Source organism: Streptomyces sp. NPDC005141, assembly GCF_053599975.1.
Window position 1 is genome coordinate 57,268 of record NZ_JBSFYW010000028.1, and the last position, 51,630, is coordinate 108,897.

Below are 51,630 nucleotides of genomic sequence, written 5' to 3' on the forward strand. Positions count from 1 at the left end.
CCACCATGACGAGCACGGTCCAGGCTCCTCCCCCGGCAGCCGTCCGCACCGGCGCCGGCACGTCAGGCCCCCCGGAGGGGCCGCGCTCCCGGCGCTGGCTGCTGGGTTTCTGGGCCGTGGTGTTCGTGCTGTTCCTGGCCGTGCACCCCGGGCGCACGACCTTCGACACCAAACTCGGTGTCGCGCTCGACCCCTGGCAGTTCCTCTCCGACCTGGGGCAGTTGTGGCACGACCGGGGCGGCTTCGGCGGCCTCCAGGACCAGTACGTCGGCTACGCCTGGCCGATGCTGCCGTACTACGGCCTGTGCCGGCTGGTCCACCTCCCGGTATGGCTGGCGGAACGGCTGTGGCTGTCGGTCATCGTGACCGTCGCCTTCTGGGGCGCGCTCAGGCTGGCCGAGCGGCTGCGGACCGGCAGCGGCGCGTCCCGTCTGCTCGCCGCCGTCGCGTACGCGCTGTGGCCGGTCTTCACGATCGTGGTCGGGTCGACCTCGGCGGCCGCGCTCCCGGGCGCTCTCCTCCCCTGGGTCCTGCTGCCGCTCACCGACGAGCGGTACACCGCCCGGATCGCGGCCCTGCGTTCGGCGCTGGTCGTCCCCTTCATGGGCGGGGTGAACGCGGCCGCGACCCTGGCGTCGCTCCTGCCGGTCGGGCTCTATCTGCTGTCCCGCCCGCGCGGACCCCGGCGGCGCAAGCTCATCGCGTGGTGGGTTCCGGGCGTGATCCTCGCGACGGCCTGGTGGTGGATCGCGCTGCTGCTGCTCGGCGTCTACGGGGAGAACTTCCTTCCCTACATAGAGACTTCGGGGACCACGACGGCCACCATGTCGGCCACCGAGTCGCTGCGCGGCGCCGGCAACTGGGTGGCGTATCTGCACTTCGGCGAGGCCTGGCTGCCGGCCGGCTGGTCCGTCGCGTCCTCGGTGATCGTCATCGTCTGCTCGGCGCTCGCGGCGGGGTTCGGCCTCGCGGGACTGGCGAGACGTGACATGCCCGAGCGGCGCTGGCTCGTGCTGACCGTCCTGTCGGTCGCGCTCATCACCCTCGCCGGGTACGGCGGTTCGTTCGGGGCGCCCTTCCACGGCGTGGTCCAGGACTGGCTGAACGGCTGGCTCGTCCCCTTCCGCAACATCTACAAGTTCCAGACGGGCCTCGCGCTCGCCCTCACCCTCGGTCTGGCGCATCTGGTGGGTGTCGCGGCGCAGCCGCGCGGCGCCCGCCCGGTACGCGGCCGGCGCTTCGCCCCGCTGATCGCGGCGGTCCTCGTACTGCCCGGACTCGCCTGGCCCTATCTCAACGGGTCGATCCTGCAACCGGGTTCGTTCCGGGAGCTCCCCCGCTACTGGCAGACCACCGCCGACTGGCTGGAGAAGTACTCGCCGGACTCCCGCGCCCTCGTCGTCCCCGCCACCGCGCACGGCATCTACACCTGGGGCTCCCCCATCGACGAGCCCCTCGACGTGCTCGCCGACTCCCGCTGGGCCGAGCGCGACTATGTCCCCTTCGGCACCGCGGGCAACCGGCGCGCCATGGACGCGGTCGAGCACGCCCTGCTGACCGGCGGTGACGTCCCGGGCCTGGCGGACTATCTGAGCCGCGCCGGCCTCTACTACGTCGTGGTGCGCAACGATCTCGACCCCGACCAGATCGGCTACGTCCCGACCGCGACCGTGCGGCGAACCCTGGAACAGTCCGGCTACCGGCGGGTCGACGGATTCGGGCCGGTCATGACCGGCGGCCGGATCGCGGACGGCACCCCGATGCCGGTCGAGGGCCTCTATCCGCGCCGGCGCGCCGTGGAGATCTACGAGCCGGCCGATCAGGCGGTGGCACGGCCCGGGCAGGCCGGACTGAAGGCGATCGCCGACACCGCCGTGGTCTCCGGCGGCCCCGAGTCGCTGCTGCCGCTGGCCTCCGACCCCTCGCTACGGGGCCGCGCCGCCGTGCTGACCGGTGACAACCATCCCGGTCTCGGAACCCCGCCGGTCCAGGTGGTGGGCGACGGGCTGCGCCGCGCCGACACCCGCTTCGGCCTGGTCAACGCCAACACCTCGTACACGTACACGCGCGACCAGCGCAACGACAGCGACAGCGTGCAGGACCCCGGCCGCCGGCCGCACCAGATCCTTCCGGTCGAGGGCGTCGGGCACCAGACGGTCGCGGAGCTGCGCGGCGCCCGCTCCGTCACGGCGTCGTCCAGCGGCAACTGGCTGTTCCATCTCCCGCAGTACGACCCGGTGAACGCCTTCGACGGGAACCCCGACACCGCCTGGGCCGAGGGCGCGGCGGGCTCGGCGGACGGCCAGTGGCTGCGGATCCGCTTCGACGGTTCCGTGGACATGCCCACGTCCTTCGACGTGATCCCGCTGCCGCAGGACGGTGTGCGCTCGGCCGCGACCCGGGTCCGGGTCGAGACCGAAAAGGGCTCGGCGACCAGCTACCTCCGCCCGAACGGCATGAAGCAGTCCGTCAAGGCCCGCTATGGATCGACGAGTTGGCTGAAGATCACGATCATCGGCTCCACCGCGCGGCACGCCGGTCTCACCGGCGCGGGCTTCTCCGAGATCGAGCTGCCCGACGTGCGGGTGACCCGGCTGCTGAGGCTCCCCACGGACGCCTCGGGTTCGGACGCCTCCTCCGAGATCGTCTCCCTGCACCGCTCCACCGACCCGACCGGGCTCTCCCCGACGGGGACCGAGGCGGGCCTGCACCGCCTCTTCTCCACCTCGGCCTCGGGGACGTACACGATGAGGGCGAACGCCGTCCCCGTGCCGGGCGGAGAACTCGACAAGCTGCTGTACGAGGCCGCGCCCGAGCAGCAGAACCGGATCACGGCGACCGCGGACTCGACGGCGAGGCTGGGTGCGGGCCTGTCCGCGCGCAACCTCACGGACGGGGACCTGACAACGGCGTGGATCGCGGGCGGCAACCCGACGATTCATCTGAGCTGGCCCGGCAAACAGTCCGTGTCGTCGGTCGTGCTGGCCCCGGCGGGCGGTCTGTCGACCCGCCCGACGAAGATCGACATCAGCTCCCCGGACGGCGCGGTGATCGCCGGGGTCGACGAGAACGGCTGGGCCCGCTTCGACCCGATCACCACCGATCACCTCGACATCACCGTCACCGAGACCGCGCCGCTGACCGTCCACAACCCGGTGGCCGGAGCCGACCTGCAACTGCCGGTCGGCCTCACGGAGGCGTACATCCCCGCACTCGACCAGTACCGCACCCCCCAGCCGGCCGGCACCCGCCCCTTCTCGCTCCCCTGCGGGAAGGGCCCGGTCGTCGCGGTCGACGGGAAGCTGTACGAGACGAGTGCGATGGGAACGGTGCGGGACCTGGTGGAGCGCCGGGCCGTCGAGGTGACGCTCTGCCAGAAGGGGCGGCCGGACGCCGACTTGTCACTTTCCGAGGGGGCGCACCGGATCGAGGCGGGCGACGGCGGGCCGCTGGCCGTCACGGACGTGACGCTGACGCGCGGCACACCCGGCGAGGCCGCCGGCTCCGGTCGGGCCCTGAAGATACGGGACTGGCTGGGCGACCGCCGTGAGGTGACGGTCGGCGCGGGCGCGGCCTCGTACCTGACGACGTACGAGAACTTCAACGACGGCTGGAAGGCCACCCTGGGCGGCAGGGAACTGACGCCGGTGCGGCTCGACGGCTGGCAGCAGGGCTGGCAGATCCCGTCCGGCGCGGGCGGCACGGTCAAGCTGTCGTACGAGCCCTCGACGACGTACGAGGCCGGACTGATCGGCGGCGGGGTCGCCCTCGCCGTGCTCGTGGGCCTCGTCGTGTGGCGCCGCCGCTCACCCAACCCCGACGAGCCCCAGCCGGTGCCGCCGCCGCCCGGTATGTGGCCGGGCCTGATCGCCCTCACCCTGGTCGGTGTCGTCGTGGCGGGCTTCCTCGCCCTGCTGGTTCCGGCCCTGGCCCTGCTCGCCCGGCGCCGGCACGCGCTGCTCGTGCCGATCGCGTTCCTCGCGCTCGCCGGGGCGGGGATCGCCGCCGCGACGGGTGCGGGATCGCCGGCCTCGGCGGGCGGGGGCGCGTTCGGGCACGCCGCTCAACTCCTCGCGCTGACAGGGCTGTTCGCGGGACTGGTGAGTGTGCGGGAACCCGGTGGATCCGCGGCCGCTGCCGTTGCGGGATCGTCGGTGCCGCCGGGTTCGTCGCAGGCACCCACCGCACCGCTGCCGCAGCGGGTACGCGGCGAGACGCGCGGCCCGGGAACCCTGCCGGCCGGGTTCAGGGCGCGGCGGGGTGCGGGTCCGTCGGAACGGGAGGGCCACGCGGCGGAGCCGGGGGCCGGCGCGGCGGGCCACGCGGCCTCTCCGGCCGGGCCGGGGGCCGGCGCGCCGGAACCCGGGGTCCGGCCGGCGGAGCGGGAGGCCGGGGCGGCCGAACCCGGGGTCCGGCCGGCGGAGGGTGAAGCCCGCGCCGAGGAGCAGGCGGGCGGTGCGGCGCGGGGCGGTGCGAGTGCCCCGGAGCGGGGTGCCGGTGCGGCCGCGGACGGGCCCCGGGACGCCGTGACCGGCGCCGGGGTCACCTCCGGGCCCACGATCTCCGCCCGCGGGCCGGGGGCGGCCCGGCCCGAGACCGATCCGCCGACCGCGCGGATCGCCTTCCGCAAGCCGAGGTTCCGGACGACGCCGCCCGAGGAGCCCCGGGACGACACGGGGAAGGACACCTCGGCATGACCGCGGTGGAGCATCCGGCACGGGACGGCACGGGCGGCCCCGTGGGACCCTCCGTACGCGTTCCGTTCCCGGTGGTGGACGAGGTCGCCCGGCACTGCCTCCAGGAGGAGGAGCCGGAGACCGTCCACATCGAGGTCCACCTGCCGGGACGGCTCGACCCGGCCCGCCTGACGGCCGCGTTCACCGAGGCCCTCCGCCGCCATCCGCGCATCCTGATGCGCGAGGCCGCCGGGGCCTGGTACAGCCGCCGCTACGAGTGGGAACTGACTCCGGAGCCGGACGTGCGGGTGGTGTCCTTCCCGTCCCCGAGCAGGGACGCCCTCCGCACCGCGCGGACCAGGGCCCTTCAGGAGGCGCCGCCCCTGTCGGCGTCCCCGCCCATCCGCCTGGAGGTGGTGGAGGGGGCGGGCCCGGCGGTGGGAAGCGAGGCGACGGACGCGGTGGGCGGCCCCGGCCCCGGACGCCGCCCCGAAGGCGGTCGCGGCACCCTCGACGGCAGCCGCGAACACACCCCTGGCCCGCGCGAACCCGCCCGCACGGGCGCCCCCGGGAGCACGGGCACCCCCGAAAGCACGGGCGCCCCCGGGAGCACGGGCACCCCCGGAAGCACGGGAGCACCCGCCGACACGGCCACCGCCGAAGGCACGCGGGGGTCCGCCCGCACGGGCACCGTCCTCTTCCTCACCATCAACCACACCGCCCTGGACGGCCCCGCCTGCCTCCGTGTCCTCGCCACCGCCGCGGAGCTGTACGGGGGCAGGGACAACACGCCCTCCGCCCCGCCCGTGCGCACCCCGGACGCCCCGGAGCCGGAGTCCGGGAAGGCCCCCTCCACCTGGACCCCGCCCGCACGGGTCGCCCCGGGCAGCCCCGAGGCCTCCCCCGGCAACGGCCTGATCGTCACCGAACTCGGTGTGCCCCGCCGGCCCAAGGGCTCCCCGTACACGGTGAACGACCAGCTCATGGCCGCCACCGCGCTGATGGTCGCCCACTGGAACAGGGAACACGGCGCGCGCCCCCGGCCGCTGCGCATCACGATGCCGGTCGACGACCGGCCGCGCGGCGCGGACATGCCGATCGGCAACGGAACGCGGCTGGTCGAGGTGACGTTCGCCCCCGAGGAGGTGGACGCGTCCCGGATGGGCGAGCTGCTGCGCCGTACGGCCACCCGCACACGCGCCCTGAAATCGGCCGAGCGGCCCCAACTGGGCCATGGAGCGGCCCTGTTGACGGCACCGGTGGTGCCGGTGACCTGGCGCGCCGCGGTCACCCGGGGCCTGCGCAGGGCGGCCGGGCCCTGGACGTCGACCGTGCTGCTCAGCAACATCGGCCGCATCCCCTACTCGCTCGACTTCGGCGAGGAGGCGGGCCGCGCCCAGGCGGTCTGGTTCTCGGCCCCGGCCCGTACACCCCGCGGGCTGACCGTCACGACCGCGTCCACCGCGGGCCGTCTGCACCTCGCGCTGCGCTGGTCGCGCAGCCTGCTCGGGCACGGCGACGGAGCCCATCTCCGTGACCTCTTCGAGCACTACCTGCACGCGACGCAGGAGAGGGAGGAGACCGGCGGATGACGACCGGCGCGAAGTCGACGAGAACCACCCCGTCCCGCGCATCCACTCCGGCCATCCCGTCCGACCCGTCCACTCCAGCCACCCCGCCCGGCCCGGCACAGGGATTCCGTGGGGGACTTCGGGACTTCTACGAGGACCCGGCCGTCCCCGTCGCCTCCGGCACCCCGCGCAGCCTGCGCCAGGCGCGGATGCTGGCCGCGGCGCTCGGCCCGGCCACGGCGGGCGCCAGGACCGTGCTCGACATCGGCTGCGGCGACGGCACCGCCGCCGCGACCGCCGCGCCCTTCCTGGCCGGACACCGCGTGGTCGGCGTCGACTGGTCGCAGGACGCCCTCCGCCGGGCCCGCACCCGCGTCCCGTACGTGATTCGCGGCGAACTCGCCGACGGAGGGCTGCCGTTCGCGGAGGAAACGGCGGACGCGGTGCTCTTCAGCGAGGTCGTCGAGCACCTGGTGGACCCGGACAGCGCCCTGGACGAGATCCGCCGAGTCCTGCGCCCCGGTGGCCACTTGATGCTGTCCACCCCGAACCTCGCCGCCTGGTACAACCGCGGCCTGCTGCTCGCCGGCGTCCAGCCCGTCTTCTCCGAGGTGAGCCTGCGCGCCGTCCATGGCCGTCCGGGGCGGGAGGTCGTCGGCCATCTGCGGCTCTACACGGCCCGCGCGCTCAGGGAGTTCGTGACCGCCTCGGGCTTCGAGGTCGTCCGGCTGGCGGGCGCGCCCTTCCACGGCGTACCGCGTCCGCTGCGCGCCCTGGACCGGCTGGCCTGTGCCGCGCCGTCCCTGTCCTCGATCCTGCTCCTGCACGCGCGAAGGACGTAGCCCATGTGGTGGGGAGTGGCCGCGGCTCTGCTGGCGAACGTCCTGTACAGCACCGGATTCGTCCTGGAGAAACGCGCGCTGGCGGCCCTGCCCGAGGTCGACATCCGCCGTCCCGCCCGGCTGCTGCGCCTGGTCCTCGGCAGCCCGCTGTGGATCGGCGGCTCTCTCGCACTGGCCTCCGGGTTCGCCGCGCAGCTGGCCGTGTACCGCACCCTGCCGATCGCCGCCGCCCAGGCGATCTTCGTGTCCGGGCTCGTCCTCCTTGTGCTGCTCTCCTCCCGGCTGCTCGGCGAGGAGACCACGGGCCGCGAACGCTACGCGCTCGGCGCGATCCTCCTCGCCCTGCTGATGGTCGTGATGTCCCTGCGCGAGAGCGCCGACACGGTCGGCCGAGGCGCTCCGGCACCGCTGGTCCTCACGGTCTGCCTGCCATCACTCTCCCTGGGCGTATGGCTGTACGGGGCCGCCGAGCGCCGCTCCCGGCACCGGCACCGCATGCCGACGACCGGCGTCGAGTACGGCGTGGCGGTCGGTCTGCTGTACGGGGTGAGCTCGCTGGCCATCAAGGGGGTGTCGAGCCGCCTGACGACCCACGACCCGGGCGGCGCGGTCGTCGGCCTGCTGCGCTCCCCGTACCCCTATCTCCTGCTCTTCACCGGCGCGTTCGGTCTGGTCATGTCGCAGGCGGCGCTCCAGCGCTGCCGGGCCTCGCTGATCGTGCCGGTCTGCACGACCGTGACCTGTCTGTTCACGGCAGTGCTCGGCACGCTCACGTTCGGCGAGGCGCTGCCGCACGAACCGGTCCGGCTCGCGCTGCGGCTGGCCGGCACCGTTCTCGCGGTGGCCGTGCTGCTCGCCATGCCCAAGCATGACGAGGCACCTCAACCCCCCATCGGTGCCGAGGAGTTGACACCCCCATGAATCCCGACGACCCACTGCTGAGGATCCTGGCCTGCCCGCTGGACAAGGGTCCGCTGCATCTGCTTGTCCCGGACGAGTCCCTGCCCTCGGACGAGGCGCTCTACAACCCGCGTCTGCGCCGCCGATATCCCATCGTGGACGGCATCCCACAGCTGTTGCCGTCCTCCGGGGAACAGGTGACGGAGGACGAACACGAGGAGATCCTCCGGCGGATGGCGCCATGACCGGATCAGCGAACGGCCGCGCGTCCAGGACCTTCGCCGCCCGGCTGGCCCCCTTCGTCCCCACCCGTCTGGTCGCGGCGACGGCCCGGCTCGTCTATCCGCGCTTCGAACCCGAGCTGGCCCGGCTCGGGGACCTGTGTCCGCCCGGCTGCGGCACGGCGGTGGACGTGGGCGGCTGGTACGGCCCCTGGACACGCCGCCTCGCCCCGCGGGCCCGCCGTGTGGTGACCGTGGAGCCGGTGCCGCATCTGGCCCGGCTGCTGTCGTCGGCCACTCCGAGGAATGTGCGCGTGATCCGGGCCGCCGCCTCCGACCACCGGGGCACCGCCCGGCTGTGGCTGCCCGCGGACGACGCGGGCGACCGGGGCGTGTCCTCGCTCGTCCGCCGGGACATCCACGCCCGCGCGCTGGAGGTGCCCTGTCTCACCCTGGACAGTCTGGGCCTGCGTGACGTCGGCTTCATCAAGATCGACGTGGACGGCAACGAGCCGGCGGTGCTGCGCGGCGCCCGGGACCTGCTGGCCCGCGACCGCCCCGCCCTCTTCATCGAGCTGGAGTCCCGTATCCAGCCGGTCGCCCCGGTCGTCGGCCACCTCGCCGAACAGGGGTACACGGGGTGGGTGCTGCCCGGCTCCAGCTGGGTGCCGCTCGCCTCCTTCCCGCTGGAGGAGCACCAGGCGCGGATGTCGTACGTCGTCGCGCAGGGCCTGCTGCGCCGGGTGCTCCCGCCGCGCGGTCCCCGGTACGTCAACTCGGTGCTGTTCCTGCCGGACGGCCGCCGTCCGGGCGGGAGCCGGGTGCGCGACCATGGACCGCATGCCGGCCAAACGCCCCGCCACCCCGTTCACCCCGATCGACTTCCAGCTGGTCCTGCTGCGCCGCATGGCCGACCACAATCCTGACCTGGTCGAGGACGCCCGTCACGAACTGGGTGTGTCCATCGCCGACATGCGCGAGGCGAACCGCCGCTGGCAGGCGATGCTGCACGTCCGGCGCTCCCGGTCCGCCGCCGCCCGCTACCGCTCGGTCCTCGGCGCCCCCGAGTCCGCGCGGGAGCGCCGGATCGGCGATCTGACCTGCGAGGCCCTGCGCTGGCCGGTGCCCCTGTGGCCCGACCTGCGGTTCGAGGTCCTTCTCGCCCCGAGCGGCGTCGCCTGGAACGAATGGCTGGTACGGGCCCCGGGCGCCCCCGCTCCCGCGCTGGAGACCCTGGAGGACCTGGCCCCCTGGTCCTGCACGGTCGACGAGGTGGCCAGCGCCTTCGCCCCCGCCCGGCCCCTGGAGGGCACGGCCCCGACCCGCTGGGGGCTGGCGTTCACGGCCCCCGACGCGTCGGGCGTCCCGCACGCGTGCGCGGCGGAGTTCACCTGGGGCCTGCTGCAACGCGTGGGCGTCAAGGGGCCCGTCCCGCCGCCCCCCGAGGGGTCCGCTCGAGAAGCGTCCTGAGATCCCGCCCGGAACCTCGCCGTCGAGCCCCTCAGCGAGCGGCGGCCTCGAGGATCTCGTCCACGACGACGGGCAGCGACTCCGGGTGCAGCCACAGGAAGAGGTTCGGCTCGACGAGCTCCAGCTCCATCACCCGGGGCTCGCCGGCGTCACCGTCCACAAGGTCGACGCGGGCGTAGAGCACGCTGTCCGCACCTCCCGGCACGGCGGCCAACGCCCTTTCGGCAACTGCCTGTTCGGCCACCGTCGGCTCCCAGACCTCCAGGCGCGGGTGGGGTGTCTTGTCCCCGTCGAAGGGAGTCCCGGACTCCAGCACGGCCCCCTTGCGACTGGCGTGCAGAAGCCGCCCGCCGAAGAACTGGAGCGCCCGCTCGCCCGCCGCGTCGATGTTCGTGACATACGGCTGGACCATCGCGGTCAGCCCCTCGGCGTGCATCCGCGCGAGCTGCCCGAGGGCCGTCTCCCGCTCCTTCGGCGTGTACCGGGCCGCGTAGCGCGCCCCCGCCCCCGCGGTGGGCTTCACGACGAACTCGTGATCGCCGGGCAGCTCGACGGGGTCACCCGGCGCGAGATACCGGGTCGGGACGACCGGCACCCCCGCGTCCGCCAGGTCCCCGATGTAGCGCTTGTCCGTGTTCCACCGCACGACCGGAGCCGGATTCAGGAGCCGCGTGAGCCCCCCGCACCGCTCGGCCCACGCCACGAACTCCGCCACCCGCCAGCTGTAGTCCCACGTCGACCGGATCAGCGCCAGGTCGAACCCCGCCCAGTCGACCCCGGGATCGTCCCAGTGCACGATGTCCGCAACCGCCCCGGCATCCTCCAGGGCTCCCTTCAGCACGGGCAGATCCCGGTCCGCGCCGGGCTCCTCGCCCGGGTCGTACGTGACGAGCGCGATACGGGCCACGACGGCCTCCATTCTCGTACGACACCGGCGTACGACCACGGACGCACCCCACCGGCACGCCACCCGGGACAATCCCGCCGCAGGCTAACAACCACCCACGACCCCGGGCCAAGCCGATATCGACCTCCGCGGTTCCCCGTCGGTCAGGTCTGGGGGCCGTGGTAGCCGAGGGAGGTCTGGATGGCGCGGCTGACCGGGTCGACGGGGCCGGTGCCGCCGGGGCCCGCCACCCAGGAGCGGAAGACGCTCGCCAGGTGCAGGCCGAAGGCCTCGGCCTGGGCCTCGTCCGCCTGGCGGGATCCGTTGCGGGCGGCGACGGTGAGGGCCACCTCCTGCCGGAACGGCGCTCGCGCTCCGGAATCGCGCAGGTCGGAACGGTCCGAGAGGGCGGCGCGTGCGACGGCCACCGCGCCCTCCACGTGGTGGTCGCGGTGCCCTTCCTTCATGTGCCACAACTCGTGCCCGAGGATGACGAGTTGCTGCACCGTTTCGGCGCGCTCCTCGACGATCACGAGGTCGAAGTCCTGGAACTCCATCCACAGGCCGGTGACTTCGATCTCGTCGGGGAAGCGCTCGAAGCGGAGCTGGACGGGACGGCCGCCCCGGCGCCGGCTCATCTCGTCGCAGAGGGCCTGCGCCAACTCCCGCACATCGACGGGCGTATCGATCCTGCGCCGAAGCAGCCGGCCGAGCTCCACCGCGAGGGCACGCATCTCGGAGCGGGTGCCGCGCGGGCGCAGCGCCGTCAGGAGCCTTTCGACGGCGCCGGCCGGCTTCGTCGTCATCGCTCCGCCTCCTCGCCGTCCGGCAGGCCCGCGAGGACGTCGCCCCGCTCCGGACCCTGCTCGGCGATCCGCGCGTCGAGGCGTTCGAGGGTCCGGGGAAGGGGCGGCGGACACTCACTCACCAAAGGGCTCCCGGCAGTTGACTCATCAAGTTGTCGCGCGTCGCCGACATTACGTGGCCGGGTCCGTCCACGCCACGGTTCCCGAACGATCGTCCCCGCTTTCGGAACGATCCTTACGACGCCTGCGCTCCCCCTCCACGTCCTCGGCGCGGACGGACGGCCGACCACCCTCTTCGGAAGCCTCATCGTGTAGGAAGAGCCTGTCCGTCCCGGTGAAGTCCTCTCGGCAAGGAGTCCCCGTGTTCTCCCTCTTCCCGGCCCTGGTGAGCGGTTCGGTCGCCGACCGGTCCGCCCTGCGCTTCGGTGATCGGTCCCTGACGTACGCGGAGCTGGCCGCCTCGGCGGGAGCGCTGGCCGCCCGGCTCGACGGTGCCGGGAGGGTCGCCGTATGGGCGACGCCGACCCTGGAGACGGCCGTCGGTGTCGTCGCCGCGCTGCTCGCCGGGGTGCCCGCCGTGCCCCTGAACCCGAAGTCGGGGGAGGCCGAACTCGGCCACATCCTCGGTGACAGCGCGCCGTCCCTGGTGCTCGCCGCTCCGGGTGACGCGCTGCCTTCCCCGGCGGGGGCGTTGCCCCGTATCGATGTCGAGGTCGAGGTCTCCGCCACGGGCGCCGGCACCGGCACCAGCACCGGAGCGGGCGCCGTTCCCGGCGGGTCGGACAGCTCCAGGCCGGACGCCTCCGGCTCCGCCGGGTCCGCCGGGTCCGCCGGGTCCGCCGGCGGGGTCACCGACCCCGGCGCCCCCGCCCTCGTCGTCTACACCTCCGGTACCACCGGCCCGCCCAAGGGCGCGGTCATCCCGCGCCGGGCGATCGCCTCGACCCTGGACGCGCTGGCCGACGCCTGGCAGTGGACCGGCGACGACGTGCTGGTGCACGGCCTGCCCCTGTTCCATGTGCACGGTCTGATCCTCGGCATCCTGGGCCCGCTGCGGCGCGGCGGGTCCGTCCGGCATCTGGGGCGGTTCAGCGCGGAGGGTGTGGCTCGGGAGCTGAACGACGGGGCGACGATGCTGTTCGGGGTGCCGACGATGTACCACCGGCTCGCCGAGGCGCTCGGCGAGGACCCCGGGCTGGCCGAGGCGCTGGGCCGGGCGCGGCTGCTCGTGTCGGGCTCGGCCGCGCTGCCCGTGCACGACCACGAGCGGATCACGGCCGCGACCGGACGCAGGGTCGTCGAGCGGTACGGCATGACGGAGACCCTGATGAACACGAGCGTCCGGGCGGACGGGGAGGCCCGGCCCGGCACCGTCGGCGTGCCCCTGCCCGGCGTCGGTCTGCGGCTCGTCGAGGAGGACGGGACGACGATCGCCGGGTACGAGGCCGACGGCACCCCGACCGGCGCGTACGACGGCGAGAGCGTCGGCGAGATCCAGGTGCGCGGGCCGAACCTCTTCACCGAGTACCTGAACCGGCCCGACGCCACCGCCGCCGCGTACACCGGGGACGGCTGGTTCCGCACGGGTGACATGGCGGTCCTCGAGCCCGACGGCTCCGTCCGTATCGTCGGCCGCAAGGCCACCGACCTGATCAAGAGCGGCGGCTACAAGATCGGCGCCGGCGAGATCGAGAACGCGCTCCTCGAACACCCCGGGGTGCGCGAGGCCGCCGTCGCCGGGGAGCCCGACCCCGACCTCGGTGAGCGCGTCGTGGCCTGGGTCGTCCCCCTTGATCCCCAGGCTCCGCCGCCCGTCGACGAGTTGGCCGACCACGTGGCCCGTCGCCTCGCCCCGCACAAACGGCCACGCAGCGTGCGCTTCCTGGACACGCTGCCCCGCAACGACATGGGCAAGATCCTGAAGCGGGCGCTGCCGCGTGACTGACCGGATCTCGGCCCGCGAGGCCATCGCACTGGTCACCGACAGCTTCGCCGAACTCCCTTACCCGAAAGGAGAGTTCGGTCCCGATGGTCCGCTTTCCTGGCAGGGGTACGACGACGCGCGGGCGCGCGCCGCCGCCCGCACCGGCGAGGAGGAGTCGGTCGTCTGCGGCACCGCGACCTTCGGCACGGCGAGCTTCGGCACGACGATCGACGGCAGGGCTCCGCTCGGCCCGGTCACCGCCGTCCTCGTCGCCTTCGAGTTCGGCTTCCTCGGCGGCTCCCTCGGCGAACGCACCGGCGACCGCCTGGAGGCGGCGTACGAGCACGCCCGGACGTACCGGCTGCCCGTCGTCTCGCTCGTCGCCACGGGCGGCAGCCGGATGCAGGAGGGCATGCTCGCGCTGACCCAACTCCAGCGGGTGGCACGGCAGTCGGCGCTCACCCGGGAGGCGGGGCTCGCCCAGATCGCCATCCTGCGGGACCCGACGACGGGCGGCGGCTGGGCCACGCTCGGCGCGGGCGCCGATGTGACCCTGGCGATGCCCGGCGCCCAGGTCGCCTTCGCGGGCTCCCGGGTCCGTCCGCCCGACGCGGACCCTGTCGCGTACACGGCCGAGGCGCAGGTGGCGGCGGGTTCGGTCGACGCCCTCGTGTCGCGGGAGGGGCTGCGCGAGACGCTCGTTCTGTGGCTGGACCTGCTCACCCAGCCCTCCGCCGGGGCCGCGCCGGTCCCGGCCGCGCTGGGCGCGACCGACCCGCCCGCGACCGGCTGGGACGCGGTGCAGCGCGCCCGTGCTCCCGAACGTCCGCGCGCGGAGACCTACTTGGAGGCCTGCTTCACCCGCCGGGTGGCGATCGGCGGGGACCGCTCGGGCGGCACCGACGACGGCGTGCTGTGCGGTTTCGGCCGCGCGCACGACGGGCGGACCATCGCGTACGCCGCCCAGCGCGGGACCCCGACCCGTCCCGCCGGATACCGCACCGCCGCCCGGCTGGTCCGGCTGGCCGGCCGGCTCGGCATCCCGGTGCTGACGCTGGTGGACACCCCGGGCGCCGCGAACGACGCGGACGCCGAGCGGCAGGGGGCCGGTGCCGCGATCGCGGATCTGTTCGCGGCGGTCGCCACCGCTCGTACGCCGGTCACCACGCTGGTGATCGGCGAGGGCGGCTCGGGCGGCGCGCTGGCCCTGGCCGCACCCGGCAACACCTGGGCCACGCCGGACAGTTACTTCTCCGTCATCGCTCCGGAGTCGGCGGCCGCGATCCTCAAGCGGCCCGCCGACGAGGTCCGGGCGACCGCCGACCAGCTCAGGATCCGGCCGCAGGACCTGGTGGAACTGGGAGTGATCCGGGGCATCGCGGAGCGACCCGGCGGGTGAACGGACGGCGGCCGTCGGCTCCCCCCTCCCCGGGGGAACCGACGGCCGCCCGCTCCGGGGGACCGCCGTCGCGACGGCCGGTTACCGCACCCCCACCGCCCGGATGGTCTCCTGGCCCACCGTGCCGCCCCGGTCGTCACGGGCAGAGGCCCGCAGCGACACGAACTCGGCGCCGTGCGGCACGTTCAGGGTGCCCGTCCAGCGCGCCTTGCCGCCGGTGAGCGGAACCGCCTTCCAGGTCTTCCCGTCGTCGTAGGACACCTCCAGCTTTCCGCCGCCGATGGTGCCGGTGTCCGGCGCGCCCTTCACGTACTCGGCGTAGAGGCTCACCGGGATCCTTCCGCCGCGCACATCGCCGGCGAGGTCGGTGTCGATGTCGTAGCCGAGATTGAGGAGCGGGAGGAAGGTGTAGTGGTCCTCGGGGGTGGCCGCCGAGCGGACGGTCCACTCGGTGTGGCCCTTCGTGGAGAGCCTCCAGCGTCCGGGGTCGAGCGTCGTGTCCGTGACGACCTTGTACGTGTGCTCGTCTGCGGGCGCGTCCCAGACGTATCCGGCGGAGCTCTTCCCCTCGTCGACCAGCACACCGTCCTGGTACACCTCGGTGAACTGGGTCATCCCGGTGTCGTCGCTCCACACGTCGCCGAAGCCGGTGTGGTCGGGCCCGGAGTCGCCCCAGCCGGGCGTGTTGAACTGGATCTGGTTGCCCGCTCGTTGCTGGCCCCAGCCGAGTCCGGTACCGAGCCAGGGGTGCCAGACGGGCTTGAACCAGTCGAGGGTGTCGTGGGTGCCGCCCCGGTAGGGGACCAGTCCGCTGCGCTCCTCCAGCGCACCTTCCCCCACGTACACGGACTCCGTCCAGGTCTGTCCGGTGCCGGTGGAGACGTAGTCGGTCCGCTCGGCCGGGTAGTCGACGCGCTCCTGGAAGCCGAGGCCGATGGGGAAGGGGTCGGCGATCGAGTAGCGGAACTCGCTGCCGGAGACGGGCTTCACGGCGTGGAACCTGGTGTCCAGGACGGCCAGTTCACGGCGGTCGGGCTCATAGGTCAGGCTCCGGTTCGGGACGGCGTCCTCGAAGCCCTGCGAAAGGTCGTACACGTAGGGCGTGTTGCGCGTCCCGGTCATGTCGACGGTCCGGGTCGCGCGCAGCCGTGCCGCGTCCGCCGTGCCGACCGTGGCGATCTGCAGCGGACGGTTCTCGTTGTCGTCCGTGCCGAACCAGGCGTTGAGGCGTCCCGCCGTGTCGTCGGTGACGAACAGGGCCTTGGCGCCCGCGTCCTGGGCCGCCTGGGCGAGCGCGGCCGGCTCGACGCCGTCGGTGAGCCGGGCGAGAACGGCCTTGCCGCGCACTCCGGTGAACGGCCCGTCCCCGACGTCGGCCAGCGGCAGCCTGCTGCGGCCCTCGATCAGGGTGCCGCCCGGCTGGGCGAGCGCCTCGCCGACGCCCCGGACGTCGACGAGCGGCTTCCCGAGCCGCCACACGGTCCGGTAGTCGAAGCTGCCCTCGGTGACCTTCCGGGTCGGCGCGGCGAAGACGCTGTCGTACTTGACGGGCACCTGGACCGCGCCGAACAGATCGGAGCCGCCCGCGTTCCGGTCGTACTCCATGAGCAGCTGCCGGGTCTCGGTGCGCCGGTCGACCTTCGCGCTGATCTCCCGCAGCGTCCGCCCGTCCAGGGTGACCTCGCGGTCCTGGTCGAGGGTGATCTGGGGTGCGGCGAGGAAACCGAGGCCGAGCGAGTCGGCGCCGTGGCCGCCGCGCACGTCGAGGAAGGACGTCAGGCTGTACGTGCCGGGCGTGAGCCGCAGCTTCAGCGTGCCGGAGTCGCCGACGTGGGCGGGGTACGGGTCGACGCCCCGCGCGAGCCGCTGCACGGCGAGGTCGGCGGCGGTCGGATCGCCGTCCCGGTCCTTGACGCGGACGGTGAGCGTGTACCGCTCCTCCTCCTTGACCAGCCCGAACGCGGTGTGCGCGACCGGCGTGCCGTCGACCGAGGCCACGATCCGCCCGGAGGTGTTGCCCACCGGCGCCTTCGAGCCGTCGCCGGTGACCGTGGTGGACGCGGTGCCGTGCGCGGGAACCGTGAGCCTGGTGTCGGCGAGGGTGGCGACACCCTCGCCGGCCCCCTCCGCGGCGAGCGTCAACTCCACCGCCGCGTCGGAGGAGTTGGTGTAGGTCACTGTCCTGGCGACCGGCGTGTTGTCCTCGTACGGCCAGCCGTGGAAGCCGAGATCGGCACTGCCCGTGGCGGTGACCTTCGCCGCGATCGCGTCCGGAACGCTCACCCGGCCGGAGCCCAATCGATACACGGAGGCGTCGAGTTGCTTCGACGTCGACATGAGCGCGTCCTTGAGCCGGGCGCCGGTCCAGTCGGGGTGCTCCTCGGCGAGCAGCGCGGCCACGCCCGCGACATGCGGTGTCGCCATCGACGTACCGCTCATGGAGGTGTAGGAGCCGCTGCCGTCCACCAGCCCGGAACGGGCTGCGAGGATGTCGACGCCGGGCGCGGAGAGGTCGGGCTTGAGCGCGTTGTCGCCGTGGCGCGGCCCGGCGCTGGTGAAGTACGCGGCCTCGTCGGCGGAGTCCACGGCGCCGATCGTCAGGGCGGAGTCGGCGGCGCCGGGCGAGCCGATGGACGAGGGGGCGCCGGTGTTGCCGGCCGCGATGACGAAGAGGGCGCCGGTCTCCTTCGAGAGGGTGTCGACGGCCGCGGCCATGGGGTCGGTGCCGTCGCTGGCCTCGGTCGAGCCGAGGCTCATGGAGATCACCTTGGCGTGCACGTCGCGCGCGGCCCACTCCATTCCGGCGATGATCTGCGACTCGCTGCCCGAACCCTGGTCGCTGAGCACCTTGCCGACGGCGAGCGTGGCCTCGGGCGCGACGCCCTTCTCCGTGCCGTCGGAGGCGGCGCCGCTGCCGCCCACGGTGGAGGTGACGTGCGTGCCGTGCCCGTTGCGGTCGGCGACCTCCTGTCCGTCGATGAAACTCTTGGTCCGCGCGACCCGTCCGGCCAGATCGGGGTGGCCTGTGTCGACGCCCGTGTCGAGAACGGCGACGGTCACGCCCTTGCCGGTGAGCCCGGCCTCCCAGGCTTTCGGCGTGCCGATCTGCGCGTTGCTCTCGGCCATGTCGGCCTTGACGCGCCCGTCGAGCCAGACCTTGCCGATCCCCTCCTGGCGGGTGATCGACCGCCAGAAGGTCCGGCCCTTGTCCGCGGCGACCGCGGCGCCCCGGATGCTGGACAGCGAGCGCGTCCGCTCGGCCCCGCCGGGGGTCGTCGCCCGGGCCTTCGGCTCGTACGTCACGATCAGCGGCAGCTCGTCCGTCCTCTGGTCGGTGAGCCCCTGCCGTATCAGCTCGCTCACGTCGAACAGCCGCCGGTCCAGGGTGCCCGCCCGCAGATACGGCAGCGCCTCGTCCGGTACGACGGTGACGGCGCCGTCGGCCACCTGAGTGCGCACGGCTCCGGTGGCCCCCCGGGGGCGCACGACGGAGACCGTCCTCTTGCCGCCGCCGACGTCGGTGACGGTCACCTTGTCGCCGGTCACGAGGGTGACGGTCCGGGCCGCGGCGGCGGCTCGCGCCGGCACCGGGGTGCCGGGGGTCCCGGTGCCCCCCGTGTCGAGCGCGCCCGCAGGCCCGGTGGGCAGCAGGGCGAGCACGAGCCCGGCCGACAGCAGTGCCGCCGGACGTCTCACTGGTCCTCTGGTCATTCGTGCCCTCTCTCATCGGCCGTGCCCGCGCCGGGCAGGGGTGGCGCCCGGGGCTTGCGAAGAGTGTCGGGGGGCTTGTGTTGCGGGGGTGTTGACGGAACCTGGCGGGAAGGTGCCCTGGCGGCTTCCCGCCAGGACAGGCGGGTACGAGCCGCGGAAACCGGGACAGTCCCAAGTGCCGTCCGGAACAATGTCGGTGCTCGGGAGTCACGGACAACGGGGGAGCGCCATGGACGGTTTGGTGGAGTTCAAGACCGATGACGGGGCGCTGGTCGTCGTCGAGGCGGTGGAGGACGGGTCCGGTTCCCGGCTCGTGGCCCGCGACGACGGCACGGTGCAGGCCACGCGCACCTTCGAGGGCGCCCTGGAGGGCGTGCGGGCCGCCGCGCAGTCGGCACTGCGGGTGTTCCGCGACGGGAGCCTGCGGCCCGACTCCGTCGAGATCGAGTTCGGGGTCAAACTCAGCGCGGAGGCGGGCGCGTTGATCGCGAAGAGCACGGTCGAGGGACATCTGGTGGTCAGGCTCTCCTGGACGCCGGGAGAACCGGACCCGGGTGGCAGAACCGTCCCGCCGTCCGCTTCGGGCACGGCATCCGGAACTTCGTCACGGACGGGAACAGGGACGGGAACGGGGACGGGAACGGGGACAGGGACGGGCGATGTGTCCGGCACCGGGGCAGGGACGGGGGCAGGTTCCGTGTCCGGGACCGGTGCGGGGCCCGAATTCGGGACCGGTGCGCACGGGACCGCCGTACGATCATGAACAGCGCCTCGTGGCACGCCAGGATCACCTGCGGACGGGAGACCGGCGCGGGCTTCCTCGTCACCGAGCGACACGTGCTGACCTGTGCCCACGTGGTGGCGCGCGGCGGTTCGGAGGAAGTACGCGTCTCCTTCGCGCGGGGCGGCGAGTCCCTCCCCGCGAAGGTCGTGGCGCACGGCGGCTGGGACGGGCGGGACACCGACCCCGGCGATGTCGCGGTCCTCGAACTCGACCGCTCCGTACCGCTGAGGCCGGCGGAGTTCGCCGCGCCGTCGGACGCTTTCGGCGATCCGCCGCGCAGGCTGGTGGCGTACGGATTCCCCAAGCGTTACGAGGAGGGGACCCTCGCCGAGTACCGGGCCACCGCGGACCAGTTGATCGCGGGCGAGTGGGTCCAGCTGGAGGCCTGGGTGGCGCACGGCCAGCCGCTCGCGCCCGGTTTCAGCGGGGCGGCGGTGACCCTCGCCGACACCGGGCGGGTGGTGGGCATGGTGTCCGCCGCCGCGCGGGACCCCGGGATCCGCAACGGACGGATGCTGCCCGCGCACGTCATGGCCCGCTACTGGCCGCGGCTCGGCGAGCTGATACCGACACCGGAGTACGGGCGTACGGAGAAGGAGCGGCTGCGGGAGCTGGTGCTGGCGCGGGCTCCGGAGTTCGACGGACGGCCCGAGTGCAGCCCGGAGCGGCTGTACGGCGATGCCGTGGGCCCGTTCGGGCCGCCGCTGCCGGAACGGCGGTTCCGGTCGCTGTGGGACGCGGCCTGGTATCTGCTCTCCGAGGTGCCCGACACCGGCGCCGTCGCCCGGTTCGCCGCGCGGCTCGCCGACTTCACCGAGGACGCGCCGACGCGGGGCGCGCTGCGGGCCTGGCCGTCCCGGGCGTACGACCGCCGCCCCCGGCCGCCCGTGACCCCTCCGGGCCCGCCCGCCGCGGGGGCACAGCCCTGGTCGCCGATCCTCGTGGAGATCGCGCCCAGCGGTTCGGGCGACCACCAGTTCCTCGTCGAGGTCTCCGCGTACAACGGCCGGCACCGCCGCGTCGTCGGCTCGCGCGCCCTGCCCGCCGACCGGGTGCGCGGCTACGCGCTGGAGCGCATCGACGAGGCGTACCACGAACTGGAGCCGGGGGCACGTGAGTTGATCGCCTTCGTACTGCCCCGCCGCTGGCTCAACACCGATGTGGCGCACTGGCAGCGCAGTGCCGACGACGACAGCCCGCTCGGCTCCTTCGCGCCGCTCGTGGTGATGGACCTGGAGCGGCGGCGCAGCGGCGGCCTCCAGCACAAGCTGCTGCAGAAGTGGCAGCGGCTCGACGGGCAGTCCGCGGCACCGCTGCACCGCATCGGCTGCGGGGCGCTCGGGCAGGATCCGGTACGGCTGACCATCGGGCTGCGGCGCGGCGCCGACATGGTGGGCTTCGCCTCCCCGCCGCGCGCGCAGGGCACCCGCCGGCTGTTCCAGGCGAGCCTGAACGCGGCGGTCCCGGTGATGCTCTGGCCGCGCAGCGGCTGCCGCGGCGAGCACCGGGGCGGGGCGCACGAGGACTGCACGGGGGCGGCGTTCCTCGACCGCCTCGCCGCGCATCTGGCGGATCTGCCGCCCTCGGAACTCCCCTCGCACATCCATGAGTTGCGCGAGACGGCGTACGCGGACGACGGTCCCGAACCGCACTGGGCGTACGACCTGGCGCTGCTCTGGGAAGACCCCAGATGCCTGCCCGACCCGGTCGGCTATCTCCACTCACCGGTCGGCTGAGCACCCGGGGACCGCGAAGGGAGAGCAGGAGGGAAAGCAGGCAGACAGGCGAGCGAGGGAGCACGGCAACGAGTCGGCCGAGCGCCGGTACGCGATGTGCCGGGCGCGGCACGCAGGTCCGAGGCCGGTCGCACGGCCGGTGAGCAACGAGGAGAACGCATGTCCCTGTGGCCCGTCTACACGGGTGGGAGCGAACCCCACGACGGCATCGCGAAGCTGCCCGCGCCGCCGCCGTGGCGCGACTTCGACGGCGGACCCGAGCTGGACACTCCCGCCGAGGACGGCGACACCTCGACCGCCTCCCCGGACCGCAGGCACCGCGCCCGCACCTACCGGGCCACCGACCGGACCGTCCAGCTCGTCAACGCGGCGCTGTACCTGCGCCGCCCCCTGCTGGTGACCGGCCCGCCCGGCAGCGGGAAGTCCTCCCTCGCGTACGCGGTGGCACGGGAGCTGCGGCTCGGGCCGGTGCTGCGCTGGAACGTCACCAGCCGCACCACGCTGCACGACGGCCTCTACCAGTACGACCCGCTCTCCCGGCTGTACGCCGCCGGTCGCGCCGCCACACAGGAGATCCCCGCGGACAGCGAGCTCCAGGACCATCTGCGGCTCGGTCCGCTCGGCACGTCCCTGCTCCCCTACCGACGCCCCCGCGCCCTGCTCATCGACGAGATCGACAAGAGCGACCTCGACCTGCCGAACGACCTGCTGAACATCCTGGAGGAGGGCGAGTACGACATCCCGGAGCTGGTCCGGGCGGCCCGCCACACGCCCGCCGCCGAGGTGATGGTGGCCGGCACGGACGAACGGGTCACCGTCTCCCGCGGCCGGGTCCGCTGCCGCGCCTTTCCCTTCGTCGTCCTGACCAGCAACGGCGAGCGCGAGTTCCCGCCCGCCTTTCTGCGCCGGTGCGTCCGTCTCGAACTCCACCAGCCGCGCGACGCCCACCTGGAAAGCATCGTCCGTGCCCACCTCGGCGAGCCCGACGCCTACGCCCGTGACCTGATCAGCCGCTTCCTCTCCCGCGGCACCGGGGGCGAACTCGCCACGGACCAGCTCCTGAACGCCATCTATCTGACCGGCGCGGCGGGGATCGACGCGGCGTCACGCGACGATCTCGCCGAGCAGCTGATGCCCTACCTCAGCAGCACCCGGGACGACGATGAGTTCTGAGGCCCCGGGCACCCCGACGGGCCCGGGACCCGGCAGCCCCGCCGGCCCGGGGCAGAACACCCCGGCGGACGCGGCATCCGGCTCCCCGGCCGGTCCGGGGCCGTGCGGCCCCACGACGGACTCGGGGCCCGCTCTGCTCGCCGAATTACTGGGGCGGGTCGTCGGCGGGGAGTCGCCGACCTCCGTGGAGCTGGCCGAGCTGCTGTGGCTCGCGGGGCACGTCGAAGGGCCCGCAGCCGCGCCGCCGGGCCGGCCCCCGTCGGACGGGCGTCCCGCCTCTCCGCGTACGCCCCCGGAGACACCGGCGCGGACGGACGTGCCGCCGGGCCCGCCCCTCGGGGACCCGCCCGCGGGCCCGGACCGCCCGGACGACGCCCGCGTACCCCTGCGTCTGCCCGGCTCCGGATCACCCGACCGGGACGCGAGCGGCTCCGGCGGCGACGCGGCGGACGGCGGCCCGGGAAACACCCCGCACACCACACTCCTCGCCCCCGCTCCCCCGATGCTGCCCCACCCGCTCGCGCTCCAGCGCACCCTGCGTCCGCTCAAGCGCCGGGTGCCCGCGCCCGTCGGCCACACACTGGACGAGGAGGCGACCGCCCACCGGATCGCCCGGCTCGGCGCGGCGCCCCGGTGGTGGCTGCCGGTGCTGCGCCCGGCCACCGAGCGCTGGCTGACCCTGCATCTCGTGCACGACACCGGGCCGACCATGCCCGTCTGGCGCCCGCTCGTACGCGAACTGCACACCGCGCTGGCCCAGTCGGGCGTCTTCCGCACGGTGGAGCTGCACCAGCTGACCGCCGGGGGAACGGTACGGCGGCCCGGCTCGCAGGAGTCGTACGCGGACGGCCGTACGGTCACCCTGCTGGTCAGCGACTGCATGGGCGCGCAGTGGCGGGGCGGCCCGGCGGGCACCCGCTGGTACCGCACGCTGCGCCGCTGGGCGGCCCGGATGCCCGTCGCCGTGCTCCAGCCGCTGCCCGAGCGGCTGTGGCGCACCACGGCCCTGCCCGCGACGACCGCGCGCCTCACCGCCCCCCGGCCCGCCGCCCCCAACTCCGCCTACACCGTGGACTCCTACGCCTCGGACGACCTGCCCGGCCCGGGTTCCGTGCTCGCGCTTCCCGTCCTGGAGCCGTCCGCCCGCTGGCTGGCGAACTGGTCGTCGCTGGTGGCCGGCGGCGGCCGGCTCCCGGGCTCGGTGGCGATGCTGGACACCGCTCCGGCGCCCGCCCCGCTCGACGAGCACGGCCGCGGCGACGTCGAGCGGTTCTCCGCGGAGGAACTCGTCCTGCGGTTCCGCTCCATCGCCTCCCCCGAGGCGTTCCGGCTGGCCGGTCATCTCGCCGTGGGAAGACCGGAGTTGCCCGTGATGCGGCTGGTGCAGGCCGCGATCGAGCCGAGCCCCCGGCCGCAGCACCTCGCCGAGGTGATCCTCAGTGGTCTCCTGAGCGCCGGCCCGTCGGGCCCGCCCGGCTCGTACGTCTTCCGGCCCGGCGTGCGCGAACTCCTGCTGCACACGCTGCCGCGCACCGCGCACAGCCGCACCAGTGAACTTCTGGGCCGGGTCGGCGCGTTGATCGACGCACGGGCCGGGGTGGCCGCCGGGGAGTTCCCCGTGGTGGCCCCGGGACCCGGGGACGCGGCGGCCGACGGCGAGGCGTTCGCGTCGGTGCGCGAGGAGAGTGTGCGACGGCTGGGAGGTGGAACCCCGGCCCCGACCGGAGGGCTGGTGCTTGGCCGGTACCGGCTGGTCCGACGCCTGGGCCGGGGCAGGCAGCTGATGCTGGCCGAGGACACCCGCAGCGGCCGGACGGTGGTGGTGCACACCTACGCGCCGGCCGAGGACCGTCGGTTCCTTCAGGACGCCGGCGCCCTCGCCGGTGTCGAGCATCCCAACGTCCTCACGGTGCACGACTTCGGCATCGAGGAGAACGTCCCTTATCTCGTCACGGAGTTCACCGAGGGACTCACAGTGGCGGAACTCACCGCGGAGGGCGGCTTCGCCCTGCCCTTCTCGCTGCTCGCCCCCCTGGCCCAGCAGCTCGCACGCGGTCTCGGGGCCGTGCACGAGCGGGGCGTCACACACGGCAGGCTCACCCCGAACGGCCTGATCGTCCGGCCGGACGGCACTTTGAAGATCACCTACTTCGCGCTGGGGACCGGCCGGGACCCCGACCCGTCGAAGGATCTGCACGACTTCGGCCATCTGCTGCGGGAACTGACCAACGGAGTGGGTTCCGGTGAACTCAGCGCGGTACCGGGCGAGTTCAGGGCCCTTCTGTCCGACGTCCTCAATCCTCTGACGTCCTCGGACCTCCAGGCCCAGCGGCGCGGCATGGGCCTCTTCTTCACACCGTCCTTCGCCCAGGTGCTGGAGGCCGCCGAGGCCGCCCGCCACCGGTACCGGGTGCTGGGCCGGGTACGGATCACCCAGGGCGACCGCCCCGTCCGCACCCTGGCACCCCGGCAGCAGGCCCTGCTCCACATGCTGCTCCGGGCCCGCGGCCGGCCGGTGACGCACTCCGACCTGACCGAGGGGCTGTGGGACGGGCGGCCCCCGCAGCGAGCCGCGCGTCTCCTGGCCGCACACGCTGCGGCCGTCCGCGAGGCCCTCGGCCCCGGCGTCCTGGCGAGCACCGCGGACGGCTACGCCCTGCACGCCGCCCCCGACTGCGTCGACCTCACCCTGTGCGAGGCTCTCGTCGCCCGCTCGAAGACCCACCGGGACGCGGACGACCTGCCGGCCGCCGCCGAATGCGTCCGGCAGGCTCTCGACCTGTGGACCGGTGACCCGGTCGACGGCGTCCCGGGCCCCGCCGCCGAGGCGGCCCGCGGCCGGCTCCGCGCCCTGCGCCTCACCCTCTGCGCCACCCGCGCCGAACTCGACCTGGAGATGAACAACTTCAGGCGTGCGGCGAGCGACCTCGGCGAACTCCTGCGGTCCCACCCCAGGCGCGAGGACTTCCGGCGGCTGCACATCCTCGCGCTCAAGGGCCAGGGCCGCGTCGCCGAGGCCATCGAGTCGTACCGGGCGTACGAGGACCTCCAGGCGCCCAGCGAGCCGAACCCCACCCTGCTGGAGCTGTACCACGAGCTGCGGGCCGCGCCGGAACGCGGCAGCCCCGTCATCGCGGTCGAGTACACGGCGGAATCGGGTGAGGATCCGCACACCCACGGCGTGCTCGGCCGGACGCTGGCCTGGCTGCTCTCCCTGAGCGACATGGCACCGAACGAGTACGAGCTCCTCGGCCGCGACAACGGCTATGTCGTGATCACCGAGCCCGAGGCTTCCGTAGTGACCGCACTGAACGCGGTGCTGCGTGAACTGCCGGGTGCATTAATGGAGTTGGAGGAGCCTCCGAAGATCCGTGTGACGTTCTGGCACACCGCGCTGTTCGCCCGCGCGGGCAGCCCGACCGTGCCGCCGGAACTCCGTCCCGAACTGGAGCGTCCCGAAGCGGACATCATGGTCGTGCTCTCCCCCGTTCTGCACGAGGAGCTGATAAGCGGCGGCAGCACCGCGCCGCCCCCGGACCGCTTCCGCCCGCTGTACCGGCAGCCGTCGGCGGACGGCCCCGCCGTCGCCTGGTACTGCACCCTGGATCTCCCGGAGCGCCTCCCGGAACTCGAACCGGTGCGACGCGACCTGGTCCGGGGCCCGTTCACCACCCGCGACCTCACCCGGCTCCGGGGTGCGGAGCAGGGCCGCACCGCCGTCGTGCACACGGACCCGGACAACTCGCTGACCCTGCTCGACCTCGACCGGCCGCGGGGCAAGCGCCCGCCCCGCTCCCTCATCACGTACTACGAGGTCGACCTCACCACCCATGGCGCCGCGCACGAGCTGCACCTGCCGAGCTCCGGGCACAGTTCGTTCGCCGCCTCGGTGGAGCTGTCCTGGCACGTGGACGACGCGGTGGCCTTCGTGCGCGCCGAGACCCACGACGTGTCGAGGCGGCTCCTCGACCACCTCCTCAAGGAGGCGGGGCGCATCACCCGCCGTCACCCGCTGCGCCGCGCGGGCGCGGCCCAGCGAGCGGTGCACGAGGGGCTGCGCCGCTGGCCGGTACCGGGGCTGTCGGTGGCCTGCTCGGTACGACTGCGGGAGAGTACGCCGCCCCCCGGGGCGCCGCCCCCGGCGTCAGGTTCATGATTCCGCACCCCCGCGGTGCCCCGGCCGGTATCCGAGCGCCGCAGGACCACCCGTCCGGCGGCACCCCGCCCGGCCCTCCAGAAAGAGCGCCCGCCGCCCGGCGCGCGCAGGATGCGAGAGAGGACCGCCGCCCGGCGGAGCCCCATGGTCTGCGCTCTCGGGAGGACCTGCCATGACCGCCAGTCTGGAGCAGCTGCGCCGCTGTCACTTCGCCGTCGACCTGGGCGCCGCGAGGACCCGTGTGTATGTGAGGGGCGCGGGCCTGGTCGTCGACCAGCCGAGCGTCGCCGCGATCAACACGAGGACGGGCGCGCTGATCGCGGTCGGGGAGTTCGCGGAGAAGATGACGGGCCGTACGCCCGACTACATCCGGGTGGTGCGTCCCGTGTCCGGCGGCACGGTCGTCGACATCGACATGGCCCAGCGCATGCTGCGCCATCTGCTCGGTGACAAGGTCCGCCGCACCCTGCGCCGCAAGCCCCGGCTGCGGGCCGCGGCCTGCACCCCGCACGACGCGGACCCGCTGGCGCAGCGCGCCACGATCGAGACGCTGGTCGGGCTGGGCGCGCGCCGGGTCGAACTCGTCGACACGCTGATCGCGGCCGCGGTCGGCTGCGGACTGCCCGTCGAGCGGCCCGAGGCAACCATGATCATGGTGTGCGGGGCCGCCGCGACCCAGCTCGCCGTGCTGTCGCTGGGCTCGATCGTCACCGCCGAGCGCATCCCGGTCGGCGGCGAGGCCGTCGACCACGCGATCGTGCAGCACCTGCGCCACCAGCACGAGCTGATGCTGCCGAGTCAGGCCGTACGGCCCCTGCAGGTCGCCCTCTCCGGGAACGGGCTCACCCCGCACGGCCCGGCCCTGACCGAGATCCACGGGCGGGACGTGGCAACCGGCCTGGCCCGTTCCGTGCAGGTCGACACCGCCGCCGTACGCATGGCGATCGAGACGCCGCTGACGGCCGTACTGGACGGCATCGGCAAGGTGCTGCGGTCCTGCCCGCCCGATCTGGTGGCCGACCTCGCCGACCGCGGGATCATGATGGTCGGCGGCAGCGCGCTGCTCCCCGGGCTCGACCAGATGCTGCGGCAGGCGACCGGAATGCCCGTCCACATCGCCGAGCGGCCCGACGTCTGTGCCGTCCAGGGCCTCGGCTACATGCTGGAGGGCAAGATCGCGCCGCTGATCCTGGACCCGCTGGCGCGCTGACGCCCCGGCGTCCGAGAGCCTCGCATGACCGACCCCGTGCCGGGATTCCCGCTTCTCCTCGAAGCGGTCCTCAGCGTCGGCACCGAACTCGAACTGCGGGCCACGCTCCAGCGGATCGTGGACGGCGCGGCCGAGCTGACGGGGGCCCGGTACGCGGCGCTGGGGATGGCGGACCCGGGCCGGGACGGGCTGGTCCGGATCCGTACGGCGGAGCCGCGCCCGGCGGAGACCGGGCCCGGGCACCGGCACCGTGATCCGCACCCGGCGGAGCCGGAGTCCGGCCCCGGCACCGGTTCCTCCGCCGGCCCGCTCGACGCCGGGGCCGGGTCCTCCCCCGGTCCCGAGTCCCCGGACTCGCCCTGGCCCTCCCGGTCCTCCCGGTCCTCGCAGTCCTCCGCTTCCGACATCTGCCTGGACGTCCCCATCCGGGTCGAGGACGAGGTGTTCGGAAACCTCTACCTCGCGGACAAGTCCTCCGGCACCTTCACCGGTGAGGACGAACAGCTGGTGCGCCTGCTCGCCACGCAGGCCGGTATCGCGATCGCCAACGCCCGTCTGTACGAGACGGCCCGGCAGCGGGAGCGCTGGATCGAGGGCGCCGCCGCCGTCACCACCGCCCTGCTCAGCGGTGGGACCGCCGACGACGCGCTGGTGACGGTCGCCGAACGCGCCAGGATCCTCGCGGGAGCCTCGGCGGGCATCGTCCTCCTGCCCACGGAGGAGGGCGGCATGGAGATCGTGGCCGCCTCCACCCACGAGGACCCCGAGGGCATCGTGGGCGCCACCATCGCGCCCGGCAGCCCCGTGCTCGAACAACTCCTCGGCGGGGAGCCGGTCTTCATCGACGACTCGGCGACCGACCCGCGGATGACGACGCCCGTACGGTCCCGGTTCGGGCCGAGCATGATGCTGCCCCTGCAGACCGAGGGCCGCCTCATCGGCACGCTGGCCCTGCCGCGCGGGCGCGGCGACCGCCCGTACACGCCGGTCGAGCGGCGGCTGGCCACCCAGTTCGCCTCACAGGCCGCGCTCGCGCTCGTCCTCGCCGACGCCCGGCACGACCGGGAGCGCCTCGCGGTGTACGAGGACCGGGACCGCATCGCCCGTGACCTGCACGACCTGGTCGTGCAACGCCTGTTCGCGACCGGCATGATGCTGGAGTCCACGCTGCGCAGGAGCCGGACGGAGGGGACCGGCCACAGCGCCGCTACGGAGGACGGGCGTGGCCGGGGCCCCGGCGGTGAGGACTCCGGCGGTGAGGGCCCCGGCGGTGAGGACTCCGGCGGTGAGGGCTCGGGGGCCGAGGACGTGCGCGCCGCGCTCGGCCACGCCGTCGACGAACTCCGGTCCACCGTGCAAGAGGTCCGGACGGCCATCTTCGCGTTGCAGCAGCCGCCCGCCGACGCGCCGACCACCTTCCGCGGCAAGGTGCTGCGCGAGACCGCGGGCGCGGCGGCCCTGCTCGGTTTTCAGCCATCCACCCGGTTCACCGGCGCCGTGGAGAACCGGGTGGCGGAGACCGTCGGCGCGCAACTCGTCGCCGCGCTGCGCCGTGCGCTGGCCACCGCCTCGCGCCGTGCCGGGGTGTCCCGGATCGAGGTCTCCGTCGACGCCACGGTGACCCTGCCGGACGGCCGGCCCGGTGTCCGGCTCACCGTCCGGGACGACGCCCCCACGAACGGCGGTGACACCGGCACGACGCTCACGTGGCAGTCACCGTTGTGAGCACCCCGCACCCGCCGAACTGACGTCTTGCCCCGCCGTCCCGCGAGCCCGGGGATTCACACGACCGGCCGCGTTCCAATTGCGGAAATCCCGGCGCAGGATTGATGCTGTAATCCTGAAGTTTCCGTTGCACGATAGGTCCGGCTGGTACCCTCCGCCAGTAGCTACCCACCAAGCGAAAGTCCTAAAATGAACCTTCCGGTGACGCAGGCGACGCACCGCTCCGCCGCCCCCAAGTCCATGCGCCGGCCGCACACTCCCCTGTCGGCCATCGACCCGCTCGGGACTGCCGCCGTAAGGTCCGCCGGACGAGTGACAGACATCCCGGGACGCCGCCCGGGCAAGCCGATCACCTTCGACTCGGCTCTCTAGACGTAGCTGCTCCGCCACGGGCGCATCCAGCGGCTCAAGCCGCTCCGGTGCGCCCGTCCGCGCGCCCCGGAGCCGTCAACCGCCTTGAAGGATCAAGGAGTTCGCGGTATTAGCGGCGCGCCCCCGGCACTACGCTTGACCGGGTGAAGCTCCAGCAACTCGTCCTCAAGATCCACAGTCGATGCGACCTCGCCTGTGATCACTGTTATGTGTACGAGCATGCCGATCAGAGCTGGAAAGGGCGCCCGACCTTCATTTCCGAAGAAACGCTCGGGAAAGTGGCCCGGCGATTCGCGGACTATGCGGAGGAAGAGAAACTCTCTTCCGTTTCCGTGATCCTTCACGGTGGCGAACCCCTTCTCGTGGGTCCCGTCCGCATGCGAAACATTTGTGCGGAACTCGTTCGCACCATCACCCCGGTGACCGCGCTCGATCTCCGTATTCACACGAATGGCGTGCAGCTGAACACCCGGCATCTCGAGGTGTTCAAAGAATTCGACGTCAAAGTCAGCATCTCCCTCGACGGCGACCGCGCCGCGAACGACCGGCACCGGCGCGACCGCCGCGGACGCAGCAGCCACGACCGGGTGCTGCGCGCGATCGGCCTGCTGCGCAGACCCGAGTACCGGCACCTCTACAGCGGCCTGCTGTGCACCGTGGACGTGGCCAACGATCCCGTCGCGGTGCACGACGCTCTCGCCTCCCTGCACCCACCTCGCATCGACTACCTTTTGCCGCACTCCACCTGGGACAGCCCGCCGAACCGGCCGGCCGACTCCCCCACCGGCTACGCCGACTGGCTGCTGAGGATCTTCGACCGCTGGGACGGGCAGGGCCGCACCGTCGGGGTGCGGACCTTCGAGTCGGTCCTCAGCACGCTCCGGGGCGGGCCGCCGCTGACCGAGGCGATGGGGCTCGCGCCGAGCGACCTCGCGGTGGTGGAGACCGACGGCACCTTCGAGCAGGCCGACTCCCTGAAGACGGCCTACGACGGCGCCCCGTCCACCGGCTACGACGTCTTCCGCCACACCTTCGCCGAGTTCGCCCGGTATCCCGGGGTGCGGGCCCGCCAGCTGGGGCTCGCGGGTGTCAGCGCGACCTGCCGCCGCTGCCCGGTGATCGAATCCTGCGGCGGGGGCCTGTACGCCCACCGCTACAGCACCGGCCACGGCTTCGCCAACCCGAGTGTCTTCTGCGGTGACCTGCGGGCCTTCGTCGACGGTGTCGCCGAACGCATCACCGACCACTCGCTCAGTCCCGCGGTCCACGACCGTGACGAACTCGGCTACGCACAGGAGGAGTTGGTCCGTCACCTGATCCCCGTCGTGGCCGCCCGGCACACCGGCGAGCCCGGCTGGGACGAGGTGTGGCGCGCCTTCCTCGACCTCGACGCCGACCCGTCGACCGCGCCGTACGTCGACGAGATCCTCGCCCATCCGTATCTGCACACCACGCTCAAGAACTGTCTGCACGGCAGACTCACCGGCCCGGCGCCGCTCGCCTGCGCCGTCGTCGTCGCGGCCTTCAACGCCCGCGCCGACCTCGAACTCGGCTGGGACCAGCCCACCGCCGAACTGCACCTCCCCACCCTGGGCACCCTCGCCCTCCGCGAGCCGGGCCCGGTCACCGTCTCGGTGAAGGCCGGTGAGCTTCGGGTGCGCACCCACCGGGGCGACGAGTACACCTCCGGTGAGGCCTCCACCGGGTGGCGGCCCCTGCGCACCGTCCCCGTCACGGACGGCACCCGCCTGCTCGTCGACGACGCGGACCCCCTCCGCGACTGCTACCCCGTGCCCGTCGCCCCACCGCTGGGTGCCGACGAACTCGACATGTTCACCAAACGCCTGCGCATCGCATACGAGTTGATGGAGGAGAACGGTCAGGTCCGGCAGGACGGCGCCAACGCGCCGCGGCTGACCACCATCACCCCGCTCACGGCCGGAACGGGCGTACGGCTCGGCGCGCACGGGCTCGGCGCGCTCGGTCTGGCCGTCGACTTCGAGCCGGACGACTTCGTACGGGAACTGCCGCGCGCGGGCCGTCTCGCGCGGCTCTCCGCGCTGCGCGAGACGGCCGACCTGAACGTGCCGGGCAACCGGGCCGGTCAGCTGCTCGACGAGGCGAGCCACGCGCTGGGCGACGCCGACTACTGGGCGGGCGAGGCGGACCGGCGTGCCGCCGCGCTGGAGCGGGCGGGCCGCGCCCTGGAAGATCTCGCGGCCCGCCCCGAACGCGAACTCACCGAAACGGGAGCCGCGTTGGCGGCGGAGCTGCGCGACGAGCTGGCGAGCGCGCGCCTCTCCTCGGCCGACCCGGCCGGCCGGCATGGGTGATGCGGCGGCGGGCGTGCCCGCCCGGTGCGTAAGGACCCCGCCGGGCGTCCGTACAGGGCGGACCGCCGCCCCACCGGCCGCGGCCCGCGCCCGTCCGGCGGGTCTCCGGGGCCGATCGGGGCGCGCTGCCGCGTGATCTCGCGAAGGAACGGGAAATGGCGGGGAGACCGGTGCGGCTCTTCGGGATGCGGGAGGCCGTCGATCCGCTCGGAGTCCAGATGTCTGGATATCGCCAGGGTTTGACGTGAAAGAGGCGACCCGTGCGGGCCCGCGGTCGGGAAGATTGTTGGTTCCGGCCAGGTGAACATCCCGTAGGGGCTCATCCACAGCAGGGGGGCGCGTGGACATACCTGAACGGGCATCGGACAACCGGCCTTATTTTTTTCTGAGTTACGCCCACACACCGGCCTGGGGGCTGGGCGGCGGGGATCCGGACCACTGGGTGCAGGTCCTCTTCACCGATCTGTGCGACCACATCATGGCTCTGACCGATCTGCCGGCGGGGATTCCCGCCGGGTTCATGGACCGGGAGATGCGCTCGGGGGACGGCTGGCCGGAGAAACTCAGCGAAAATCTCGCCACCTGCCGGGTGTTCGTGCCGCTGTTCTCGCCGCGCTACTTCACCAGTGAGAGTTGCGGCCGGGAATGGTTCGCGTTCAACGAACGTATTCTGCGGGCGCGGGCGACCGGGACCGGTGCGGTGCAGGCGATCGTCCCGGCCCTGTGGACGCATATCGACCTCGCCCAACTCCCCGATTCTGTAAGGCATATCCATGTGGACCACGCCCAGTTCGGCGACCGCTACGCGGCCAACGGGATCTACGGTCTGATCAAGCTCAACCGGCTGCGCGACGAGTACGAGGAGACGGTTCTCGGGCTGGCGCAGCGGATCGTGCAGATCGCGCAGGAGTCTCCGCTGCCCTCCAGCAGACCGCGGCCCTACGAGCGCACGCCGAGCGCGTTCAAGCCGCGGGGCGAGGGCCCCCGGCGCATTCATCTGACGGTGGCGGCGCCCACCCGGCACACCATCCCCGAGCATCGGGACGTCCGTCCGTACGGCGAGGACGCGCAGGACTGGAATCCGTACCACTCGGAGTCGACCCGTTCACTGCCCTCCCTCGCCGAGGAGCTGATCCGGTCGCTGGACTACCGGATCACGGTGTCCTCCTTCGACGACGAGGCCACCGGCGGCGACCTGGAAACGGACGACTCCGAGAAGACGGGGCCCAGCCACCCGGGGATCCTGCTCATCGACCGGTGGGCGCTCACCGACGAGGAACGGGCGCGCAGGCTCAAGGCGTTCGACGCCGGCGCCCGCCCCTGGGTCAGCGCGATCGTCCCCTGGAACCGGGCCGACATCCAGTGCCACGGCGAGGAGGGCCGCAAGCTGGCGGCGGATCTCGAACGGACGCTGCCGGTGATCCTGGACCGGGGGCGGCGTGCCGACTGCCGCTCCGCCGTCAACGGCGTACCCACCCTGAAGGCCTTCACCGACGTACTCCCTGTCGTCGTCGCGCACGCGACCCGGCAGTACCTCAAGCACGCCGAGGCACATCCGCCCGCGGGTCCGCCGATCAGCCGACCCCGTCTGATGGGCCCCACCCACCCGCCGCTGCCCGAAGGCGGATCCGACCACGGAGGAGAAGAAGCATGACGGCCGTGCAGGACGGACGGATCATCACCTTCTACTCGTACAAGGGAGGCACGGGCCGCACCATGGCCCTGGCCAACACGGCCTGGATCCTCGCGGCCAACGGAAAGCGCGTCCTCGCCGTCGACTGGGACCTGGAAGCCCCCGGCCTGCACCGCTTCTTCCATCCCTTCCTCAATCCCAACGCACTCGCGGCCACCACCGGTGTCATCGACATCATCAACGAGTACGCGTGGGCGGCGACCACCGGAACCCAACGCTCCGGCCAGTGGCACCGGGACTACGCGCGCGTCGAGCAGCACGCCATCTCGCTGACGCCCGAGCGGCTCGGACTGCGGTTCCAGGAGGGCGGTTCCCTCGACTTCCTCTCCGCCGGGCGCCAGGACCGCTCGTACTCGGCGAGCGTGTCGTCGTTCGAATGGGACAACTTCTACGAACGCCTCGGCGGCGGGCTCTTCCTCGACGCGCTGCGCGACGACATGAAGACGTCCTACGACTATGTGCTGATCGACAGCCGCACCGGACTGTCCGACAACGCCGACATCTGCACCGTGCAGATGCCCGATGTGCTGGTGGACTGCTTCACGCTCAGCGACCAGTCCCTCGACGGCGCGGCGGCCGTGGCCCGCAGTGTCGAGGACGGCTACCGCACGCGCAAGATCCGGGTCCTGCCGGTGCCGATGCGGATCGACGAGGGCGAGAAGGAGAAGGTGGACGCCGGCCGGGCGCTGGCCCGGCTGAAGTTCGACGGGCTGCCCAAGGGGCTCGGCGGGGAGGAGCTGGCCGGCGAGGAGCTGACCGCCTACTGGGGCGCCGTCGAGATCCCGTACCGCCCGTACTACGCCTACGAGGAGACCCTCGCGACCGTGGGCGACGAGAGCGGGATCGCCAACTCGCTGCTGTCCGCCTTCGAGCGGCTCACCGCGGTGATCTCGGACGGCGAGATCACCGGCCTGCCGGCGGTGCCGGAGCCGGTGCGGCTGCGCTGCCGCGACGCGTTCCTGAGGCGGCGGCCGATGACGACCGCGGCCGACGTGGTGATCGCGTACACGGCGGAGAACCGCGTCTGGGCCGACTGGATCGAGTCGCTCCTCAAGCGGGCCGGCTGCAACGTCACCCCGCACGACATCGCGAGCGGCCCCGTCGAGCATCCCGACCCGGCGACCCGCACCCTCGTGCTGCTGTCGAAGGCGTTCCGCAAGTCGCGCCACGCGGAGCCAGTCTGGCGCGCCCTGGCCGACGCCGACGGCGAGGCCTCGCAGGGCACGATCGTCCCGGTGCGGGTCGACGAGGTCCATCTGCCGCAGTACTACCTCGACCGCAACCCGGTCGATCTGCACCGGCTCGACGAGACGCAGTGCGTCAGCTCCCTGCTGAGCGCCCTGGAGCTGCCGGGCCGGCCCGTCGAGGGCAGCGCGTCCGGGCCCCGCTTCCCCGGCAGCACCCCGGCGATCTGGAGCGCGCCGCAGCGCAACAGCATGTTCACCGGGCGCGATGTCATCCTCGACCATGTCCGCGACCAGCTCGGCAGCGGCATCTCGGTCGTCCTGCCGCAGCCGCAGGCACTGTACGGACTGGGCGGCGTCGGCAAGACCCAGGTGGCGCTGGAGTACGTGCACCGGTTCATGGCCGACTACGACCTGGTGTGGTGGATCTCCGCCGAGGACCCCGACAACGTCGTCTCCTCGCTCGCCGAACTCGCCGCCCGCATCGGCGCGCCCAGCGCCGAGGACATCAACCTGGCCAGCCAGGAAGCCGTGCGGATGCTGGCCCGCGGGGCACCGACCAAGCGCTGGATCCTGGTCTTCGACAACGCCGACGACCCGGCGCAGCTCAAACGCTTCTTCCCGGAAGGAGGCGGTGGGCACATCCTGGTCACCTCCCGCAACCAGGCCTGGGCGCAGCAGGGCGCCTCGCTGCCCATCGACGTGTTCCTGCGCGAGGAGAGCGTCGAGCACCTCACCCGGCGGGCCTCGGGGCTGAGCGTCAAGGAGGCGGAGCGGGTGGCGACCGCGGTCGGCGATCTGCCGCTCGCGGTGGAACAGGCGGCGGCCTGGCTAGCGGAGACGGCCACCCCGATCGAGGAGTATCTGCGTCAGCTCGCCGAACAGACCACCGAGGTGCTGGACCTGAACCAGGCCGTCGACTACCCGAAGACGGTGGCCGCGACCTGGAACATCTCCATAGCCCGGCTGCGCGAGCGCTCCCCGGCCTCCGTACGGCTGCTGCAGCTGTGCGCGTTCATGGCGGCCGAGCCGATCTCCTCGCACCTGCTCTACAGCAAGGAGATGATCGACGCTCTGCGGCCCTACGATCCCGCTCTCCAGGAGAGTCTGCTGCTCGGCCGGGTGATCCGCGAGATCGGCCGGTTCGCGCTCGCCAAGGTCGACCAGGTCAGCAACAGCATCCAGGTCCACCGGCTGGTGCAGGCCGTGATCCGCTCGCAGCTCAGCGAGGACGAGCAGCGGCAGGCCCGGCACGTGGTGCACACGGTCCTCGCGGGCTGCCGGCCCGACGGCGACGAGCCGATCGACGACCCGGAGACCTGGCCGCGCTTCGCGGTCATCTGGCCGCACCTGCCGGCCTCGGCCTCCGACGCCCGCAACTGCACCGAGGCCGGAACCCGCAGGCTGCTCATCGACCGCGTCCGCTATCTGTGGAAGCGCGGTGACTTCCCCGGTGCCCAGGCGTTCGCCGAGGACCTCCTCGAGCACTGGAAGCCGATCCTCGGCGAGGACGACGTCCAGTATCTGTACCTGCGGGCCCAGCTCGGCAACGTCCTGCGCTCCCAGGGGCTCTACGTGGAGGCCCGTGAGATCAACACCGAGCTCCTGGAACGCCAGAAGCGGGTTCTCGGGCCCTCGCACCCCCATACGTACGTCACCATGTCCAGCCTCGCCAGCGATCTGGCGGCGCTCGGTGTGTACGAGTCGGCGGTGGAGTTCGCCCGCGAGGCGCACGACGGCTTCAGCCAGATCTTCCACGAGTCGCACCGGCGCACCCTCAGCGCCGCCAACAACCTCGCGCTGGCGCTGCGCATGGTCGGCCGCTACGGCGAGGCCCGCGTCCTGGACCAGGAGACCTTCGACCGCCGGGTCGAGGTGCTCGGCCCCGACCACCCGTACACGCTCGCCTCTGCGGCCCGGCTCGGCCGCGATCTGCGCGAGGTCGGCCGCTACGCCGAGTCGGTGTCTCTCCTGTCCCGCGCCTACGACGCCCACAAACGGATCCTCGGCAAGGGGTTCCCGGGCACGCTGAGCTGCGCCAAGTCGCTCGCGGTGTCGCTGCGCCGGGCGGGCCAGCTCGAGGACGCCCGCCGGCTCACGACCGCCACGCGCGGCCAGTACCGGCAGCAGTACGAGGCGCCGACGCCCGACTCGCTCGCCTGCGACCTCAACATGGCCGCCGACCTGTTCGCCGCGGACGAGCGGGAGGCCGCGCGGGAGGTCGCCCGTGAGGCCCTGGCGGAGTACATGAAGGTGCCGGGCGAGGCCCATCCGTACACCCAGGCCGCGCTCAACAACCTGGGGATCTTCCACTGGGGCTGCGGCGACACCGAGGAGGCGGAGAAGGTGTTCCGCAAGGTGCTGCGCCGGATGGGCGAGGTACTCGGAGAGAAGCACCCCCACACCCTGTTCACCGGCATCAACTACGCCAACGTCCTCGCCGACCAGGGCCGTCTCCCCGAAGCCCGAGAACTGGAGGACAACGCCATCCAGACCCTCCGCGGGGTGCTCGGGCCCCACCATCCGGAAACCCTCGCCATAGTGGCGAACACCGGACTGACCCTGGCCGCGCTGGGCCGCAAGGACGAGGCCCGCCGCATGCGCGCCGAGGCCCTCGCGGAGCTGCGCTCGCTCCTCGGCGACGAGAACGGGATGACCCGGGTCGCCGCGGACGACCGCCGCATCTACCGGGACCTGGAGCCGCTGGCGGTGTGAGGGGACCCGGATCCCGGGCACCGGTGGGGCCGGCCATCGGCTCCTCCGGCGCTCGGCGCCGGGTCCCGGAGGGGCGGTCCGGCCGTCGGCCCCTCTCGAGGCCTGTCGCCGAGGCCCCGCGGGCACCCGAGGGCGAGTGGCGAGAGCCTTCAGGCCGAAGCGGGGGCCTGGGAGCGCCGGCCCGCGGACGCGGCGGGGGCGCAGGGGGCGGCCGCCTCCGGGGTCCGTCCCCGCCGGTGCCCGGGCCAGACCGGCACATCCGCCAGCAGCCAGGCCAGCACCTTGGGCAGGGCCCGCAGGGCGGCGAAGTGCGCGGCGGCGGGTTCGAGCACCGCCGTGGCGCGGGGAATCCGCGCGGCCATCCAGGACGAGTGCGAGGCCGGGGAGAACACGTCCTTCACGCCGTGCCACAGCAGCACCCGCACCTGGATCTCCGCCGGATCGAAGCCCCAGTGCCCGGTGAGCGCCAGAGCGTCGTCGATCCAGCCGTACGGCGATGTCCGCAGCGCCTCGCGGTAGTTGCGCAACAGCATCGAACGGATCGTGCTGTCGGAGACGATCTTCCGGTCGTCATCGGTGAGTTCGGGCCGCAGGTCCTCCAGCAGGCGTACCGGATCACGCCGGATGACGGCGGACCGCGGAATCAGCCGCGCCGTGAACCGGTCCGGATCGTCGAACGCCGTCCTGAACTCATGGACGTTGGACGGCGCCATCCCGGCGAACCAGTCCAGCCCCTCGGCGTCGCGCGGCGCGAGCCCCACCAGCGCGGCGGCCCGGGTCACCCGCTGCGGCATCAGCGCGGCACAGGCCAGCGCGTGCGGGGCGCCCCCGGACCGTCCGGCGACGGCGAACCGCTCGATCCCCAGGGCGTTCGCGATGCAGGCCACGTCCTGCACGACGTCGACGACACGCCGCCCCGGCATCCGGTCCGAACCTCCGTACCCCGGGCGGTCGTAGCTGATCAGCCGGGTGCCGCGCTGGTACAGGAACATGGCCCGCGGCCGGGGGCCGACCCGGCTGCCGGGCATGCCGTGCAGCAGGAACACCGGGCGCCCCCGTGGATCCCCCGAGACTTCGACACGCAGCAGCCGCCCGTCCGCGGTCCGCACATGGTCACGCACAGCGCTCCCCCTCCCTCGGTCCGGACGGACCGGGACAAACGCTGCACGTTCCCTGCCCGCCGGTTCGGGTGACGAAACGACGGCGCGGGTCAAGTCGGCCCCATATCAGGCCACTTGACTCCGCCGCACGGCCTCCGTAGCGTCACCATCCGTGCGTGGACATGACCCACGTTCACATCCGGGAACATCAGCGACGACGGGCGGGATGGACATGAGCGGACGGCGTGTGGTGGTGTCCGGCGGCGGGACGGGGATCGGCCTGGCGACGGCGGAGGTCTTCGCCGCGGACGGGGATCGGGTGGTGCTCCTCGGACGCCGCGAGGACGTCCTGCGCAAGGCGGCCGACGGACTGAACGAGCGATACGGCCGGGCGACCGCGTCCTGGCACGCGGCGGATCTGGCCGACCCCGAACAGGTCGGCACGGCAAGGGACTTCATCGTCGAGGACGACACCCCGGTGGACGTCCTGGTCGCCAACGCGGGCGGAAACGCCGCCGTGTCGCACGACGGTGGTCTGGCCTCCGTCGCCGAGAGCTACCGGCGCAACTTCGACGCCAACGTCCTGACCGCCGTCCTGCTCACCGAGGCGCTGCTCCCCCACGTGCGCCGCCCCGGCGGCCGTATCGTGCAGCTCTCCTCGATCGCCTCGCTGCGCGGCCCCGGCTCGTACGGCGGCTCCAAGGGCTGGATCAACACCTACACCTACGATCTCGCCCAGCGCGTGGGCTCCGAGGGCATCACCGTGAACGCGGTCGCCCCCGGCTTCGTCGGCGACACCGAGTTCTTCGGTGACCGCGCCACCCCGGATTTCGTCGCCGCCCGCGTGGCCCAGTCCCTCACCGGGCAGCCCGGCCGGCCCGAACAGATCGCGGCCGCCATCCGGTACGTGGCGTCACCGGAGGCGGCCTACGTGACGGGCCAGCTCCTCCACATCAACGGCGGCGCGGCACTGGGCCGTTGACCCCGCGTGATCGGACGCGGCCCGCCGAGCGCCTGCTCGGCGGGCCGCACTCCTGTGTCCGGCCCCGCGAGCCCGCGCCGGGTCTCGCCGCCGGTGACGGGCGGGTCAGTACGGCAGCACACGCCCCGACGGCGTCCTGCGGTCGATCGGCATCTCGCGCGGAGCGGCGGGCCGACGGTTGACGCGAATCCGGATCTGACGGTTCATGACCCCTCCTCATGACTGACGAGCCCAGCGTCCCTCGCCGACACACGTAGACGCATCGTGCCCACGGAGGCACCCCTCCTACCCTCCGAGCAGGATGTTCCGGCGCGGCCCCTCCTCCCTGGGCAGGACACCGGCCTCCGCGGACTCCGGGGTGCGCCGAGGGCCGCCCGGCAAGGGGGTCCGCCCGGCTCGACGGAGGTAATCCGTCCTCGGGGCCCTTCTCCCGCCTCACACGCGTGCGCCCGACGGCCTCCTCGTCGAGCTCCAGCTCCGCCTCCCGCGTCCCATGTCCGTCCCAGCGGCGATGCGTTCCCGCAGGTCACGGGCGCGCGACTGTCCCGGCGTCCCGATCCGGAGCAAGCGGATCCGCCCCGGGACAACCACTGCCAGCATGACCAGCGGCCGGGGGTTCCCGGCCACTCATCAGAGGGGGAACACCAGATGGGACGAAGGACGCTTCTGCGGGGTCTGACCCTCGCCGTGGCAGCGGTCCTGCCCCTGTACGGGCCCGTGGCGGCGCAGGCGGCGGAGTCCACCGCGGCCACCGCGGTCGCGGTCTGCGGGCACACGAGCGCACAGCCCACGCTTCAGCAGGGATCGACGGGGGACGCGACGGTCGAGGCGCAGTGCGAACTCGATCTGGCGACGAAGCCGAGCCGGTACACGCCGATCGCGGCGGACGGCTCGTTCGGGGCGGCGACGGAGACGCGGGTCAAGGAGTTCCAGCGGTGCGCCGGGCTGGGCGTCGACGGTGTGCTCGGCCCGGCGACCTGGACGGCGCTGAACTCCTGGGCCGCGCAACCGCACACCTGCGCGAACCAGGGCACGTCGAGCGCGGCGCAGGCGACCGTGTGCGGCCACACCGACGCGCGCCCGACGCTGAAGAAGGGCGCGAAGAGTACTGAGGTCAAGGAGGTGCAGTGCCGTCTGAACCTGGCGATGGAGCCGTTCCACTATCCGCCGCTGACGATCGACGGCGACTTCGGGGGCGGGACCGAGGACCGGGTCGTCGAACTCCAGCACTGCGCCAACCTCAGTGCCGACGGCACCGTGGGCCCGAACACCTGGGCGAAGCTGGTGGAGTGGTCCAGCCGTAACACGTACTGCACGCCGGCGCGCCCCGCCGGCTACCCGATCGACGGCCTGGACACGGCCAAGTACCAGCACCCCGGCGGCGCGCCGATCGACTGGAAGGCCGTGCGGGCCTCGGGTGTCGAGTTCGCGACGGTCAAGGCCACCCGGGGCCTGAACGTCACCGACGAATACCTCGCCACCGACCTCAACGCGGCCAGAGCGGCGGGGCTGGCCGTCGCGCCGTACCACTTCTACACGGGCACGTCGGCCGACACGGGTGGCGCCCAGGCCGACCGGTTCATCGCCGCCGTGCGGGCGACCGGCTACACCGGGCAGCGTGCGGGCGACCTGCCGCCGATCTTCGACCTGGAACGCATGGACGACGGCAGCGGACGCTGCCCCACCTACGGCACGGTGAACGACGCCAAGGCCTGGCTCGACCGGGTGGAGGCGGCCTTCGGCCGCACGCCGGTCATCTACACCCAGAAGTCCTTCCTGGACGACTGCCTGGGTTCGACCACCGCCTTCGCCCGGTATCCGCTGCAACTCGCGGACTACCGCCAGTCGATCACCCAGCCGCCGGTGCCCAGCGGATCGACGACCTGGGCGATGTGGCAGTACACCGACGCCGCGATCTTCCCGGGCGTAAAGGCACCGGCGACCGCGGACGTGTTCAACGGCACCCAGGCCGATCTGGACCGTCTGGCCAACCGGTGATCCCGACCGTAGCCGACGCCGTACTCAGGAGGATCTCCATGACCGACCGGTTCGCACGCGCGGCCCTCGTGGCCCTGCTCGCCACCCTGGGCTTCACCGTCCCGGCGCCCGCCTCGGCCGCCCCTGCCACCGCCGCCGCCGCGAGCTGCTACGGCGGGGCCGTCACGGTGCACTACGGGGACGTGCTCGACTTCGGCCCGTACCGGACCACGAGCCGCTGTACCGACATCAACATGCGCATCACCGGCGGCGACGCGGACTACGTCGTCGCCTGCGTGAAGTTCGAGAAGACCGGCGTCTGCAACCGCTGGACCAAAGTCGGCCGGAGCTGGACGACCATCGCCACCGACGTCCTGGACGGCACCAGGTTCACCGTGCCCAACGGCGTGGACCTGGAGGGCAGTTCCGCCACCCTGCAGATCGCCTTCTGACCCCCTCACCCGAACGGAGACCACCATGATCAGGAGCAGGGCGTTCGCCTCGGCTCTGTTCACCGCGGCCGCGCTGCTGGGCGTGGGCGTCGCGCCCGCCTCCGCACAGTCCTCGGCCGCCGCGGTCAGCTGCTACGGCGGCGCCAAGACCCTGACGTACCACTACCAGGCAGCCGCCAAGGAGTACGGCACCTACACCACGTCCTCGCGGTGCGGTGACATCAACATGCGGCTCAGCGCGAACACGCCGGAGGGGGCGTTCCTGGACGCCTGTGTGGTGTTCGTCGACCACACCACCCAGTGCAACCACGGCAACACGTACTCCACCCACGGCACCGAGTGGGCGACCGTCGCCACCGACGTCAACGACGGCACGCACTTCGTCCTGCGCGTCCACGCCTACGACACCGACGCGCAGAACGTGACGTTCCAGATCGCCTACTGACCCCTCTTCACGCCTTTTCGCACCACCGTTCCGAAAGGACGACGATGACTTCCTTCTTCCGCTCCACCGACGGCCGCTCCGTCGGCAGCCGCCCCCTCGACCGCCGCAGCATGCTGCGCGGCACGCTGGCCGTCGGCGCCGGCGTCGCGTTCGGCCAGCTGCTGTTCCCGGGTACCGCACAGGCCTATTCGTGGTCGCGCACGCTGAACCAGGGCGACACCGGCGCCGACGTGACCGAGCTGCAGATCCGGGTCGCGGGCTGGGCGGCCGACAGCGCCAGTCACACCCGGGTCGGCCTCGACGGAGACTTCGGCCCCGGCACCCTCGCGGCCGTGAAGCGGTTCCAGGCGGCGTACGGTCTCACCGCCGACGGCAGCGTCGGGCCCAACACCCAGGCGAAGCTCAACGCGCTGGAGCGGTCGGACGGCTCCACGGCCCACTTCAACTGGAGCGAGTTCGTGGACCAGTCGAGCGGCAACTTCAACGGCGGCAAGGTGAGCGCGGCTCAGGTGAAGGAGAACGCCCGCCGCTGCATGTACAAGCTGGAGGCGCTGCGCAAGAAGCTGGGCGACAAGCCGATCACCGTCAACTCCGGCTTCCGCAGCATCGAGCACAACGCCGACATCGGCGGGGCCAGCGACAGCATGCACCTGTACGGCACCGCGGCCGACCTCGACGTGCCCGGCGTGGCCACCAAGACCGTCTACCAGAAGGCGGAGACCTGCGGGTTCTCCGGTCTCGAGAGGTACACCGTCGACCACCAGCACGTCGACAGCAGGGCCGACCTCGGCCGTGACTGGTGGTGGGAGAGCGGCACGATCTGACGCAGCCCCGGGTGATCCGGAGCCGGAAGCCCTGGGTACCGCGGCGGCGGTACCCAGGGCTTCCGGGCTTTCAGGCGTCCGGGCTTCCGGGCTTCAGTTCTTCGGTTCGTCCTTCAGTGCCGCCTCGCAGGAGGGCCAGTCGTGGAAGTCGCGCCGGACGCTCCACAGCCGGTGGGCCGCCTGGATGTTCCACTCCGGGTCGAACGCCCGCAGCGGTGTGCCGTCGAGCTCCCGCAGGCGGGCGTCGGAGATCTGGAACACGCCCCAGTTGCGGCTGCCGTTGGTGTTGGGCAGCACCCACAGCGGGTCGAGGAACGACGCACAGCGGGCGATGGCCACGGCGGTGCGGGGATCCTCGACGAACACTTCACGGATCCGCTTCGCCACCCTGGCCGACGACCAGGTCGCCATGCTCACCTTCTGCGCGTAGAGCTCCTTCTTGGTGGCCTCGTCGACCACGCTGCTGGCCGGCATACCCGCCAGCACCTGGAACGCCGTCAGTCTGCGCAGGGTCTCCGGCCCGAAGTCCCCGTCGACGGCGAGCCTGCCCTTGGCCCGCACCAACAGGATCTGGACCTCACGGACGCACTCGTCGTGCTGTCCCATGCGCACCGACTTGCACGCGGAGGAGTGCAGCAGCCTGTCGCCGGCCTCCGGCGAGGCACTGGCGGAGCGCCCGCCGGGCATCCACACGAAGCCGGCCACCAGCACCACCGCCGCCCCGGCGGCCAGTATCGCGAGACGGGAGGACAGCTTCTCGGGCACCCGGGACCGTCGCGGCTTCTCGGCCTCCTCGGGGGCTATCTCCGGCGGGATGGCGTCGTCCGGTGCGGGGCTCGCCTGCGGGGGCACGGCAGGACCGTCCGGTTCCGGTTCCGGGTCGTCCTCGGCGGTCACGGCGGTCACGGCGGTCACGGCCGATACGTCCCGGTCGGTGTCCGCCAGCGCCCACAGCCGGTGGAGTTCGCGGAGCTCCTCCGTACTGGCGCCGCACACCTTGGCGAAGGAATGCACCACCCGGTAGTCCGTCGGGACGCTGAGGCCGGAGCAGTACCGATGCAGACTGGAGCCGCTGACGCCCGCCTCCTTACCGAGGCGGTCATAGCCCCGGCCACTGCGGTCCTTCAGCATCCGCAGGCAGGCGGCGAACTTTTCGGTTTGCGGAGAGGCAGCCACACATCCACCCTTGCTCAAGCCCCTACTGACGGGTAGAAGCTACACCGCAGAATGGAGCGTGTGCGCCCTTTCATTGCCGGAATGCGATCGTCAACGACCTTTCGAGAGACGGTATTTGACAGAGCGTCAACTGGAGGCTTCGTCACCGCGGCGTCTCCCCCGCTCCAGCCCCGCCGTCCCGGACGCATCAGGCAGCGGCCTCGCCGCCCCGTCGACCAGGCTCCTCGCGTCCCGCCGCTGCACTTCCTCGCGGAGGTGTCCAGCAGATACGTGATCACTTGAAGGCCGTGAGCCGGGCCGGCTTCCGTCCGTGACGCGCCGCCGACGCCTGCTCGGACTCGCCTCTCGCGCCCCGCGCGGCGAGCTTCCCGGCCGCGTCAACCGGCTCGATCCGGCGTCGCGCAGTCCCGAAGGGCCGCGTTCACGGTCTCCCACTTCGCCATGGAACCCATGAGCCGCGCGTGGCTTCCGCCGACGCCCCGTCATCGAGACCGATCGGCCCGTTCGGGAAGCGATCTACCGGGGCCCGGCCAACCGCTTCGGGGAGGGTGGGCCGGTGGCGACGTACTCCACCCGAGGGACGGTCGGGCCATCCGGGTGACAACGGGCTTGGCCGCGTCGCGGGACTCCGGAAGGTCCTGGCGATCATGGACCCACCGCCGGGCGGGGCGCCCGCGGGGACCTTCAACTCGCCTGACCAGTCAGGGAAGTTACTGGTCACATCGATTCTGCACGCGTAGCGCGTAGTGGGGCGGGTGGGACTCGAACCCACGGCCGACGGATTATGAGTCCGCTGCTCTAACCGGCTGAGCTACCGCCCCGTTACGGCGCGCCGCGCACATTTGTGCGCGCCGTCTGCCGCAGCATAGCCGCTCATACGATCTCCTGCTTCGGATGGTCGGCATCGCCCGACCATGAGGACTTCGGCATGCCCCGGGCGGTTCCTGCGGACATGAAAAAGGACCCCTGAGGGCCCTCTTTCGTTGCTCTCCCGACTGGACTCGAACCAGTAACCTGCCGGTTAACAGCCGGCTGCTCTGCCAATTGAGCTACAGGAGATCGAGCTCCCCCGACTGGACTCGAACCAGTAACCTGCCGGTTAACAGCCGGCTGCTCTGCCAATTGAGCTACAGGGGATTGATCTTTGCATCGAACGCACCTACCTGGGTATTCGCCAGGGGGCGTGCACTCGCTGCGACACATACATTAGCGCAAGCAGGGGGGTGCTCCGCCAATCGGTTCCCTCCGCACCGATGCCGACGCAAGGGAAGGGTGGCCGCCATGCGCTACCGGCTCACGTTCGTCGCCGGACTGGCCCTGGGTTACGTGCTCGGCACGCGGGCCGGGCGCGAGCGCTACGAACAGCTGAAGAAGTCCGCTCGTCAGGTCTCGCAGAACCCCGCGGTGCGCAACACCGCGGAGACCGCCGCCCAGCAGGGCCGCGAGATCGCGGGCAAGGCGCTGCACACCGTGAGCGAGAAGGTGGGCGACCGCGTCCCCGCCTCGGTCACCGACCGCGTCCGCTCACTGCGGGAACGGAACGCGAGCAGCACCGGCGAGGACGACTGGGGCACCAGTAACACCTAGGGATCCATGGCCGCGCCGGGTCCTCTGTGCCCCGCCCGGCGCCGCCACCCCTCGTCGTACGGCAGAATTTCCGCCATGGGGATAGTCGCCGGGTTGGACAGTTCGCCCGATTTCACTCGTATCGTTGTCTGTGACTCGGACACGGGTGCCGTGCTGAGGCAGGGGTATGCGCCACATCCGGTCGACGGAGCCGAGGGTGGCGGCCGTCCTTCCGACGTGGATCCGCAGGCCTGGCTGCTGTCCCTGGGCGAGGCCGCCGGTGGCGGGCTGCTGGAAGGCGTACAGGCCATCGGCGTGTCCGCGCAGCAGAACGGGCTCGTGCCACTCGACGCGCAGGGGAACACCGTGCGCCCGGCGATGGTCGGCGGTGACAAGCGGGCACAGGTCGCGGCGGCCGATCTGATCGACGCCCTCGGCGGGCGCGAGGCATGGGCGCAGGCGGTGGGCAGTGTCCCGCAGGCCGCCCAGCCGGTCACCAAGCTGCGCTGGCTGAACAAGACCGAGCCCGAGGCCGCGCGGCGCACCAGCATGCTGCTGCAGGCCCACGACTGGCTGGTGTGGCAGCTTCTCGGGCGGCCCGTGCGCAGGACCACGGACCGGGGCGGCGCCTCGGGGACCGGGTACTGGTCGGCGGCGACCGGCGGCTACCGGCCGGATCTCATCGATCTCGCGCTCGGCCACCAGGCCGGGCTGCCGGAGGTGCTCGGCCCCTCCGACGCCGCGGGGACCACGCCCGAGGGGCTGCTGATATCCGCCGGGACCGGCGAGACCATGGCGGCGGCGTTCGGGCTTGGCATCGGGCTCGGCGACGCGGTGGTGTCGCTGGGCGCCTCCGGCTCCGTGATGGCCGTCCATCCCGAAGCGCTGGTGGACTCCACCGGCATGATCACCTCCCTGGCGGACGCGACCGGCATGCATCTTCCGGTCGTCACCACGCTCAATGCCGTACGGGCCCTGCGCGGGGCCGCCGAACTCGTCGGCGTGTCCGACCTGGAGGGGCTGTCCGACCTGGCGATGAAGTCGACGCCGGGCTCCCACGGCCTCGTCCTGCTGCCGTATCTGGAGGGCGAGCGCACCCCGAACCTGCCGCACACGGCGGGGACGCTGGCCGGTCTGCGCCGGGAGTCGATGCGGCCCGAGCATCTGGCACGGGCGGCCTTCGAGGGCATGCTGTGCGGGCTCGCGGACGCGCTGGACGTGCTGCGCGGGCGAGGTGTCGACGTACGCCGGATCTTCCTTCTCGGCCAGGCCGCCGAACTGCCCGCCGTCCAGGCCGTGGCGCCGGCACTGTTCGGCGCGCAGGTCGTCGTGCCGCAGCCGGCGGACTACGCGGCGCTCGGCGCGGCCCGCCAGGCCGCCTGGGCCCTCGGCGTGTCGCAGGGCACGCTCGACCCGCGGACACCGCCCGCCTGGCAGGGGCCGGTCGCCCAGGTGCTGGAGCCCGGTGAGGAGCTCGCCGTGGGGCAGGCCGTGCGGCAGCAGTACGTGTCCGTACGGGAACAGACGCATCCCGGGGCGTTCCGGGCGTAACCCCTCCGCCTGCCTACGTCCGAAGACGGAGGCATGGTCCGTTTTTGGACCGCACTTGGGTTAATCGGTTGAGGTAACGCGGGTGGAGTGCTCGACGATAGGGGGTGGTGCACCATGCATCGCCCGCCGATCACCCCACCGCCGACCACTCCGAGAGACCCCGCGTGCTCATACGACTCCTGCGGACCCACCTCAGTCCGTACAAGAAACCCATCGCCCTGCTGGTGCTGCTGCAGTTCCTGCAGACCTGCGCCACGCTCTATCTGCCCACGCTGAACGCGCACATCATCGACAACGGTGTCGTGAAGGGGGACACGGGTTACATCCTGTCCTTCGGTGCCCTGATGATCGGCATCTCGCTGGCGCAGGTCGTCTGCAACATCGGCGCCGTCTTCTACGGCGCCCGCACGGCCTCCGCGGTCGGCCGGGACATCCGGGCGGCCGTCTTCGACCGTGTCCAGTCCTTCTCGGCGCGTGAGTTGGGCCACTTCGGCGCTCCGTCGCTGATCACCCGCACCACCAATGACGTCCAGCAGGTGCAGATGCTGGCCCTGATGACGTTCACCCTGCTGGTGTCGGCGCCGATCATGTGCGTGGGCGGCATCATCCTGGCCCTCGGCCTGGACGTGCCGCTGTCCGCGGTGCTCGTCGCCGTGGTGCCCACCCTCGGCATCTGCGTGACCCTCATCGTGCGCAGGCTGCGCCCGCTGTTCCGCACCATGCAGGTGCGCCTGGACACCGTGAACCGGGTGCTGCGCGAGCAGATCACCGGCAACCGCGTGATCCGCGCGTTCGTGCGCGACGGCTACGAGAAGGAGCGCTTCAAGGGCGCCAACACCGACCTCACCGAGACGTCGCTGGCCACCGGCCGGATGCTGGCCCTGATGTTCCCGATCGTCATGACGGTGGTGAACCTGTCGTCCATCGCGGTCGTCTGGTTCGGCGCCCACCGCATCGACAGCGGCGGCATGCAGATCGGCGATCTGACCGCGTTCCTCGCCTACCTGATGCAGATCGTGATGTCCGTGATGATGGCCACCTTCATGTTCATGATGGTGCCGCGCGCGGAGGTCTGCGCCGAGCGCATCCAGGAAGTCCTCGCCACCGAGAGCAGTGTCGTTCCGCCGGTCGCGCCCGTCCTTGAGCTGCGCCGCCACGGCCATCTGGAGATCCGCGAGGCCGGCTTCCGCTACCCGGGCGCCGAGGAGCCGGTCCTGAAGGCCGTCGGCCTCGTGGCGCGCCCCGGCGAGGTGACCGCGGTCATCGGGTCTACGGGCAGCGGGAAGTCGACCCTGCTCGGCATGATCCCCCGCCTGTTCGACGCCACCGACGGCCAGGTGCTCGTCGACGGCGTGGACGTGGCGACCATCGAGCCGAAGCTGCTGGCCAGGACGGTCGGGCTGGTCCCGCAGAAGCCATACCTGTTCGCGGGGACGGTCGCCACGAACCTGCGGTACGGAAACCCGGAGGCGACCGACGAGGAACTGTGGCACGCGCTGGAGGTGGCGCAGGCCAAGGGCTTCGTGGAGCAGCTCGAGAACGGGCTGGACTCACCGATCGCGCAGGGCGGGACGAATGTGTCCGGCGGCCAGCGTCAGCGGCTGGCCATCGCCCGCACCCTCGTGCAGCGCCCCGAGATCTACCTCTTCGACGACTCGTTCTCGGCCCTCGACTACGCGACGGACGCGGCGCTGCGCGCGGCGCTGTCCGCGGAGACCTCCGAGGCGACCGTGGTGATCGTGGCCCAGCGGGTGTCGACCATCCGCGAGGCCGACCGGATCGTGGTCCTCGACGAGGGCCGGGTCGTGGGCAGCGGACGGCACCACGAACTGATGGCGGACAACGAGACCTACCGGGAGATCGTGCTCTCCCAGCTGACGGAAGCGGAGGCCGCCTGATGGCCGGGCCGATGGGGCGGATGATGGCCGGGGGCGGCCCCGATCAGCGCTCGATGGATTTCAAGGGGTCGGGCAGACGGCTGCTCGTCCATTTCAAGCCCGAGCGCACCACGCTGTACGTGATGCTGGTCGCCGTCGTCCTGAGCGTGGGGCTCTCGGTGGTCGGCCCGAAGATCCTCGGCAGGGCCACGGACCTGGTCTTCGCGGGGATCGTCGGGCGGCAGATGCCGGCCGGTGAGACCAAGGCCGAGGCCCTGGACGCGCTGCGCGAGCACGGCCAGGGCGGCGTCGCCGACATGCTCTCGGGGACGGACTTCACCCCGGGCGAGGGCATCGACTTCAACGCCGTCGGGGACATCCTGCTGCTGGCGCTCGGCACCTTCCTGCTGGCCGGCCTGCTGATGGCGGTGGCGACGCGCCTGGTGAACCGGGCCGTCAACAAGACCGTCTACCGCATGCGCGAGGACCTCCAGGCGAAGCTGTCACGGCTGCCGCTGTCGTACTTCGACAAGCGGCAGCGCGGTGAGGTCCTCAGCCGCGCCACGAACGACATGGACAACATCCAGCAGACCCTCCAGCAGTCGATGGGCCAGCTCGTCAACTCGCTGCTGACCATCGTGGGTGTGCTCGCAATGATGTTCTGGGTGTCACCGCTGCTCGCGCTCGTCGCGCTGGTCACGGTGCCGCTGTCGTTCGTCGTCGCCACCCGGATCGGCAAGCGCTCGCAGCCGCACTTCGTGCAGCAGTGGCGCACCACCGGCAAGCTCAACGCCCATATCGAGGAGATGTACACCGGCCACAACCTGGTGAAGGTGTTCGGGCGGGCGGACGAGTCGGCGGCGCAGTTCGCCGAGCAGAACGAGAAGCTGTACGAGGCGGGGTTCAGGGCGCAGTTCAACAGCGGTGTCATGCAGCCGCTGATGATGTTCGTGTCGAACCTGAACTACGTGCTGGTGGCGGTGGTCGGCGGTCTGCGCGTGGCCTCCGGCTCGCTGTCGATCGGTGATGTGCAGGCGTTCATCCAGTACTCCCGCCAGTTCTCGATGCCGCTGACGCAGGTCGCGTCGATGGCGAACCTGGTGCAGTCGGGTGTCGCGTCGGCGGAGCGGGTCTTCGAGGTCCTCGACGCGGACGAGCAGGAGGCGGACCCGAAGGTGTCGGACCGTCCCGGCGAGCTGCGCGGGCGCGTGGCGCTGGAGCACGTGTCCTTCCGGTACGACCCGGAGAAGCCGCTCATCGAGGACCTCTCGCTGAAGGTGGAGCCGGGCCACACGGTGGCCATCGTCGGCCCGACCGGCGCCGGCAAGACGACGCTGGTTAACCTGCTCATGCGGTTCTACGACGTCACGGGCGGCCGGATCACCCTCGACGGGGTCGATGTGACGTCGATGTCCCGGGACGAGCTGAGGTCCGGGATAGGCATGGTCCTCCAGGACACCTGGCTGTTCGGGGGCACGATCGCCGACAACATCGCGTACGGGGCCTCACGGGACGTCACCCGCGGGGAGATCGAGGAGGCTGCGCGCGCGGCGCACGCCGACCGGTTCGTCCGTACGCTGCCCGACGGCTACGACACGGTGATCGACGACGAGGGGAGCGGGGTCAGCGCGGGCGAGAAGCAGCTGATCACGATCGCCCGGGCGTTCCTGTCGGATCCGGTGATCCTGGTGCTCGACGAGGCGACCAGCTCCGTGGACACCCGGACCGAGGTGCTGATCCAGAAGGCGATGGCGAAGCTGGCGCACGGCCGGACGTCGTTCGTGATCGCCCACCGGCTGTCGACGATCCGGGACGCGGACACCATCCTCGTGATGGAGGACGGGTCCATCGTGGAGCAGGGCGCGCACGCCGAGCTGCTGGCGTCCGGCGGAGCGTACTCCCGCCTGTACCAGGCCCAGTTCGCCCAGGCGGTGGCCGAGGTCGACTGAGCCACCGCTTCCTGGACCCCCGCTGAAATCGCCGGAGATTCAGCCCCTCCGGCGTTCGAGGAGCGGGGGTCCGGGGGCACCGCCTCCCCGGCAGGATCAGCCCCTCCGGCGTCCGAGGAGCCGGGGCCAGCGCCTCCCCGGCCAGATCAGCCCCTCCGGCGTTTGAGGAGCGGGGGTCCGGGGGCAGCGCCCCCGGGTACGGGACGGGAAGGGGCGGAGGGGGCGAAAGGTCGTCGAGTTGGGG

The 51,630-nt window shown here is 72.5% G+C and carries 35 protein-coding genes and 3 tRNA genes (1 of these 38 only partly in view); 29 read left to right on the forward strand and 9 right to left on the reverse strand.

Annotation, left to right across the window (positions count from 1 at the left end):
* The 8 genes in view from ACWD68_RS22465 to ACWD68_RS22500 are tightly spaced (at most 15 nt apart) and all read left to right on the forward strand, a layout consistent with a single transcriptional unit that may run on beyond the window.
* Positions 1-9, forward strand: the 3' portion of a protein-coding gene (locus tag ACWD68_RS22465) for a class I SAM-dependent methyltransferase (protein WP_451808243.1). It extends 789 nt beyond the left edge of the window; only the last 9 of its 798 coding nucleotides appear in the window; its start codon lies beyond the left edge, outside the window; its stop codon occupies positions 7-9.
* A complete protein-coding gene (locus ACWD68_RS22470) occupies positions 6-4,697 on the forward strand; it encodes an alpha-(1->3)-arabinofuranosyltransferase domain-containing protein (protein WP_451808244.1) in 4,692 nt (1,563 codons plus the stop codon). The genes ACWD68_RS22465 and ACWD68_RS22470 overlap by 4 nt, the downstream gene beginning before the upstream one ends.
* Entirely contained in the window at positions 4,694-6,268 is a 1,575-nt protein-coding gene (locus ACWD68_RS22475) for a condensation protein (RefSeq protein ID WP_451808210.1), read from the forward strand. Before ACWD68_RS22470 ends, ACWD68_RS22475 begins: the two co-directional genes overlap by 4 nt.
* Positions 6,265-7,089 carry a class I SAM-dependent methyltransferase gene (locus ACWD68_RS22480; RefSeq protein WP_451808211.1) on the forward strand — a complete coding sequence of 275 codons (825 nt, stop codon included), beginning with the start codon at positions 6,265-6,267 and terminating at the stop codon, positions 7,087-7,089. Before ACWD68_RS22475 ends, ACWD68_RS22480 begins: the two co-directional genes overlap by 4 nt.
* A 15-nt stretch (positions 7,090-7,104) precedes the next feature.
* Positions 7,105-8,010, forward strand: a complete 906-nt coding sequence (locus tag ACWD68_RS22485; RefSeq protein WP_451808245.1) for a hypothetical protein — start codon at positions 7,105-7,107, stop codon at positions 8,008-8,010.
* On the forward strand, positions 8,007-8,234 hold the full coding sequence (locus ACWD68_RS22490; RefSeq protein WP_451808212.1) for a Trm112 family protein: 228 nt from the start codon (positions 8,007-8,009) through the stop codon (positions 8,232-8,234). The genes ACWD68_RS22485 and ACWD68_RS22490 overlap by 4 nt, the downstream gene beginning before the upstream one ends.
* Positions 8,231-9,136 (forward strand): FkbM family methyltransferase, encoded by a 906-nt coding sequence (locus ACWD68_RS22495; protein ID WP_451808213.1) that lies wholly within the window; start codon positions 8,231-8,233, stop codon positions 9,134-9,136. The genes ACWD68_RS22490 and ACWD68_RS22495 overlap by 4 nt, the downstream gene beginning before the upstream one ends.
* Positions 9,042-9,680, forward strand: a complete 639-nt coding sequence (locus ACWD68_RS22500; RefSeq protein WP_451808214.1) for a hypothetical protein — start codon at positions 9,042-9,044, stop codon at positions 9,678-9,680. Before ACWD68_RS22495 ends, ACWD68_RS22500 begins: the two co-directional genes overlap by 95 nt.
* A 31-nt stretch (positions 9,681-9,711) precedes the next feature.
* Here the strand turns inward: ACWD68_RS22500 and ACWD68_RS22505 are convergent, their stop codons facing one another.
* The 3 genes from ACWD68_RS22505 to ACWD68_RS22515 form a co-directional block, all read right to left on the reverse strand.
* A complete protein-coding gene (locus ACWD68_RS22505) occupies positions 9,712-10,587 on the reverse strand; it encodes an ATP-grasp domain-containing protein (protein ID WP_451808215.1) in 876 nt (291 codons plus the stop codon).
* 143 nt (positions 10,588-10,730) lie between these two features.
* Positions 10,731-11,372: a toxin-antitoxin system, toxin component family protein gene (locus tag ACWD68_RS22510; RefSeq protein ID WP_451808216.1), complete on the reverse strand. Its 642-nt coding sequence runs from the start codon at positions 11,370-11,372 to the stop codon at positions 10,731-10,733.
* Entirely contained in the window at positions 11,369-11,494 is a 126-nt protein-coding gene (locus ACWD68_RS22515; protein ID WP_451808217.1) for a hypothetical protein, read from the reverse strand. The genes ACWD68_RS22510 and ACWD68_RS22515 overlap by 4 nt, the downstream gene beginning before the upstream one ends.
* Positions 11,495-11,733: 239 nt before the next feature.
* Here ACWD68_RS22515 and ACWD68_RS22520 point away from each other — a divergent pair, with 239 nt between their 5' ends.
* Together ACWD68_RS22520 and ACWD68_RS22525 are read left to right on the forward strand one after the other, a co-directional pair.
* A complete protein-coding gene (locus ACWD68_RS22520; protein ID WP_451808218.1) occupies positions 11,734-13,317 on the forward strand; it encodes an acyl-CoA synthetase in 1,584 nt (527 codons plus the stop codon).
* Positions 13,310-14,695 carry a carboxyl transferase domain-containing protein gene (locus ACWD68_RS22525; RefSeq protein ID WP_451808219.1) on the forward strand — a complete coding sequence of 462 codons (1,386 nt, stop codon included), beginning with the start codon at positions 13,310-13,312 and terminating at the stop codon, positions 14,693-14,695. The genes ACWD68_RS22520 and ACWD68_RS22525 overlap by 8 nt, the downstream gene beginning before the upstream one ends.
* Before the next feature lie 81 nt (positions 14,696-14,776).
* On the opposite strand, the gene ACWD68_RS22530 is transcribed toward ACWD68_RS22525, so the two are convergent.
* The gene (locus ACWD68_RS22530; protein ID WP_451808220.1) at positions 14,777-18,406 is read right to left on the reverse strand and encodes a S8 family serine peptidase; all 3,630 of its coding nucleotides are present in this window, start codon (positions 18,404-18,406) and stop codon (positions 14,777-14,779) included.
* 229 nt (positions 18,407-18,635) lie between these two features.
* Between ACWD68_RS22530 and ACWD68_RS22535 the strand changes: the two genes are divergently transcribed.
* The 10 genes from ACWD68_RS22535 (at position 18,636) to fxsT (ending at position 37,487) form a co-directional block, all read left to right on the forward strand.
* Positions 18,636-19,169, forward strand: coding sequence for a CU044_2847 family protein (locus tag ACWD68_RS22535; protein ID WP_451808221.1), 534 nt, complete (start codon positions 18,636-18,638; stop codon positions 19,167-19,169).
* Positions 19,166-20,926, forward strand: a complete 1,761-nt coding sequence (locus tag ACWD68_RS22540) for a VMAP-C domain-containing protein (RefSeq protein WP_451808222.1) — start codon at positions 19,166-19,168, stop codon at positions 20,924-20,926. Before ACWD68_RS22535 ends, ACWD68_RS22540 begins: the two co-directional genes overlap by 4 nt.
* A 159-nt stretch (positions 20,927-21,085) precedes the next feature.
* Entirely contained in the window at positions 21,086-22,099 is a 1,014-nt protein-coding gene (locus ACWD68_RS22545; protein ID WP_451808223.1) for an AAA family ATPase, read from the forward strand.
* Positions 22,089-26,255, forward strand: a complete 4,167-nt coding sequence (locus tag ACWD68_RS22550; protein ID WP_451808224.1) for an SAV_2336 N-terminal domain-related protein — start codon at positions 22,089-22,091, stop codon at positions 26,253-26,255. Before ACWD68_RS22545 ends, ACWD68_RS22550 begins: the two co-directional genes overlap by 11 nt.
* Before the next feature lie 172 nt (positions 26,256-26,427).
* Positions 26,428-27,465, forward strand: coding sequence for a rod shape-determining protein (locus ACWD68_RS22555; protein ID WP_451808225.1), 1,038 nt, complete (start codon positions 26,428-26,430; stop codon positions 27,463-27,465).
* A gap of 24 nt (positions 27,466-27,489) precedes the next feature.
* Positions 27,490-29,190: a GAF domain-containing protein gene (locus ACWD68_RS22560; protein ID WP_451808226.1), complete on the forward strand. Its 1,701-nt coding sequence runs from the start codon at positions 27,490-27,492 to the stop codon at positions 29,188-29,190.
* A 189-nt stretch (positions 29,191-29,379) separates the two neighbouring features.
* Positions 29,380-29,562, forward strand: coding sequence for a hypothetical protein (locus ACWD68_RS22565; protein ID WP_351538974.1), 183 nt, complete (start codon positions 29,380-29,382; stop codon positions 29,560-29,562).
* A 143-nt stretch (positions 29,563-29,705) separates the two neighbouring features.
* Positions 29,706-31,895, forward strand: a complete 2,190-nt coding sequence (gene fxsBH / locus ACWD68_RS22570; protein WP_451808227.1) for a radical SAM/SPASM protein FxsBH, inactivated beta-hydroxylase extension form — start codon at positions 29,706-29,708, stop codon at positions 31,893-31,895.
* A 340-nt stretch (positions 31,896-32,235) separates the two neighbouring features.
* Positions 32,236-33,549 carry a TIR-like protein FxsC gene (locus ACWD68_RS22575; RefSeq protein ID WP_451808228.1) on the forward strand — a complete coding sequence of 438 codons (1,314 nt, stop codon included), beginning with the start codon at positions 32,236-32,238 and terminating at the stop codon, positions 33,547-33,549.
* A complete protein-coding gene (fxsT, locus tag ACWD68_RS22580) occupies positions 33,546-37,487 on the forward strand; it encodes an FxSxx-COOH system tetratricopeptide repeat protein (RefSeq protein WP_451808229.1) in 3,942 nt (1,313 codons plus the stop codon). The genes ACWD68_RS22575 and fxsT overlap by 4 nt, the downstream gene beginning before the upstream one ends.
* 149 nt (positions 37,488-37,636) lie before the next feature.
* Here the strand turns inward: fxsT and ACWD68_RS22585 are convergent, their stop codons facing one another.
* Positions 37,637-38,608, reverse strand: a complete 972-nt coding sequence (locus ACWD68_RS22585) for an alpha/beta fold hydrolase (protein ID WP_451808230.1) — start codon at positions 38,606-38,608, stop codon at positions 37,637-37,639.
* 211 nt (positions 38,609-38,819) lie between these two features.
* Between ACWD68_RS22585 and ACWD68_RS22590 the strand changes: the two genes are divergently transcribed.
* From ACWD68_RS22590 to ACWD68_RS22610, 5 genes are all read left to right on the forward strand, one after another.
* Positions 38,820-39,569, forward strand: coding sequence for an SDR family NAD(P)-dependent oxidoreductase (locus ACWD68_RS22590; protein ID WP_451808231.1), 750 nt, complete (start codon positions 38,820-38,822; stop codon positions 39,567-39,569).
* A 648-nt stretch (positions 39,570-40,217) separates the two neighbouring features.
* Positions 40,218-41,567 carry a GH25 family lysozyme gene (locus tag ACWD68_RS22595; RefSeq protein ID WP_451808232.1) on the forward strand — a complete coding sequence of 450 codons (1,350 nt, stop codon included), beginning with the start codon at positions 40,218-40,220 and terminating at the stop codon, positions 41,565-41,567.
* Between the two features lie 38 nt (positions 41,568-41,605).
* Positions 41,606-41,998 carry a hypothetical protein gene (locus tag ACWD68_RS22600; RefSeq protein WP_451808233.1) on the forward strand — a complete coding sequence of 131 codons (393 nt, stop codon included), beginning with the start codon at positions 41,606-41,608 and terminating at the stop codon, positions 41,996-41,998.
* Positions 41,999-42,023: 25 nt separating this feature from the next.
* A complete protein-coding gene (locus ACWD68_RS22605) occupies positions 42,024-42,443 on the forward strand; it encodes a hypothetical protein (protein WP_451808234.1) in 420 nt (139 codons plus the stop codon).
* A gap of 44 nt (positions 42,444-42,487) precedes the next feature.
* The gene (locus tag ACWD68_RS22610; RefSeq protein WP_451808235.1) at positions 42,488-43,267 is read left to right on the forward strand and encodes a D-Ala-D-Ala carboxypeptidase family metallohydrolase; all 780 of its coding nucleotides are present in this window, start codon (positions 42,488-42,490) and stop codon (positions 43,265-43,267) included.
* Positions 43,268-43,360: 93 nt separating this feature from the next.
* Here the strand turns inward: ACWD68_RS22610 and ACWD68_RS22615 are convergent, their stop codons facing one another.
* The 4 genes from ACWD68_RS22615 to ACWD68_RS22630 form a co-directional block, all read right to left on the reverse strand.
* Positions 43,361-44,443 carry a helix-turn-helix domain-containing protein gene (locus ACWD68_RS22615; RefSeq protein WP_451808236.1) on the reverse strand — a complete coding sequence of 361 codons (1,083 nt, stop codon included), beginning with the start codon at positions 44,441-44,443 and terminating at the stop codon, positions 43,361-43,363.
* Between the two features lie 747 nt (positions 44,444-45,190).
* Positions 45,191-45,264 (reverse strand) — tRNA-Ile (locus ACWD68_RS22620).
* Positions 45,265-45,429: 165 nt separating this feature from the next.
* Positions 45,430-45,502 (reverse strand) — tRNA-Asn (locus ACWD68_RS22625).
* A gap of 5 nt (positions 45,503-45,507) precedes the next feature.
* A tRNA-Asn gene (locus ACWD68_RS22630) sits at positions 45,508-45,580 on the reverse strand.
* Between the two features lie 144 nt (positions 45,581-45,724).
* On the opposite strand from ACWD68_RS22630, the gene ACWD68_RS22635 reads away from it, so the two are divergent.
* The 4 genes from ACWD68_RS22635 to ACWD68_RS22650 all read left to right on the forward strand — a co-directional run bounded on the left by ACWD68_RS22635 (position 45,725) and on the right by ACWD68_RS22650 (position 51,386).
* The gene (locus tag ACWD68_RS22635; RefSeq protein ID WP_451808237.1) at positions 45,725-46,030 is read left to right on the forward strand and encodes a YtxH domain-containing protein; all 306 of its coding nucleotides are present in this window, start codon (positions 45,725-45,727) and stop codon (positions 46,028-46,030) included.
* Positions 46,031-46,105: 75 nt separating this feature from the next.
* Positions 46,106-47,560, forward strand: coding sequence for an FGGY family carbohydrate kinase (locus ACWD68_RS22640; protein WP_451808238.1), 1,455 nt, complete (start codon positions 46,106-46,108; stop codon positions 47,558-47,560).
* Positions 47,561-47,724: 164 nt separating this feature from the next.
* Positions 47,725-49,458 carry an ABC transporter ATP-binding protein gene (locus ACWD68_RS22645; protein WP_451808239.1) on the forward strand — a complete coding sequence of 578 codons (1,734 nt, stop codon included), beginning with the start codon at positions 47,725-47,727 and terminating at the stop codon, positions 49,456-49,458.
* Entirely contained in the window at positions 49,458-51,386 is a 1,929-nt protein-coding gene (locus ACWD68_RS22650) for an ABC transporter ATP-binding protein (protein WP_451808240.1), read from the forward strand. The genes ACWD68_RS22645 and ACWD68_RS22650 overlap by 1 nt, the downstream gene beginning before the upstream one ends.
* Positions 51,387-51,630 lie beyond the last annotated feature (244 nt).

Bases quoted from the DNA above. Each gene is read 5' to 3' on its own strand.
- ACWD68_RS22470 (WP_451808244.1), top strand. From the start codon at position 6: ATGACGAGCACGGTCCAGGCTCCTCCCCCGGCAGCCGTCCGCACCGGC.
- ACWD68_RS22475 (WP_451808210.1), top strand. From the start codon at position 4,694: ATGACCGCGGTGGAGCATCCGGCACGGGACGGCACGGGCGGCCCCGTG.
- ACWD68_RS22480 (WP_451808211.1), top strand. From the start codon at position 6,265: ATGACGACCGGCGCGAAGTCGACGAGAACCACCCCGTCCCGCGCATCC.
- ACWD68_RS22490 (WP_451808212.1), top strand. From the start codon at position 8,007: ATGAATCCCGACGACCCACTGCTGAGGATCCTGGCCTGCCCGCTGGAC.
- ACWD68_RS22495 (WP_451808213.1), top strand. From the start codon at position 8,231: ATGACCGGATCAGCGAACGGCCGCGCGTCCAGGACCTTCGCCGCCCGG.
- ACWD68_RS22500 (WP_451808214.1), top strand. From the start codon at position 9,042: ATGGACCGCATGCCGGCCAAACGCCCCGCCACCCCGTTCACCCCGATC.
- ACWD68_RS22510 (WP_451808216.1), bottom strand. From the start codon at position 11,372: ATGACGACGAAGCCGGCCGGCGCCGTCGAAAGGCTCCTGACGGCGCTG.
- ACWD68_RS22530 (WP_451808220.1), bottom strand. From the start codon at position 18,406: ATGACCAGAGGACCAGTGAGACGTCCGGCGGCACTGCTGTCGGCCGGG.
- ACWD68_RS22535 (WP_451808221.1), top strand. From the start codon at position 18,636: ATGGACGGTTTGGTGGAGTTCAAGACCGATGACGGGGCGCTGGTCGTC.
- ACWD68_RS22540 (WP_451808222.1), top strand. From the start codon at position 19,166: ATGAACAGCGCCTCGTGGCACGCCAGGATCACCTGCGGACGGGAGACC.
- ACWD68_RS22545 (WP_451808223.1), top strand. From the start codon at position 21,086: ATGTCCCTGTGGCCCGTCTACACGGGTGGGAGCGAACCCCACGACGGC.
- ACWD68_RS22550 (WP_451808224.1), top strand. From the start codon at position 22,089: ATGAGTTCTGAGGCCCCGGGCACCCCGACGGGCCCGGGACCCGGCAGC.
- ACWD68_RS22555 (WP_451808225.1), top strand. From the start codon at position 26,428: ATGACCGCCAGTCTGGAGCAGCTGCGCCGCTGTCACTTCGCCGTCGAC.
- ACWD68_RS22560 (WP_451808226.1), top strand. From the start codon at position 27,490: ATGACCGACCCCGTGCCGGGATTCCCGCTTCTCCTCGAAGCGGTCCTC.
- ACWD68_RS22565 (WP_351538974.1), top strand. From the start codon at position 29,380: ATGAACCTTCCGGTGACGCAGGCGACGCACCGCTCCGCCGCCCCCAAG.
- fxsT (WP_451808229.1), top strand. From the start codon at position 33,546: ATGACGGCCGTGCAGGACGGACGGATCATCACCTTCTACTCGTACAAG.
- ACWD68_RS22590 (WP_451808231.1), top strand. From the start codon at position 38,820: ATGAGCGGACGGCGTGTGGTGGTGTCCGGCGGCGGGACGGGGATCGGC.
- ACWD68_RS22595 (WP_451808232.1), top strand. From the start codon at position 40,218: ATGGGACGAAGGACGCTTCTGCGGGGTCTGACCCTCGCCGTGGCAGCG.
- ACWD68_RS22600 (WP_451808233.1), top strand. From the start codon at position 41,606: ATGACCGACCGGTTCGCACGCGCGGCCCTCGTGGCCCTGCTCGCCACC.
- ACWD68_RS22605 (WP_451808234.1), top strand. From the start codon at position 42,024: ATGATCAGGAGCAGGGCGTTCGCCTCGGCTCTGTTCACCGCGGCCGCG.
- ACWD68_RS22610 (WP_451808235.1), top strand. From the start codon at position 42,488: ATGACTTCCTTCTTCCGCTCCACCGACGGCCGCTCCGTCGGCAGCCGC.
- ACWD68_RS22635 (WP_451808237.1), top strand. From the start codon at position 45,725: ATGCGCTACCGGCTCACGTTCGTCGCCGGACTGGCCCTGGGTTACGTG.
- ACWD68_RS22640 (WP_451808238.1), top strand. From the start codon at position 46,106: ATGGGGATAGTCGCCGGGTTGGACAGTTCGCCCGATTTCACTCGTATC.
- ACWD68_RS22650 (WP_451808240.1), top strand. From the start codon at position 49,458: ATGGCCGGGCCGATGGGGCGGATGATGGCCGGGGGCGGCCCCGATCAG.